This window comes from Arcobacter sp. YIC-80, assembly GCF_044841725.1.
Taxonomy (GTDB): Bacteria; Campylobacterota; Campylobacteria; order Campylobacterales; family Arcobacteraceae; genus Arcobacter_B.
In genome coordinates this window covers 1-57671 of the sequence record NZ_JBJBSI010000001.1, presented here as the reverse complement: position 1 = coordinate 57671, position 57671 = coordinate 1, and the positions used below count along the sequence as shown (strand labels likewise).

Annotated in this window: 54 protein-coding genes, 3 tRNA genes and 1 pseudogene (1 of these 58 running past the window's edge); 31 read left to right on the top strand and 27 right to left on the bottom strand. The window is 26.8% G+C overall.

Going from position 1 to position 57671, the window contains the following annotated elements; all coding sequences use genetic code 11:
* The 5 genes from ACH5BK_RS00290 to ACH5BK_RS00270 form a co-directional block, all read right to left on the bottom strand.
* Positions 1-555, bottom strand: partial view of a nickel-dependent hydrogenase large subunit gene (locus ACH5BK_RS00290; RefSeq protein ID WP_404303706.1) — the 5' portion only. 1188 nt of this gene lie to the left of the window's left edge; only the first 555 of its 1743 coding nucleotides appear in the window; it begins with the start codon at positions 553-555; its stop codon lies beyond the left edge, outside the window.
* Positions 555-1793, bottom strand: coding sequence for a hydrogenase small subunit (locus ACH5BK_RS00285; protein ID WP_404303705.1), 1239 nt, complete (start codon positions 1791-1793; stop codon positions 555-557). Before ACH5BK_RS00285 ends, ACH5BK_RS00290 begins: the two co-directional genes overlap by 1 nt.
* Before the next feature lie 261 nt (positions 1794-2054).
* Entirely contained in the window at positions 2055-3410 is a 1356-nt protein-coding gene (locus ACH5BK_RS00280) for a nickel-dependent hydrogenase large subunit (protein ID WP_404303704.1), read from the bottom strand.
* Positions 3411-3412: 2 nt separating this feature from the next.
* Positions 3413-4300, bottom strand: a complete 888-nt coding sequence (locus tag ACH5BK_RS00275) for a Ni/Fe hydrogenase (RefSeq protein ID WP_404303703.1) — start codon at positions 4298-4300, stop codon at positions 3413-3415.
* The gene (locus ACH5BK_RS00270; RefSeq protein WP_404304644.1) at positions 4290-4847 is read right to left on the bottom strand and encodes a TetR/AcrR family transcriptional regulator; all 558 of its coding nucleotides are present in this window, start codon (positions 4845-4847) and stop codon (positions 4290-4292) included. The genes ACH5BK_RS00275 and ACH5BK_RS00270 overlap by 11 nt, the downstream gene beginning before the upstream one ends.
* Positions 4848-5044: 197 nt before the next feature.
* On the opposite strand from ACH5BK_RS00270, the pseudogene ACH5BK_RS00265 reads away from it, so the two are divergent.
* Both ACH5BK_RS00265 and ACH5BK_RS00260 read left to right on the top strand, forming a co-directional pair.
* A pseudogene (locus ACH5BK_RS00265) lies at positions 5045-5677 on the top strand (cache domain-containing protein); the annotation flags it as partial.
* 6 nt (positions 5678-5683) lie between these two features.
* Positions 5684-7300, top strand: a complete 1617-nt coding sequence (locus ACH5BK_RS00260; protein ID WP_404304642.1) for a methyl-accepting chemotaxis protein — start codon at positions 5684-5686, stop codon at positions 7298-7300.
* A 66-nt stretch (positions 7301-7366) separates the two neighbouring features.
* Here the strand turns inward: ACH5BK_RS00260 and ACH5BK_RS00255 are convergent, their stop codons facing one another.
* Positions 7367-8263 carry an RluA family pseudouridine synthase gene (locus tag ACH5BK_RS00255; RefSeq protein WP_404303702.1) on the bottom strand — a complete coding sequence of 299 codons (897 nt, stop codon included), beginning with the start codon at positions 8261-8263 and terminating at the stop codon, positions 7367-7369.
* Between the two features lie 112 nt (positions 8264-8375).
* Here ACH5BK_RS00255 and ACH5BK_RS00250 point away from each other — a divergent pair, with 112 nt between their 5' ends.
* Both ACH5BK_RS00250 and ACH5BK_RS00245 read left to right on the top strand, forming a co-directional pair.
* Positions 8376-9362, top strand: a complete 987-nt coding sequence (locus tag ACH5BK_RS00250; protein WP_404303701.1) for an endonuclease/exonuclease/phosphatase family protein — start codon at positions 8376-8378, stop codon at positions 9360-9362.
* 22 nt (positions 9363-9384) lie between these two features.
* On the top strand, positions 9385-10080 hold the full coding sequence (locus tag ACH5BK_RS00245) for a TVP38/TMEM64 family protein (protein ID WP_404303700.1): 696 nt from the start codon (positions 9385-9387) through the stop codon (positions 10078-10080).
* 61 nt (positions 10081-10141) lie between these two features.
* Here ACH5BK_RS00245 and ACH5BK_RS00240 read toward each other — a convergent pair whose 3' ends face one another.
* The gene (locus tag ACH5BK_RS00240; protein ID WP_404303698.1) at positions 10142-12718 is read right to left on the bottom strand and encodes a bifunctional aconitate hydratase 2/2-methylisocitrate dehydratase; all 2577 of its coding nucleotides are present in this window, start codon (positions 12716-12718) and stop codon (positions 10142-10144) included.
* Between the two features lie 371 nt (positions 12719-13089).
* On the opposite strand from ACH5BK_RS00240, the gene ACH5BK_RS00235 reads away from it, so the two are divergent.
* On the top strand, positions 13090-13530 hold the full coding sequence (locus ACH5BK_RS00235; protein ID WP_404303697.1) for a YiiD C-terminal domain-containing protein: 441 nt from the start codon (positions 13090-13092) through the stop codon (positions 13528-13530).
* A gap of 8 nt (positions 13531-13538) precedes the next feature.
* Here the strand turns inward: ACH5BK_RS00235 and fumC are convergent, their stop codons facing one another.
* The gene (fumC, locus tag ACH5BK_RS00230) at positions 13539-14936 is read right to left on the bottom strand and encodes a class II fumarate hydratase (RefSeq protein WP_404303696.1); all 1398 of its coding nucleotides are present in this window, start codon (positions 14934-14936) and stop codon (positions 13539-13541) included.
* A gap of 365 nt (positions 14937-15301) precedes the next feature.
* Here fumC and ACH5BK_RS00225 point away from each other — a divergent pair, with 365 nt between their 5' ends.
* Positions 15302-15556: a hypothetical protein gene (locus tag ACH5BK_RS00225; RefSeq protein ID WP_404303695.1), complete on the top strand. Its 255-nt coding sequence runs from the start codon at positions 15302-15304 to the stop codon at positions 15554-15556.
* 14 nt (positions 15557-15570) lie between these two features.
* Here ACH5BK_RS00225 and ACH5BK_RS00220 read toward each other — a convergent pair whose 3' ends face one another.
* Positions 15571-16464 carry a DMT family transporter gene (locus tag ACH5BK_RS00220; RefSeq protein WP_404303694.1) on the bottom strand — a complete coding sequence of 298 codons (894 nt, stop codon included), beginning with the start codon at positions 16462-16464 and terminating at the stop codon, positions 15571-15573.
* A 169-nt stretch (positions 16465-16633) separates the two neighbouring features.
* On the opposite strand from ACH5BK_RS00220, the gene ACH5BK_RS00215 reads away from it, so the two are divergent.
* From ACH5BK_RS00215 to ACH5BK_RS00190, 6 genes are read left to right on the top strand one after another with little or no spacing between them, the layout of a single operon-like run.
* Entirely contained in the window at positions 16634-18367 is a 1734-nt protein-coding gene (locus ACH5BK_RS00215; RefSeq protein WP_404303693.1) for an AMP-dependent synthetase/ligase, read from the top strand.
* A gap of 10 nt (positions 18368-18377) precedes the next feature.
* Complete coding sequence (locus tag ACH5BK_RS00210; protein WP_404303692.1) at positions 18378-19652, top strand: thiolase family protein; 1275 nt, start codon at positions 18378-18380, stop codon at positions 19650-19652.
* A gap of 1 nt (position 19653) precedes the next feature.
* Positions 19654-21762 (top strand): 3-hydroxyacyl-CoA dehydrogenase NAD-binding domain-containing protein, encoded by a 2109-nt coding sequence (locus ACH5BK_RS00205; RefSeq protein ID WP_404303690.1) that lies wholly within the window; start codon positions 19654-19656, stop codon positions 21760-21762.
* Positions 21750-24110, top strand: coding sequence for an acyl-CoA dehydrogenase (locus tag ACH5BK_RS00200; RefSeq protein ID WP_404303688.1), 2361 nt, complete (start codon positions 21750-21752; stop codon positions 24108-24110). Before ACH5BK_RS00205 ends, ACH5BK_RS00200 begins: the two co-directional genes overlap by 13 nt.
* Positions 24107-26239, top strand: a complete 2133-nt coding sequence (locus tag ACH5BK_RS00195) for an alpha/beta fold hydrolase (RefSeq protein ID WP_404303686.1) — start codon at positions 24107-24109, stop codon at positions 26237-26239. Before ACH5BK_RS00200 ends, ACH5BK_RS00195 begins: the two co-directional genes overlap by 4 nt.
* 41 nt (positions 26240-26280) lie before the next feature.
* Positions 26281-27111, top strand: a complete 831-nt coding sequence (locus ACH5BK_RS00190) for a M48 family metallopeptidase (protein ID WP_404303685.1) — start codon at positions 26281-26283, stop codon at positions 27109-27111.
* A 38-nt stretch (positions 27112-27149) separates the two neighbouring features.
* Here the strand turns inward: ACH5BK_RS00190 and ACH5BK_RS00185 are convergent, their stop codons facing one another.
* Together ACH5BK_RS00185 and aspA are read right to left on the bottom strand one after the other, a co-directional pair.
* The gene (locus ACH5BK_RS00185) at positions 27150-27860 is read right to left on the bottom strand and encodes a YebC/PmpR family DNA-binding transcriptional regulator (RefSeq protein WP_404303684.1); all 711 of its coding nucleotides are present in this window, start codon (positions 27858-27860) and stop codon (positions 27150-27152) included.
* Positions 27861-27924: 64 nt separating this feature from the next.
* Positions 27925-29343 carry an aspartate ammonia-lyase gene (aspA, locus tag ACH5BK_RS00180; protein WP_404303683.1) on the bottom strand — a complete coding sequence of 473 codons (1419 nt, stop codon included), beginning with the start codon at positions 29341-29343 and terminating at the stop codon, positions 27925-27927.
* Between the two features lie 136 nt (positions 29344-29479).
* On the opposite strand from aspA, the gene ACH5BK_RS00175 reads away from it, so the two are divergent.
* From ACH5BK_RS00175 to ACH5BK_RS00140, 8 genes are all read left to right on the top strand, one after another.
* Positions 29480-30307, top strand: a complete 828-nt coding sequence (locus ACH5BK_RS00175) for a M23 family metallopeptidase (RefSeq protein ID WP_404303681.1) — start codon at positions 29480-29482, stop codon at positions 30305-30307.
* A gap of 70 nt (positions 30308-30377) precedes the next feature.
* Positions 30378-31199: a VacJ family lipoprotein gene (locus ACH5BK_RS00170; RefSeq protein WP_404303680.1), complete on the top strand. Its 822-nt coding sequence runs from the start codon at positions 30378-30380 to the stop codon at positions 31197-31199.
* Between the two features lie 3 nt (positions 31200-31202).
* Positions 31203-31790: an ABC transporter substrate-binding protein gene (locus ACH5BK_RS00165; protein WP_404303678.1), complete on the top strand. Its 588-nt coding sequence runs from the start codon at positions 31203-31205 to the stop codon at positions 31788-31790.
* Positions 31791-34277, top strand: a complete 2487-nt coding sequence (locus ACH5BK_RS00160; RefSeq protein ID WP_404303677.1) for an RND family transporter — start codon at positions 31791-31793, stop codon at positions 34275-34277.
* A 14-nt stretch (positions 34278-34291) separates the two neighbouring features.
* Complete coding sequence (locus tag ACH5BK_RS00155) at positions 34292-35968, top strand: ATP-binding protein (RefSeq protein WP_404303675.1); 1677 nt, start codon at positions 34292-34294, stop codon at positions 35966-35968.
* Between the two features lie 311 nt (positions 35969-36279).
* Positions 36280-36696, top strand: a complete 417-nt coding sequence (locus tag ACH5BK_RS00150) for a ModE family transcriptional regulator (protein ID WP_404303674.1) — start codon at positions 36280-36282, stop codon at positions 36694-36696.
* A 3-nt stretch (positions 36697-36699) separates the two neighbouring features.
* Positions 36700-37338: an HAD family hydrolase gene (locus tag ACH5BK_RS00145; protein ID WP_404303673.1), complete on the top strand. Its 639-nt coding sequence runs from the start codon at positions 36700-36702 to the stop codon at positions 37336-37338.
* Between the two features lie 63 nt (positions 37339-37401).
* Positions 37402-38379 carry a hypothetical protein gene (locus ACH5BK_RS00140; RefSeq protein ID WP_404303672.1) on the top strand — a complete coding sequence of 326 codons (978 nt, stop codon included), beginning with the start codon at positions 37402-37404 and terminating at the stop codon, positions 38377-38379.
* On the opposite strand, the gene ACH5BK_RS00135 is transcribed toward ACH5BK_RS00140, so the two are convergent.
* The 9 genes from ACH5BK_RS00135 to ACH5BK_RS00095 form a co-directional block, all read right to left on the bottom strand.
* Entirely contained in the window at positions 38376-39494 is a 1119-nt protein-coding gene (locus ACH5BK_RS00135; protein ID WP_404303671.1) for a pyridoxal phosphate-dependent aminotransferase, read from the bottom strand. The two genes, ACH5BK_RS00140 and ACH5BK_RS00135, sit on opposite strands and share 4 nt — an antisense overlap.
* 12 nt (positions 39495-39506) lie before the next feature.
* Complete coding sequence (locus ACH5BK_RS00130; protein WP_404303670.1) at positions 39507-40082, bottom strand: TlpA family protein disulfide reductase; 576 nt, start codon at positions 40080-40082, stop codon at positions 39507-39509.
* Positions 40083-40156: 74 nt separating this feature from the next.
* Positions 40157-40447, bottom strand: a complete 291-nt coding sequence (locus ACH5BK_RS00125; RefSeq protein WP_404303669.1) for a hypothetical protein — start codon at positions 40445-40447, stop codon at positions 40157-40159.
* 1 nt (position 40448) lies between these two features.
* Complete coding sequence (locus ACH5BK_RS00120) at positions 40449-41630, bottom strand: hypothetical protein (RefSeq protein ID WP_404303668.1); 1182 nt, start codon at positions 41628-41630, stop codon at positions 40449-40451.
* Between the two features lie 122 nt (positions 41631-41752).
* Positions 41753-42397, bottom strand: a complete 645-nt coding sequence (locus tag ACH5BK_RS00115; protein WP_404303666.1) for a DsbA family protein — start codon at positions 42395-42397, stop codon at positions 41753-41755.
* Entirely contained in the window at positions 42387-42809 is a 423-nt protein-coding gene (locus ACH5BK_RS00110; protein WP_404303664.1) for a disulfide oxidoreductase, read from the bottom strand. The genes ACH5BK_RS00115 and ACH5BK_RS00110 overlap by 11 nt, the downstream gene beginning before the upstream one ends.
* Positions 42810-42896: 87 nt before the next feature.
* Entirely contained in the window at positions 42897-43181 is a 285-nt protein-coding gene (locus ACH5BK_RS00105; RefSeq protein WP_404303662.1) for a hypothetical protein, read from the bottom strand.
* 62 nt (positions 43182-43243) lie between these two features.
* Positions 43244-44176 (bottom strand): methyltransferase domain-containing protein, encoded by a 933-nt coding sequence (locus tag ACH5BK_RS00100; RefSeq protein ID WP_404303661.1) that lies wholly within the window; start codon positions 44174-44176, stop codon positions 43244-43246.
* 1 nt (position 44177) lies between these two features.
* Entirely contained in the window at positions 44178-44645 is a 468-nt protein-coding gene (locus tag ACH5BK_RS00095; protein ID WP_404303660.1) for a DUF2721 domain-containing protein, read from the bottom strand.
* Positions 44646-44842: 197 nt separating this feature from the next.
* Here ACH5BK_RS00095 and rraA point away from each other — a divergent pair, with 197 nt between their 5' ends.
* Positions 44843-45331 (top strand): ribonuclease E activity regulator RraA, encoded by a 489-nt coding sequence (rraA, locus tag ACH5BK_RS00090; RefSeq protein ID WP_404303659.1) that lies wholly within the window; start codon positions 44843-44845, stop codon positions 45329-45331.
* Positions 45332-45358: 27 nt separating this feature from the next.
* Here rraA and ACH5BK_RS00085 read toward each other — a convergent pair whose 3' ends face one another.
* The gene (locus ACH5BK_RS00085) at positions 45359-47209 is read right to left on the bottom strand and encodes a GGDEF domain-containing protein (protein ID WP_404303658.1); all 1851 of its coding nucleotides are present in this window, start codon (positions 47207-47209) and stop codon (positions 45359-45361) included.
* A gap of 106 nt (positions 47210-47315) precedes the next feature.
* Between ACH5BK_RS00085 and ACH5BK_RS00080 the strand changes: the two genes are divergently transcribed.
* Complete coding sequence (locus ACH5BK_RS00080; protein WP_404303657.1) at positions 47316-47582, top strand: hypothetical protein; 267 nt, start codon at positions 47316-47318, stop codon at positions 47580-47582.
* Positions 47583-47598: 16 nt separating this feature from the next.
* Here ACH5BK_RS00080 and ACH5BK_RS00075 read toward each other — a convergent pair whose 3' ends face one another.
* Complete coding sequence (locus ACH5BK_RS00075; protein WP_404303656.1) at positions 47599-47949, bottom strand: RidA family protein; 351 nt, start codon at positions 47947-47949, stop codon at positions 47599-47601.
* Between the two features lie 103 nt (positions 47950-48052).
* On the opposite strand from ACH5BK_RS00075, the gene ACH5BK_RS00070 reads away from it, so the two are divergent.
* The 6 genes from ACH5BK_RS00070 (at position 48053) to ACH5BK_RS00045 (ending at position 50988) form a co-directional block, all read left to right on the top strand.
* A tRNA-Tyr gene (locus ACH5BK_RS00070) sits at positions 48053-48137 on the top strand.
* A 17-nt stretch (positions 48138-48154) separates the two neighbouring features.
* A tRNA-Leu gene (locus tag ACH5BK_RS00065) sits at positions 48155-48241 on the top strand.
* A 15-nt stretch (positions 48242-48256) separates the two neighbouring features.
* Positions 48257-48345: transfer RNA gene (locus ACH5BK_RS00060), tRNA-Ser, on the top strand.
* Between the two features lie 163 nt (positions 48346-48508).
* The gene (locus ACH5BK_RS00055) at positions 48509-49231 is read left to right on the top strand and encodes a substrate-binding periplasmic protein (RefSeq protein ID WP_404303655.1); all 723 of its coding nucleotides are present in this window, start codon (positions 48509-48511) and stop codon (positions 49229-49231) included.
* 2 nt (positions 49232-49233) lie between these two features.
* On the top strand, positions 49234-49836 hold the full coding sequence (locus tag ACH5BK_RS00050; RefSeq protein ID WP_404303654.1) for a hypothetical protein: 603 nt from the start codon (positions 49234-49236) through the stop codon (positions 49834-49836).
* A gap of 36 nt (positions 49837-49872) precedes the next feature.
* Complete coding sequence (locus ACH5BK_RS00045; RefSeq protein ID WP_404303653.1) at positions 49873-50988, top strand: diguanylate cyclase; 1116 nt, start codon at positions 49873-49875, stop codon at positions 50986-50988.
* On the opposite strand, the gene ACH5BK_RS00040 is transcribed toward ACH5BK_RS00045, so the two are convergent.
* From ACH5BK_RS00040 to ACH5BK_RS00030, 3 genes are all read right to left on the bottom strand, one after another.
* Positions 50985-52220: a response regulator gene (locus ACH5BK_RS00040; protein ID WP_404303652.1), complete on the bottom strand. Its 1236-nt coding sequence runs from the start codon at positions 52218-52220 to the stop codon at positions 50985-50987. The genes ACH5BK_RS00045 and ACH5BK_RS00040 overlap by 4 nt on opposite strands.
* A gap of 4 nt (positions 52221-52224) precedes the next feature.
* Positions 52225-53481, bottom strand: coding sequence for a response regulator (locus ACH5BK_RS00035; protein WP_404303651.1), 1257 nt, complete (start codon positions 53479-53481; stop codon positions 52225-52227).
* A gap of 75 nt (positions 53482-53556) precedes the next feature.
* Entirely contained in the window at positions 53557-53919 is a 363-nt protein-coding gene (locus ACH5BK_RS00030) for a helix-turn-helix transcriptional regulator (protein WP_404303650.1), read from the bottom strand.
* A 93-nt stretch (positions 53920-54012) separates the two neighbouring features.
* Between ACH5BK_RS00030 and ACH5BK_RS00025 the strand changes: the two genes are divergently transcribed.
* The 3 genes from ACH5BK_RS00025 (at position 54013) to ACH5BK_RS00015 (ending at position 55406) form a co-directional block, all read left to right on the top strand.
* On the top strand, positions 54013-54486 hold the full coding sequence (locus tag ACH5BK_RS00025; protein WP_404303649.1) for a DUF2721 domain-containing protein: 474 nt from the start codon (positions 54013-54015) through the stop codon (positions 54484-54486).
* Between the two features lie 9 nt (positions 54487-54495).
* Positions 54496-54873: a DUF302 domain-containing protein gene (locus ACH5BK_RS00020; RefSeq protein WP_404303648.1), complete on the top strand. Its 378-nt coding sequence runs from the start codon at positions 54496-54498 to the stop codon at positions 54871-54873.
* A gap of 98 nt (positions 54874-54971) precedes the next feature.
* Positions 54972-55406 (top strand): hypothetical protein, encoded by a 435-nt coding sequence (locus tag ACH5BK_RS00015; protein WP_404303647.1) that lies wholly within the window; start codon positions 54972-54974, stop codon positions 55404-55406.
* Here the strand turns inward: ACH5BK_RS00015 and ACH5BK_RS00010 are convergent.
* Both ACH5BK_RS00010 and ACH5BK_RS00005 read right to left on the bottom strand, forming a co-directional pair.
* On the bottom strand, positions 55394-56254 hold the full coding sequence (locus ACH5BK_RS00010) for a bifunctional transcriptional activator/DNA repair enzyme AdaA (RefSeq protein WP_404303646.1): 861 nt from the start codon (positions 56252-56254) through the stop codon (positions 55394-55396). The two genes, ACH5BK_RS00015 and ACH5BK_RS00010, sit on opposite strands and share 13 nt — an antisense overlap.
* A 154-nt stretch (positions 56255-56408) precedes the next feature.
* On the bottom strand, positions 56409-57671 hold the full coding sequence (locus ACH5BK_RS00005) for a serine hydroxymethyltransferase (RefSeq protein ID WP_404303645.1): 1263 nt from the start codon (positions 57669-57671) through the stop codon (positions 56409-56411).

Here is a 57671-nt window from a genome sequence, read left to right as displayed (position 1 = left end):
TTTAAAACCTTTAGAACCCCAGTAAGCGTTTCCAAAGATACCAAGTCTACCTTGTTTTACATACTTTGTAACTCTTTCTTGAACTGCTTTATAGTTATCTTCACTAGCATTCCATGGCTTTTGACCTGAAACATTTGCCCATTTTTGAGCTTCTTGTACTGTTTTTTTAGGATCAGCTTCAAGCGCTTTTGTAATATCAACCCAATCAAGTGCATGTAAATGATAGAAATGCACAATATGATCATGAACATATAAAGCACCTTGAATTAAGTTTCTCACTAACCTTGCATTTTTTGGAATAGTTACATTAAAAGCATGTTCAACTGCTTCAATACTTCTTTGGTAGTGTGTACCTGTACAAACACCGCAAATTCTCATAGCAAGTAAACCACAATCTCTTGGATCTCTTCCTTTTAAAATCTCTTCAATTCCTCTAAACATTGTAGAAGAAGAATAAGCATCAGTTACAACATTGTTTTCATCTATAATTGCCTCAATTCTAAGATGTCCTTCAATTCTTGTAATTGGATCAATTACTAAGTGTTTTTTTGCCATTATTTTTCTTCCCCTTCTTCACCTGATTTTTTACCCGCAACTGCTGAAGCAACTGCATGAACACCAATACCAACAGTAGTAGCTGTTAATAGCCCAAGACCAAACTCATCAACTGTTTTTTCAACTCCACCCGTAGGAGCTTTTATATTTGCATTTGCCATTGGTCTTTCATAAGCATATTTATCCCAAAAATCTGGTTCTGAACAACCAATACAACCACGCCCTACACCAATAGGCCAGTTGGCACCTTCGTTATATCGGATGATAGAACAGTTGTTAAATGTCATTGGGCCTTTACAACCAACTTTATATAAACACCAGTTATTTTCAGCACCAACATCTCCCCATTCTTCTACAAATTCACCTGCATCAAAATGTGCTCTTCTTTCACAGTTATCATGAATTCTATATCCAAATGCAAATTTTGGTCTAAGTAATGAATCCAACTCAGGAACTTGACCTGTTAAAACATAATGTAAAATAACCCCAACCATATTTGCAGGATTTGCAGGACAGGCAGGAATATTTACAATAGGCTTACCTTTTACTAAATCCATCACACCAACTGCACCAGTTGGATTTGGAGCTGCTGCTGGAATACCTCCAAATGTAGCACAAGTACCAACAGCTACAACTGCTGCTGCGTCTTTTGACATTCTTTGTAAGTGATCATGGAAAGTCTCACCCATTGCACCAATAGTTCCATATTTTCCATCATTTGCCATAGGAATAGCACCTTCAACAAATAATAAATATTTACCTTTAAAATGATGAACAGCTTCTTCAAGTTGCTTATCTGCATCATGTCCAGCTGCTGCTTGTAATGCCTCATGAAATTCCAAAGAGATTACATCAAAAAGTAAATCATCAACTGTAGGAGCCGAACTTCTAAGTAATGCCTCAGAATTTCCAGCACAGTCTTGAAGTTCAATCCAAACAACAGGAACTCTATTCATAAGCTCTGTTGCTTCTGCCACTAAAGGTGTAAACATAGGAGGTAACATAAGTGTAGCAGTCGTAGCACTTGCCCACTTCATGAAATCCCTTCTATTTACACCTTCACTCTCAATAACATCCATCATATCAATATCTTTAAGTGGCTCTTGAGCTCTTAAAGCTGATAATCTTCCTTTAGCTTTCTCAAATAAAGAGTTATAATATTCTTCACCCTTATTTGTTTCCACTCTACCTGACTTTTGGGTAAAAACTTTTTTTACCATTTCTGCAGAATCAATCATACACTCCCCTTTAAAAAATGAATATTCATTTACTATTGTAAAACTAACACTATGAAACTTATTGTTTACTTAATAATATTTATTGTTTTCTAGCATTAAAATAGCTTTTAGTTTATGTTTTTAGAGGAAAAAGGCAAGGAGTAACCATCTTGTGGTTATTTGTTGAATGATTATTCATATATTAGTTAATCAATTTTTCATTTATAATTTAATTATTATTTATTTAATATTTTTAATTTTGTATAAAAAAGTAACAGTTATTTAGTGAGTAGTACAAACAGAGCAAACATCAAAACTTCTAAGCACTATCTTTGCTATATCAAGTGAAGGTGAGCCAATAATAGCTCTTTGAGCCACACCCTCTTCATCTTTTATCTGTGGTCCCAAATTCCAAACTGTTGGAGTAATTACATCATATTTTTTAATAATACCTTTTTCCAAAGAAATATTGTGATAAAGAGAACCTCTACAAGCTTCCACAACTGATTTAGCACTAGCATTTTGTATATCTTTTAATGATATTTTTGGTTTTATATATGATTCTTCACTTATATCAACTTGTTTTATTAACTGTTTTGTACTTTGTAAAAGGCGTGCTATTTCATCTACTCTTGCCATTACTCTTGTGAAAACAGAATCCTTATATGATTTATGTAACTGACTAATAAACTGATTATTTGAAACCAAAGATCTTGATAAAGGCCCTGTTTCATAGAACATTAAGTCATAAGTAACAGCTTTAGACCAAGTGTGCTTTTGATTATCTTTTATATCATTTTCTATGCTAAAAGTTCTTTGTGTATTTTCTTTTATTTTAGTTAAATCAAGTTTATCTGTAAGTCTTTGTCTTAATCTTCCTCTTTTGGAAACTGATGAGTCACTTAAAGCTATATGTCTATCATAAGATGTACCATATTTTTGAAGTGAATATTCAAAACTTAAGTTTGTAAAATATTTTAAATCTCCATTTAAAAGATTTAAATCATCAACACTACTAAAAGATAAATATTTATCAAAACTAACTCCTGAAATAGAGTTTTCAAAAAAATAAGTAGCTGAATCTAAATAATTAATCATAGAAGTTAAATCAAGAAGAGTTGGATCACTTACAACTCCACCTGGTATCATATATGAAGTATGTGGCCATTGCCCTCCAAGAATTGCTAAAGCTTTGATAGTTTCACTTGCTACTTTACAAGCTTCAAGCCATCTTTGACCTTTAAGTGGAGTATATTGGTCTAAATCTTTTTCTTTTAGTTTTATCACATCAGGTAAAATAAACATATAAAACCATTTTATATGAGAATCTAAGATTTCTATATTTAAACCTATTTGTCTTAATATTTTTGCTTTATTTGTAATAACTAATTCTTCATTTATATCTTTATAAATATTCTCTAAGGCTTCTACTGTAGCTTTTAAGTGAGCTTGCCCACATATACCACAAATTCTTGGAGTATAAATAAGTGCATCAAGAGCAGGTTTTTCTTCTAATATATACTCAAACCCTCTAAAATTTAAAAAGTCAATCTGAACATCTTTTACAATATTATCTTCCCAAGTACAATTAAGTCTTGCTTCACCTTCTATTCGTTCAACTATATCTATTGTTTTCAAAATTAGTCCATTAGTTTTTTATTTAATCTATCTATTTTAAAAGTTTTAGCAACACCTGTTATTGAAAGATATGCTCTTTTAGGAATTCCAAGTGGTACTTCAAGTGGTATTCCAATGTTTTTCTTTGTTTCAAGCATATTATCTCTTGGAAAATCCTTTTCAGTACAACCAATACATGGCATTCCAGCTCTTGTTTTAGAACTAACATCATTCCATAAAATCTTATTACATGAGCTATGTGTCATAGGACCACGACAACCTTGATCATAAAATAAACATCCCTCTTTTTGCCCAAAACTTCCTTCAACTTTCCACTCAAAATATTCATTTCTTGTACAACCATGATGAGCTAAATTACTATAAAGTTCAATTGGTCTTTTCTCACTATCTAATGTAATTTTCTCAAAATTGTTTAAAGTAAAAAGTGTTTGAAGTATCCATTCAGGATGTACAGGACAACCTGTAAGGTTTACTATTTCATGTTTTAAATTTTTATACTTAATTTTATTTATAATATTTTCAACACCTAAAATACTATTATCTTTTTCAAATTTTTTATGTACTCCTCCATAAGAAGCACATGAACCTACACTTATAATATATTTTGCTTTACTTGATAGATTTTCTAATATTTGTTTTGTTGAGCTTTTATTAATTGAATAGTACTTATCATCTGAGCTTATAGCTCCTTCAACTAATAAAAAATCAATATTTTCAAGACTTAAAACATCATCTAAACTCATATCAATAGTAAGAGAAGGATGATAAATGAGATTAAAGCTATTTAAGAATAGCTCTAATCTTGAAGAATTTGCACTAAGAAGTGAGTGGGTATTGCCATTACAAGTGATAGCTTGAAACCATACAATTGTAGGTTTATTACTCTTCATACTTTAAGGCTCTGTATATATTATCAGCAATTGCATCTGAATATTCTAATAAATCCTTATCAAGTACAGCCTCTCCACTTAAAAAAGCAAAACCACCTAAACAACCCATAATCATAGCAAAGGCAGGGAAAAAATCTTGTTCTCTAAACTCTTTATTTTGAGCTCCTTCATCTAAAAGAATCATAACTTCTGTTACAAACTCTCCAACACATAAAAAACCTTCACAACCTTGCTTGAATACTTCTCTATTTGATAAATAAACTCTTAAAAAGTATTCTACTACCTCAGGTGAGTTTTTTACACTTTCAAAATATCTTTGTACAAAAAGATATACCTTTTCTTTAGAAGTTATATCCATTTGGTTTATCTGTCTTAACTGTGCTGCAAGAATATTAGTAGAATATTTAATGGCATATTTTGCTAACTCTTCTTTTGAAGAAAAGTAGTTATACATATTTCCAACACTCATTTTCATAGCTTTCGCAATATCAGGAATTGTTGTATTATAAAAACCTTTTTGAGAAAAAAGTTTTAATGAATTTTCAATAATATTATTTTTTTTAGTCTCTTTTGAACTAGATATGATAAATCCTTAAAATTGTTTTGTTAATAATACACTATTTCTAATTAATAGTGAATGAGTTTTTATCATACAAATATATAAATATAATATCTCATTTAAGATTAGATTTTTATTCGATTTTTTTTTAATATTATTTATTTAAATAAATTAAGGGTATAAAAATGAAGAAGAATTCAAGTTTTTCAAGAAATCTATTATTTACGATTATGTTAATAATATTTGTTTCATCTGGAATAAGTACTTATCTAATACAAGATAAATCTTTTACAAGTAGTGAAAAAAGTGCAAAAGATTATCTTACAAGTTTAGCTGAAATAAATGCTTATAAATCTAAAGAGGATTTAAATAAGGCTGTTGTTATATCGCATAGTTTTGCTGCTAGTTTAGAAACTTTTTTAAATCAAAATCAAAATTATACAAAACAAGATATTATTGAATTAATCAAAAAGATTCTTATCAAAAATTCAAGTGTATTTGGGATTTGGGTAGAAATAAACTCAGGAGTTTTATTTAAGAATTCACCATTATTAGCTAACAAAAATGGTCATGATAAAGACGGGAGATTTGCTCCTTTTATTGTAAAAACTGGTGATAAAATTGATATTTTACCTGGCGCTGATGAGAATTATCCAAATAGAACATGGGTAACAGGTTCAAAAAAAACAGGAAAAGAGTATATAACTGAGCCTTATTTTTATCCTGTTAACGGAATAAAAACATTAATTACTGCGGTATCTGTTCCCTTATATTTTAAAGGAGAATTTATAGGAACAGTAGGTGTAGATATTGCACTAAAAAAAATGTCTAATAGTATAAAAAATATTAAGATTTTCAATAATGGATATGCTAGTTTAATAACACAAAATGGAACAATTGTAGGATATCCAGATACTGATGTTTTAGGTAAAAAAATATCCACTATTACGAAAAATACAAAACTACTAGAATTATCTAAAAAAATTTCACAAAATAAAAAAGCTGTTTTTAGAGAAATTGATGAAAGAAATAATTTCATGTCAGAATTTATAATGGTACCTTTTGAAATTGCTAATAGTGATATTAAATGGGGTTTAACTATTTCAGTTCCTACAGAAGAATATTTAGTTGATGCTATAGCTATAAAATGGTTTGCCATCATTACAGGTATTATTAGTTTTATTCTAATTACAATCACACTAATATTAAAAACTAAGACATTAAATAATAATTTGCTTCTTATTTCAAATGGATTAGATTCTTTTTTCAAATATCTAAATAAAGAAGTAAATTCCACAAAAAAAATTAAAATCAATACAAATGATGAATTTGGGAAAATGGCAAATCAAATAAATCAAAACGTTTCTATTATTCAAAAAAATATAGATCAAGATATAAATCTAATTCAAGAAGTAAAAAATGTAGTTGAAAATGTAAAAGAAGGTAAAATCAAGCAAACAATAAAAGAATCAACTCAAAATGAAAATTTAGAAGAGCTTAAAAATATTATAAATGAAATGCTTAAAATAATGTCAAAAAATGTTGGAGAAGATTTAAATAGAATTTTAAAGGTTTTAGACTCATACAATAATTTAGATTTTACTGAAAAAATACAAACCCCAACGGGAAAGATAGAGAAAGGCTTAAATACTTTTTATAATATTATTAATAAAATGTTAGACGAAAATAAAAATACTGGTATAAATCTTTCAAATAGTAGTAAGATTCTACTTGAAAATGTAAATCTTTTAAACACAAACTCAAATGAATCTGCAGTTGCATTAGAAGAAACAGCAGCATCATTAGAAGAAATTACAAGTAATATTTCACATAATACAAACAACGTAATAAAAATGGCGAACTATGCAAAAGAGCTAAATAATTCAGCAAATGAAGGTAAACAGTTAGCTGAGAATACTACAATAGCAATGAATAAAATAGATGATGAAGTAAGTGCAATAAATGAAGCAATAACTGTAATTGATCAAATAGCATTCCAAACAAATATTTTATCACTAAACGCAGCAGTAGAAGCAGCAACAGCTGGTGAAGCTGGAAAAGGTTTTGCTGTTGTTGCACAAGAAGTAAGAAATTTAGCTTCAAGAAGTGCTGAAGCTGCAAATGAGATAAAACAATTAGTTGAATCTGCTACTACTAAAGCTAATGAAGGTAAGCAAATTGCAAAAGATATGATAAATGGATATTTAGGTTTAGATAATAATATATCAAAAACAATTGAATTAATAAATGACGTTGAAAATGCTACAAAAGAACAACAAGTTGGAATTGAACAAATTAACGATGCAATTAATTCACTAGATTCTAAAACTCAACAAAATGCAAATATTTCAAATAAAACAAATGATATAGCTAATAAAACAAATAAAATTGCGGAAAATATTGTTCAAAATACAGATGAAATGAAATTTTCAAGTAAATAAGGCAGAATTGGGAGCATTAAAAAATCTGTGTCAATCTGATAAAATAAAAGAATTGACACAGTTATTTTACACTCTCTTTATAGTCTCTTTAAAATCTTGTTTTGAAACAATTTTATACTTAATATTCATAAATTCAAATTCTAAACAATAAGCATGAAGCATCAATCTATGTGCTTTTGTAAAGTCATTTATTTCTTCTTGACTCATACTTTTTTTAAGAATTTTATCACAAATTTTTTCATCTATTCCATATATAGGGTCTCCGATTATTCTATGACCTATTGAATCTAAATGTACTCTAATTTGATGTTGTCTTCCAGTTATGGGAATAGCTTCTATTAATGTAATATCTTTTTCTTGATTATAAAAAATAGGTTTTATTTTTGTTAAAGACTCTTTGCCTTTATTGGATGTTACCATTTTTAATTTTATTAAACCTTTACTATTAGTTATTTTACTATCTATATTTAAAGACTCTTTTATTTTTCCTTCTACGTAAGCTAAATATTTCTTATCATATTTTTTTTCTTCAAACATACTGTTTAAAACCATTTGACTATATGGATTTTTAGAAACTAAAACCAAACCTGAGGTTTGAGCATCTATTCTATGAACTAAAGATGCTTCTTTTCCTAAGTAAAATTGAATTTCATCAAGTAAAGTATACTCACTATCAATAGCACTAGGATGAACTTTTATACCAGAAGGTTTATCAAAAATAGCAAAATGAAAAGTTTCAAATAAAGGTTTTAATCCTCTACTTTGTGGTTCAAAAACATATACACTTATATAACCCTCTTTTACTAATTCGTTTTTTTGTACTCTTTTGTTTTTATCATTAAAAATTTTTCCTTTTGATACTAGACTATTAATAGTATTTTTATCTAAATTTGTATTTTTTGATAAAAACTCTTCTATTTTCATACTCTTTGAAACATTAATTTTTTTTAATATATAGGGCAAATAAAACCTTTTTATTTTTTGAAATTATACACTATAAAAATAAAATTTAAAATAGCTTTATAACAGAGTAGTTATGTTAGTATTTTAATAATTTTATTTTTAAAGGCAAATGTTGAAGAATATAGATATTATATTTTTTTTATTAACATTTTTTTTAATGTCTGTAACTTTATTACCATTACTTAAGCATAGACATTGGACTGTAAGACTTTGGGAGTTTCCTAGATTAAACTTTATTGTTTTTGCTTTTTTATTATTAAGTTTAGAAATCATTTTTTTAGATTTATCGGAAATATTTTCTATATTTTTAATTGGCATTACTTTTTTTATTTTATTATATCAGTCCATACAAATTATTCCTTACACTATTTTTTATCCTAAAGAAGTGGAAGATATAAAAGAAAGAAATAATCCAATAGATATAATGACAGCAAATGTATTAATGCACAATAAAAATGTAGAAGGATTTATAGAACTTGTAAATAAATATAATCCCGATATTATTATCACATTAGAAACAAATACTTGGTGGGAAAAAAAGTTAAGTATACTGGAACAAGAATACACATATAATGTAAAATGTCCCTTAGAAAATCTTTATGGTATGCACCTTTATTCAAAGTTTAAAATAGAGTGTTCAGAAATAAAATATTTAGTTGAAGATAAAGTACCTTCAATACATACTAAAATACAATTACCTTCAAAGCAAAAAATCAAAGCACATTTTTTACACCCTAAACCTCCAAGTCCAACTGAAAATGAAAAATCAACAAATAGAGATATTGAACTAATTATGTTAGCAAAAAGTCTAAAAGAAAAAGAGTTGCCAACTATTGTTACAGGGGATTTAAATGATGTAGCTTGGTCAAAATCTACTAAAACCTTCAAAGAAATTAGTAAACTCTTAGATCCAAGAGTAGGAAGAGGTATCTATAGCACATATAATGCAAAATACTGGTTTTTTAGATGGCCTTTAGATCATCTTTTTCATAGTAGTCATTTTAAAGTAAATAAAATACAAAGATTACCCTATTATGGTTCTGATCATTTTGCTATATTAACAAGTTTAGATCTATGTGAAACTCAAGAAAAAAAATAAACCAATAAATATAGGAGATAAAATGAATATAGATAAAAAATATATAAAATATATCCCAATTATTACAAGTTTTATTTTTATGATACTAATGATAATTTTATATTTTATAAATGATAGTTTTAAGAATAATATAAATGAATTATGGGAAGTTTTTAATACAGGAAATAAAGAAGAAATTTCAAATCATATAAAATCTTATGGTATTTGGGGTGCTGTTATTCTAATACTAATCATGGTCTTTCAACTATTCCTAGTTATCTTTCCATCTTGGCTTCCTATGATAATAGCTGCCTTAGTTTATGGTTTTATACCTTCTGTTCTAATAAGCTTAACAGGGGTATTTTTAGCTTCAACTCTAGCTTATGTTATAGGAAGCTCACTTAGTGAAAATACTCTAAAAAAATATATTAGTGAAAAAAGTTTTGATAAATTAGACTTTTGGGTAAATAACTATGGTTTTTTTAGTGTAGTTATTTTTAGAATATCACCATTTTTATCAAACGATGGAGTAAGTTTAATAGCAGGTGTTTTAGGTATGAAGTACTTAAAATTTATTTCTGCAACCATTCTTGGAATAGCCCCCTTAGCTATAGCTATTTCATTTTTTTCTAGTAATATTGATGAATTAAAAGAAGGTTTATATTATATAAGTGCTTTAGGGATATTAATTTATGCTGTGTTTATATATTTTGATTATAAGAAAAGAAGAACTAAATAAAAAATATTTAATATCTTTAAAATAAACAAAGAGGATATTTCCTCTTTGTTTTAATTTAAGATTATCTTGAAGTAACTAATGTAGTTAAGTGATCTTTAGATACTTGATTGAAGTTTAAGTATTTGTAAACTCCATCTTTATTTTTTTCAGTAATTTTTTTAGGTACAATTTCCATATACTCTTCTTTAGATGGAAGTCTTCCTAGAAGTGCTGTAACTGCTGCAACTTCTGCTGATCCTAAGTAAACCTGAGAACCTTTTCCTAGTCTGTTATCAAAGTTTCTTGTAGATGTAGAGAATACTGCTGCACCCTCTGAAACTTGTGCTTGGTTACCCATACATAAAGAACATCCTGGAATTTCAATTCTTGCACCTGCTGCTGCAAATGTAGCGTAGTACCCTTCTTCTGTTAATTGAGCTTCATCCATTTTTGTTGGTGGTGCAACCCATAATTTAGTAGGAACTTCACCCTCACCTTTAAGAACTTCACCAAGAGCTCTGAATAATCCGATGTTAGTCATACAAGAACCAACGAATACTTCGTCAATTTTGTGGATTCTGTTTTCATCAGCTAAGATGTTTGTTAAAGTATCAACGTCATCTGGATCATTAGGACAAGCTAAAATTGGTTCAGTAATTTCATTTAAGTCAATTTCAATTACTGCTGCATATTCTGCATCTTCATCTGGTTGTAATAACTCAGGGTTCTTTAACCATTCTTTCATTTTGTCAGCTCTTCTTTGAAGAGTTCTAGCGTCTTCATAACCTTCTTCAATCATTTTTTCAATTAAAGCAATATTTGACTCTAAATACTCAATGATTGGTTCTTTATCTAATTGAACAGAACAAGCTGCTGCTGATCTTTCTGCTGCTGAATCTGATAATTCAAATGCTTGCTCAACTTTAAGATCTGGTAATCCAGCAATCTCAATAATTTTACCAGCAAAGATGTTCTTTTTATTTTTCTTAGGAACAGTTAATAATCCATCTTGAATAGCTTGGTAAGGAATAGCATTTACTAAATCTCTTAAAGTAATTCCTGGTTGCATTTCACCTTTGAATTTAACTAATACAGACTCTGGCATAGTTAATGGCATCATACCTGTAACACCTGCAAATGCAATAAGACCAGAACCAGCTGGGAATGAAATACCAATTGGGAATCTTGTATGAGAATCTCCACCAGTTCCAACTGTATCAGGTAAACATAATCTATTTAACCATGAGTGAATAACACCGTCACCTGGCTTAAGTGTAACACCACCTCTTGAATTGATAAAATCTGGTAATGTATGTCTTAATTTAATATCTGCTGGTTTTGGGTAAGCAGCAGTGTGACAGAACGATTGCATAACCATATCAGCACCAAAAGATAATGCTGCAAGTTCTTTAATCTCATCTCTTGTCATTGGTCCAGTTGTATCTTGAGATCCAACAGTTGTAGCGATTGGCTCAACGTACATACCAGGTTTAACACCTTCAATACCACAAGCTTTACCAACCATTTTTTGTGCTTGAGAGAATCCTTTACCATTATCAGCTGGTTGCTGTGGAGCTAAGAATAAATCAGATGCACCTAATCCTAATGTTTCTCTAGCTTTTGCAGTTAAACCTTTACCAATAATTAAAGGAATTCTACCACCTGCTCTCATTTCATCAGTCATAGTATTTGGAGCTAAGTTAAATTCAGAAACAACTTCTCCATTCTTTTCGATTACACCCGCATAAGGCTTAACAACAATTTCATCACCAGTTTCTAAATTATCAACTGGAGCTTCAATTGGTAAACATCCTGAATCTTCTGCTGTATTGAAGAAAATTGGAGCAATAATAGAACCAATTACAACACCACCTGTTCTTTTATTAGGAACACCTGGAATATCTCTACCCATGTGCCATTGAACAGAGTTGATTCCTGATTTTCTTGAAGATCCAGTACCAACAACATCACCAACATAAGCTAAAGGGTTACCTTTTTCTTTTAGTTCTTTCATTGTATCTAATGGATTTTCCATTCTTGATTGTAACATTGCAGTTGCATGTAATGGAATATCAGATCTTGTAAATGCAACAGTTGCAGGAGATAAATCATCTGTATTTGTTTCACCAGGAATTTTGTAAACAGTTAATTTAATTTCTTCTTCTAAAGCTGGCTTGTTAGTGAACCACTCACCATTTGCCCATGATTCAATAACTTCTTTAGCTTTTGCATTTCCAGCATCCATTAAATCTTTTACATCATTGAATGCATCGTATACTAAAATTGTATTTTTTAATTGCTCAGCAGCAGATTCAGCTACTTCTTCAACTTTTAAAGCTTCAACTAATGGAGATACGTTGTATCCACCCATCATCGTTCCTAAAATTTCAATAGCATCAGCTTTTGAAATTACAGAACATGAAACATTTCCTTGAACAACGTCATTTAAAAATGCAGCTTTAACATAAGCAGCGTCATCAACACCTGGGTTAATTTTATTTTTGAAAAGTTCTAAACAGTACTCTGCTTCCTCAACAGAATCTGCTTTTAGTAATTCTACTAATTCAGCAGTTTGCTCAGCAGTTAAAGCTAATGGAGGTAATCCACCTTCATTAAGTCTTTCTTGTGTGTGTGCTTTGTAATCAGCTAATAAACTCATATATTTATCTCCTATTTGATTTAAAAAGTTTAAAATATTATAACATAAACGAAAAAATAAGTATGTACAAAAATTGTAAACTATTGTACAAGTTTTAATTTATGTAAATAAAAGTTACAAAAAGAGCTATGTTTAAGCTATTCTATCAAACTATTACTATAGAAAATTAGTATTTAAGGGCAATAAGAAGAGTTTATTAAAGCTATTTTAGTAAATTTATTAACTTTTCTTAAATTTCTTTAAATTCAACTTTTTATTGATATGTACAATTTTTGTGCTAGATTTAAGTAAAAATTAAAAAACAAGAATTTCTATTATTTTAAGTATTTAAGACTATAATTTTACTAAAATTAATTATAATAGGAAAATTTTTGATTAATAAATTACAAAATAAACTACATAACGAGATACCACTAACTAAGCTTATGAATATTGAAATTGAGAGTTATAGTGAAAAAGAATTAATTACAAAAGCTCCATTGGATATAAATATAAATGATAAAGGAACTGCCTTTGGTGGAAGTTTAAGTACTATGACAATCATCTCTTCGTGGAGTATGTGTTGGTTACTTTCACAGGAATTAAATATTGATAGTAAAAATATTGTTGTTATAAAAAATGAGAACTCTTATAGAAAACCTGTAACAAAAAACATCTCTTGTCATACAATTAAACCTTCAAAAGAAGAGATTAAAAAACTTGAAAATAAAATAAAACAAAAAGGTAGTGCTTCTATAAAAATAAACTCTTCAATAATTGAAGATAATGAAGTTTGCGTAGATTTTGAGGGTATTTATGTGATTAAAGTGTAAGATTTCTCTTACACTTTAGCTTTTATCATCTCTTGGGGTCTTACATACTTATCAAATTCATCATAAGTTAAAATACCTAAATTCATAGCTTCTTCTTTTAGTGAAGTCCCATTTTTATGTGCTGTTTTAGCTATAAGAGCTGCTTTTTCATATCCTATATAAGGGTTTAAAGCTGTAACTAACATCAAAGATTCATTTAAATATTTTTCAATATTAAATTTATTTGCTTCGATACCAACTGCACATTTATCATTAAATGCCAACATTGTATCACTTAATAATCTAATTGATTGAATAATATTTAAAGCAATTACTGGTTTAAATACATTTAACTCAAAGTTACCTTGTGAAGCAGCAACACTTACAGTTGTGTGATTTCCCATAACTTGAACAGCAACCATTGTCATGGCTTCACTTTGAGTTGGGTTTACTTTACCTGGCATAATTGAACTTCCAGGTTCATTTTCAGGAATACTAATCTCACCGATTCCACATCTAGGTCCAGAAGAAAGCCATCTAATATCATTTGCTATTTTCATAAGATTTGAAGCAAGAGCATTTAAAACTCCACTTAATACTACTTCTCCATCATGTGCTGTTAAAGCATGAAATTTATTTGGATGAGATTTAAACTTATATTCTGTATTTGTTAAATCATTTAGAACTTCTGCAACCATTGGAGAAAAATCTGGATGTGAGTTAAGTCCTGTTCCTACAGCTGTACCACCAATAGCAAGTTCAACTATGTATTTCATAGAATCATCTATTTGTAATAAAGCTTTATCAAGCATATCTACATAAGCTGATATTTCTTGTCCTAAAGTAAGTGGAGTTGCATCTTGTAAATGAGTTCTTCCTATTTTTACAACATCTTCGAACTCTTTTACTTTATTCTCAAAGGTAGCCTTTAACTTATTTATAGATGGAATTAATCTTTTTTGTATCTCTAAAACAAAAGCAATTCTCATAGCAGTTGGATAAGTGTCATTTGAACTTTGACCTTTATTTACATCATCATTGGGATGAACTGGCTTTTCAACTCTAAAATCACTTCCTAAAATTTCACTAGCTCTTGAAGAGACTACTTCATTCATATTCATATTTGATTGAGTTCCTGAACCTGTTTGCCAAACAACTAAAGGGAAATTTCCTTCAAGTTTTCCATCAATAACTTCATCACAAGCTTGTGAAATAGCATTTGTTTTCTTATCATCTAATCTTTTAAGTTTATTATTTACTATAGCACAAGCTTTTTTAAGATACGCAAACCCCTCAACTACTTCTTTTGGCATTTTTTCTTCACCAATTGGAAAATTTTCTACACTTCTTTGAGTTTGAGCTGCCCAATACTTATCATTTGGTACTTGCATTTCTCCCATCGTATCTTTTTCTACTCTATATTGCATTTACATTCCTTTTGATATAAATTTATTTATTTTTATTGAATATTTCTTTTTTCGAAATTAATTCTTGCATTTCCAAAAAATTATCTAATTTTAGAACTAATAACAATGAAACTGCTCCAACAAACAAAATACATATTAACATTATAAAAAGTAATTCCATTTTCTTACTCCTATTTTGATATCAATTATCATTATATATTATAGTTTTTTAAATTGCTCTTAATTTACTACTATTAAAAAAGTAAAATTATTTTACACCAATACTTTATTAATATCAAAATAATTATTTTAATTTTATTAATAATCTATATTACTTAATAAATAAAGATGTTTTTGTTATAATCACAAAAAAGTAGGATAAAGATATGTCAAATGTTGAAAAATTAGAAAAGATACTTAAAGAAGAGTTTATTCCTGAACTTGATGAAAGTTTACTTGAACTTGCGAATATAACTCAATCATGGAAAGCGACAAGTGATGATAAAGAAGAGTTTGAAGATTTAAAAGAAATGAAAAAGTTCTTTGATAATGTTGTAGAAGATTTAGAAAAAAATGATATAAATGAAGAAGAAGCTTTAGAAATAATCCAAGCTTTAGATGAAATGAGATTAGAAAAATAAAAGGATTTAACCTTTTATTTTCTATTAAATATAAAATTCTTAATTAATTTAAAATATGCAATTGAACTTATAAAAGAACCTGAAATAATAAAAATACAAGCCATTATAACTGCAAATGTAAACTCTCCAAAACCTAACATAACTAATAAAAGTGTTGACAAAAGTGGAGTAAAATATGAAATTGAACCCAATAACTTTATATCTGCATTTTTAACTCCATAATCCCATAAGTAAAAAGCTCCCCCAACTGGTCCTAAACCTAACATTAAAGCTCCAAAAAGTTCACTCATATTTGGAATTACTGTTGTTTCAAATATAAAATGACAAGTAGCAGAAAAAAGTGCTGTAGCTATACAAAAACCTGTTACTGCATAAGTTGGAATATGAGAAAGTGTTCTTGATATAACAGAATATAAAGACCAAGTAAATGCAGCTATTAAAGCAAATATATATCCCCACATATATTGCATATCAAAATTAAAACTACCATCTTTTGATACTAAAAAAAATGCTCCTATTAAACCTAAACAGGCTCCTAATATATGATACCATTTAAGCCTTTCATTTGGTAAAAAAGCTGAAAAAACTACAATTAATAAAGGCCATAAATAATTTAACAAATTTGCTTCTACTGCTGGTGCATTTTTCATGGCTAAAAAATAGAAAAAGTGATAACCAAATAAACCACAAATACCAATAATCCAGCCTTTTATAGGTATTTTAAATAATTTGTTAAAAGAAATATCTTGTTTTTTTAATAAACTTAAACCTATAAAAGAAGCAACAAAAAATGACATTGCTGTTAATTGAAACGCAGGAATATTTGTAGTCATAATAGAGAATAAACCCAATGATGCCCATAATAATATCGCAAATACTCCAAATATATTACCTCTTTTTACTTCCATATTACCTCATTATTAAATAAAATTTTTTAGCAAGAATTGTACAACTTTCTTGTTTAATAATTGTTTTCTTAAAAAATAATAAAAAATTTATATTAAAAAAATAATTTCTATTTCTTTTTAATTTTAATGGTACAATAGTTTTAAATGTTCATTAGTGAAAGGATACACTATGGATTCAAATAATTTTAAAACATTCAGTGAGCTTTTCTCTCACATAATAAATAACTACAAAAATGAATCTTTTCTAAACTATTTAGAAAATGGTAAATACAAAAATATTTCTATTGAAACTTTTAAAAATAAAGTTATTTGTTTAAGTTTAGCAATGAAAGATTTAGGTATTAAACCTGGTGATACAGTTGCTATTTTTGCTAACTCATCTCCTTTTTGGTTAATCTTTGATTTTGCTATTCATGAAATTGGTGCTATAAGTGTTCCTATTTTTGCCAATATCTCTTCAAAAAACTTGAATTTTGAAATACAAGATGCAAATATCAAATATATCTTTATTGATAATGAAGAAAGAATAAAAGATATAGAAGATGAACATAGTGATCTTATTTTTATCACTCATAATTTTTGTATTAAAGAAGAAAGATTTTTTAATGTTGATGATATTTTAGTTATAGGACAACAAATATGTGACTCAAAAGGATTTGAACCACATAAACCAAATGAAAATGATATATTTTCTATTATTTATACAAGTGGAAATACAGGGACTCCAAAAGGTGTAATGCTTACACATAAAAATATAATCTCTCAACTTCATGATATTAATACGCTCATATCATTAAAACAAAATGAAACAGCCTTATCTCTTTTACCCTTAGCTCATATTTTTGAGAGAACTGTTATGAGTTATTATTTAAGTCGTGGTATTAGTATTTATTTTGTAGATGATATTACAAACGTAGCAAATCTTTTAAAAGTAGTTAAACCTACTATCATGACAGCTGTTCCAAGATTACTTGAAAAAATATATAATAAAATTCAAACAAATATCTCGAATAAACCTTTTATCAGTAGATTTTTAGCCTCAAAGGCTTTTGAGTATGCTCAAAATGAAAATATGAATAAAGATAGCTTTTATTTTACGATTTTCGATAAAGTTGTTTATAGTAAATTTAGAGAAATTTTTGGATTAAGACTTACTAAACTTGTAAGTGGTGGTGCTGCTCTTCCTAAAGATATTGCAGTTTTTTTCAATAATATTGGTGTACCTATTTATCAAGGTTATGGACTTACAGAGTTTTCACCAGTTATTTCTACAAACTATCCAAATAACAATAAATTAGGCTCTTCAGGAAGAGTAATTCCAAGTGCTACAATTAAGATTTCCCAAGAAGGTGAACTATTAGTAAAAGGCCCTTCTTTAATGAAAGGCTATTTAAATCAAGAAAAACTAACTAATGAAACTATTGATAATCAAGGGTGGTTACATACAGGCGATATAGCAAGAGTAGATGAACAAGGCTATTTATATATCACTAGTAGAAAAAAAGAAGTTTTTAAAACATCAACAGGAGAATATGTAGCGGCTGTGAAAATAGAACAAAAATTAGCAAAAAATAAATACATTGAGTTTGCTGTAGTAATAGCAAATAATAGAAAGTACACAACTGCCCTACTTTTTGTAGATAAGGAGATTTTTAATGAAGCAAAAAGACTAAATAAACACTTAACAATACAAGAGTATTATAATAATGAAAAAATTACTTCTGAAATAAATAATCATATAAAAGAGGTAAATAAAGACTTAAATGAGTGGGAGAAAGTAGTTCAATACAAATTAATAACAAATGATATTTCAATTGAAACAGGAGAATTAACTCCTTCAATGAAAATATGTAGAGCCTTTATTGAACAAAAGTATGAAAATGACATAAATAGTATGTATTAGGAGAGCCATCATGAAAGAAAGAATAGCAATAATAGACGGACTTAGAAGTCCTATCGCTAAAGCAAATGGCAAATTAGATTTAGTTAGTGCAGATACACTTGGAGCTATTATTACAAAAGAGCTTGTAAGTAGAAATAATCTTGATTATAAACTTTTTGATGAAGTAATAATAGGAAATGTAGCTCAACCTGCAAATGCAGCAAATATAGCAAGAGTATTAGCTATAAAAGCTGGTTTCCCTCAAAGTACTATTGCATATACAGTTCATAGAAACTGTGCTTCTGGAATGCAAGCAATTTCATCAGCTATTGAAAAAATTCATACAAATCAAGGTGATTTATACCTAGCAGGTGGAGTTGAATCTATGAGTAATATTCCACTGCTTCATAGTGACAAATTAAGAAGACTTATTACAAAACTAACTTATGCAAGAAGTTTTCAAGAAAAACTTAAAATATTAGGAAGTTTTAGACCAAGCTTTTTAAAACCTGTGATTGGATTAATATCTGGATTAACTGACCCAATTTCAGGAAAAATTATGGGTATTACAGCTGAAAACTTAGCAAATGAATTTAAAATCAGTAGATTAGCCCAAGATGAATATGCCCTAAACTCTCATCTAAAAGCTCAAAAAGCCATAGAAGATGGAGTTTTAAAAGATGAAATTCATCCTATCATGACAAAAGATGCTTCAATTATTGATGATGATGGAGTAAGATTTAATCAAAATATGCAAAGCCTTTCAAAACTAAGACCTATTTTTGATAGATTAAGTGGAACAGTTACAGCTGGAAACTCATCACAAGTATCAGATGGAGCTTGTAGTTTAATAGTTACTACTGAATCAAAAGCAAAAGAGTTAAATCTTGAACCACTTGGTTTTATAAGTGACTATTCTTATGCAGGATTAGAAGCTTCAAGAATGGGCTTAGGGCCTATTTATGCAACTAAAAAACTTTTTGATAAAACAGGAACTTCACTAAAAGATATAGATATAATAGAGTTAAATGAAGCCTTTGCAGCACAAGTAATAGCAAATTTAGAAGCTTTTAAATCAAAAAGCTTTTGTAAAAAAACTTTTGGAAGTGATGCACTTGGTGAAATTGATGAATCTATACTAAATATAAATGGTGGAGCTATAGCTCTTGGTCACCCTGTTGGAATGAGTGGTGCAAGAATAGTTTTAACTGCACTTAAAGAACTTAGAAGAAGAAAAGCTAAAAAAGCCTTAGCAACACTATGTATTGGTGGTGGACAAGGTGCAGCTTTCTTATTGGAGGTGTAAAATGAAGAATTTAAATTTAGAAATCAAAGATAGTATTGCAAGAATTACTTTTGACTTAGAAAATGAAAAAGTAAACAAACTATCTACAAAAGTCTTAAGTGAATTTGATGAGACTTTAGATGTAATAAAAAACAATTCTTCTATAAAAGCTCTTTTAGTTCAAAGTGCTAAGAAAAATATTTTTATTGCTGGTGCTGATATTGAAGAGATTGAGACTTTAAGTAAAGAAGAAGAGATTTATGAACTTCTTATGAAAGTACACTCTATTTTTAATAAATTAGAAAATCTTCCATTTCCATCTATTGCTTATATAAATGGTGCTTGTATGGGTGGAGGTTTAGAATTAGCTTTAGCTTGTACATATAGAGTTGCCACAACAAGTTCTAAAACTAAACTTGCTTTTCCTGAAATAAAACTAGGAATATTCCCAGGTTTTGCAGGATGTTTAAGAGCTCCAAAAATAGTAGGACTTGTAAATGCCTTAGATATCATATTAAGTGGTAAAAACCTTGATGCAAAAAAAGCTTATAGAATAAAACTTGTTGATGAGATTTTTGATGATGGACAAAAAGAGTTTAAACTTGAAGATTTCATACAAAAAGCTATAAAAAATGAAGTAAAAAGTAGAAAGAAATTTGCTTTACTTGAAACATGGCCTTTAAGAGAAATAGTATTTTCAAAAGCTTATAAAAATTTAGAGAGAAAAGTAAATAAAGATTTCAAAGCTCCTTATGTAGCGCTAGAAGTTATAAAAGATACTTTTGCAAGATCATTTAATGAAGGTTTAAAAGTAGAAGCAAGAGAGTTTTCAAAAATAGCAATAACTCATGAATCAAAAAACATGATAAAACTATTTTTTACTTTCCAAAAACTAAATAAAAATTATGAGAAAACTTCCAATCCTATAAATAATGCTGTTATTTTAGGAAATGGAGTTATGGGTAAAGGTATTATTTGGCTATTTTCTAAATATCTTCAAAATGTAAGAATCAAAGTTAGAAAAATTGAGCAAATTCATAGCATTTTAAAAGATGTATCTAAAATATATGATTTCTTAGTAAAAACTAGAAGAATGACAGCAAATCAAGTTGATTTTAAACTAAATAAAATCACTTACACAGATAAGTTTGAAGGTTTAAAAAACAGTGATATTGCTATAGAAGCTATTATTGAAGATGAAAAAGCAAAAAAAGATGCTTTTAAAAGCTTAGAAAATAGTATGAAAGATGATGCAATTATTGCTACAAATACCTCATCTATATCTATTGAAAAACTATCAAGTGATATTAAAAACAAAGAAAACTTCTTAGGAGTTCACTTCTTTAATCCTGTAAATATGATGCCACTAGTAGAAGTAATACCAACTTCACATACATCAAAAGAGACTATAAACAAAGTTTTTGAACTTTTAATCTCTTGTGGTAAAACTCCTATTTTAGTAGGAGATTGTGCAGGATTTATTGTAAATAGAATTTTACTTCCTTATTTAAATGAAGCTGCATTTATTTTAGAAGAGCATGGAGATATTAAACATATTGATAAACTTATCAAAAACTTTGGTATGCCAATGGGGCCTTTTACTTTAGCTGATACAGTTGGAATTGATATTGGTTATAAAGTTGCTACTATTTTAAATGAGGCTTATGGTCAAAGAATGCCAGTAGCACCTATAATAGAGAAAATCTACAACAAAAAAGAATTAGGAGTTAAAACAGGTTCTGGTTTTTATACATACAAAAATAAAAAAGTACAAGATATAAATACTAATGTTACGTCTATGCTAGATAACAAGAGTAAAATTTTAAATGACGAGGATATTATTAATAGATGTATATTTATTATGATAAATGAAGCCTCAAGATGTTTAGAAGAAGGAATTGTTGATGATCCAAATATTATAGACTTTGCTATGATTACAGGAACAGGTTTCCCTCCATATAAAGGTGGACTTTGTACTTTAGCAAATAAAATTGAGATTAAAAATGTTGTTAAAAGTTTAGAAAAATATGAAAGAACTTATGGGGAAAGATTTAAACCAAGCTCTTTATTATTAAAACTTCAAGAACAGGACAAGAACTTCAATACAGGAGAAACATTATGGAAACACTAATTTTAATTTTAATACTTTTAGTTTTGGGATATATGAGTTTCCCATTATATGCTTATTTTACAGTTGTTGGAGTTTATTCATTAATATTCTTTGACTTTGGTGTAATATCTTGGCTTATATTCTTTGCTTTAGCTGCATTATTTTTAATTCAGCCTTTAAGAATAAAGTTTATTACACAAAAGCTAGTTAATTTTATAAACAAAAATGGTTTACTTCCAAAAATTTCACAAACAGAAGAAGCAGCACTTCAAGCAGGTACAAACTGGATTGAATCAAGTTACTTCAAAGGAAGAGTAAATTTTAGTGAAGTTTTAGAAGAAAAAGTCACTGAATTAACACAAGAAGAACAAGCCTTTTTAGATAATGAAGTTGAACAATTATGTGCTATGACTACGGATTGGCAAATCTTCCAAGATAGAGATTTAAGTCCAGAAGTTTGGCAGTTTATCAAAGATAAAAAATTTTTTGGAATGATAATTCCTAAAAAATATGGTGGTCTTGGATTTAGTGCAACTGCACACTCAAAAGTGATTGAAAAGCTTGTATCAAGATCTCAAGTTTTAGCTATTACAGTTATGGTTCCAAATTCACTTGGACCTGCTGAGTTAATAGAAAAGCATGGGACAAATGAACAAAAAGATAAATACCTAAAAGATTTAGCAACAGGTAAGCAAGTACCTTGTTTTGGTCTTACAGAACCAAATGCAGGAAGTGATGCAACATCAATTAAATCAAATGGGGTTTTATTCAAAGATGAATCAGGAAAAATAAAAATAAAACTTAACTTTGAGAAAAGATATATTACTTTAGGAAATATAGCAACACTTATTGGTCTTGCATTTGTTTTAAAAGACCCTGAGCATTTACTAGGTGAGGAAGAGAATCTTGGAATTACTTTTGGTTTAGTTGACCATAAAAAAGATGGTGTTGATAATTCAAGAAGACATGACCCTCTTACAATTCCTTTTGTAAACTCACCTTTATATGGTAAAGATGTAATTATTGATTTAGAAGATATTATTGGTGGAATTGATGGTATTGGTAAAGGTTGGCAAATGTTAGTTGAATCTTTATCTATAGGTCGTGGTATTTCACTTCCTTCTGTATCTTTAGGTGGAAGTAAATATGCTTTAAATATTGTAAGTTCATACTCACAATTAAGAGAACAATTTGGATTAAGTATCAACCACTTTGAAGGTGTTGAAGAAAAAATTGCTAAAGTAGCTGCTTTTACTTATATGTTAAATGCAAGTAGAAACTATACTTTAGATGCAATTGATAATGGTCAAAAACCAGGTGTTATTAATTCAGTTATGAAATATCATGCAACTGAGAAGTTTAGAGAAGTTATAAATGACTCTATGGATGTTTTAGGTGGTAGTGCTATTATTAGAGGTAAAAACAATCTATTAGCTCATGCTTATTTTGCTTTACCTATTTCTATTACAGTTGAGGGAGCAAATATCTTAACTAGAAATTTAATGCAATTTGGACAAGGACTAATAAAATCTCATCCATATATTTATAAACAAATAAACGCTTTAAAAGCAAACAATGTTGAAAGTTTTGATAAAGGTTTCTTTTCCCATGTAGGTTTAGGATATACATCATTTTGTAAAAGTTTATTTTACTATTTTACAAGAGCTTATATCGTTTGTGAAAAAGGTGAGTTTAGTAGATACAAACAAAAAGTAACTTGGGTTAGTTCAGAATTTACATTTTTAACAAACCTTGCCTTAGGTATTTTAGGACCTGCACTTAAAAAAAGAGAAAATATTAGTGCAAGATTTGGAGATATACTTTCAAACCTTTATTTAATTACTGCAACATTAAGAGAGTTTGAAAACAATCCAAAAGAAGAACATAAAGACTTAGTTAAATATATTTGTGATTATTGTTTCAATGATATTCAAATAGCAAGAGAAGAAATAATCTCAAATCTTGGTGGTTTATCTTGGCTTTTACCAATAGTAAAACTAAATCCTTTTGGAGTAAAAGCAGCAGATAAATTAAATGCAAAAATTATAAATACTTTAAACAATGAAGATAGTTTAAAAGAGCTTTGTTCAAATATTTTTATAGATAAAAATGAAGAAGATAGATTCTCAAAACTTCAAAAAGCAGTTAAATTAAATAGACAAAACCAAGATAATTTTAAAATTCTCAAAACTGCTATAAAAGAAAAAAATATAGAACAAGGTGAGTTTAAAGATATGGTTGAACAATTGATTCAAAAAGGTTTAATCACAGAAGAAAAAGCAACATCAATGATTCAAGCACATGAACTAAAACAAGAAGTTGTAAGTGTTGATTCTTTTAAAGTTGACGAATATAAGGCTTCACGATGAAAAAAAAAGATTTGCTAATAAATACTAATGGTTATATTTTAAGTTTGCTAGAAAAGATTTTAGATGCAAATGTACAAATAAAAGGTATTGAAAATATACCTAAAAATAATCCTAGAATATTTGTAGCAAATCACTTTACAAGAACCGAAGCAATGCTTGTACCTTATACCATGTATAATCTAACAGGGAAAAAAGTAGGAGTTATTGCTGATGATTCACTATTTAAAACCTATTTTGGAGATTTTTTAAGCAATTTAGGTGCTATGAAAAAATCAGACCCCCTAAGAAACAATCATATTATAGGAGATTTAGTTACGTCATGTAAAGACTGGATGGTTTTTCCAGAAGGAAGAATGGTAAAAGCAAAAGATATAGAAAAAATAGGTAAACACTTTTGTGTAAAGATAGATGGAACTTGTCAAAGAATTTATACAGGTGCCAGCTATTTTGCCCTTCTCTCTCAAGCTTTAAGACAAGACTATTTTAACCATAAAATAAAGAATTTCAAAAAATTTCAAAGAAAGTATTTTATAAATGATTGTAGTGAAATAAATGAAAATGATACAATGATAGTACCTATTAATATTTCTTATTCAAAAATTAGAAATGGCAGAAACTTTTTAATTGATATGGTTGAAAAGCTTATAGATAATATAGGTAAAAACTTCAAAGAAGAGTTAGAAATAGAAACTAATATAGTTTTAAATTCTAAAATTATTATTCAGGTGTTAGAACCTATTAGTACAAAGCAACTTCTTCAAGCCTATCAAAATGAACCTAATCACTCTAAAACAATTAGTGCTATTAGATATGAAACTACACATAATTTTATGAATACAATTTATCAGTCATTAACTATCAATTTTGATCATATTTTTATTTTAGTACTTTTCTTATATCCAAAAAAAAGAATTAATATAAAAGTATTTAAAAGATTGATTTATTTAGTAATAAATAAACTAAGAAACCGAAACTATTTTTTAGATGATGATATTGATAAAGATTTAATTTATCTAATCTCTTATGAAAAATATGAACAGTATGAAGAAGTTTTAAAAATAGCAATAGATGATGATATCTTATATGATGCGAATGATGAATATATAATCAATAAACAAAAACTTCTAGCTAGTTATACTCATCATACAATAAGAATAAAAAACATTTTAAAAGTAATTTTAAATGAAGTTTTAGTAAATGAGAAAGTTGTAAAAATAACAAAAGACTATGTAGAAAATAGTGAAGATAAAATAAATAAAAAAATCGTAAAACTTCTTATAAAACAACAAAAAGATTCATATTTAAAAAGTTATATGAAGTTTAAAGAGTTTGCAGATGTAAAAAATATTGATATTGGAGAAAATAAATATTTAGACTTAGAAACAAGTGATACTTGTATTATTACAGTACATGGTTTTTCTTCAAGCCCAAAAGAAGTTGAACAATTAAGTATTTATTTACACTCAAATGGTTTTGCTGTTTACTCCCCAAGATTGGATGGACATGGAACTAGCCCAGAAGATTTGAAAAATAAAAAATGGGAAGATTGGTACAAAAGTGTATCTCAAACAATAACTATTGCTTCTATAAAATATAAAAAAGTATTTATTATTGGATTTTCAACAGGAGGATTATTGTCACTTCTTAGTGCAAATAAGATATATCATGAATTTACAGCTATTGTTTGTATAAATGCTGCATTAAATCTAAAAGATATCAGAGTAAAAACTCTTTTACCTGCTGTATCTTTTTGGAATGAAATTGTAAAACTATTTAATAGCAATGAATATTCAAAAGATTATATAGAAAACAATTCTGAAAATCCAAAAGTAAATTATGATAAATTTTATGTTGATTCAATTAAGCAATTAAGTATCTTAATGGATAAAACAAGACAAAAACTAATAAATGTAACTCAACCTTGCTTAATTATTCAAGCAAAAGATGATCCTATAGTTAATGCAAGTAGTGCTTATGAAATCTTTGAAAAGATAAGTTCAAAAGATAAAGAACTTGTTATTACAGAAGATAATAAGCATATTATAATAAATACAGATGGAAAAGAAGAGCTTTTTGAAATAATTCTAAAATTTATTAAAAAGAATCTATATCCACAGTTTTTACACTAAAAAGTTTTAGTATAATTATAAAAAAGAATAAAGGAAACATTATGAAGTTATTGAAAAATCTTTTTTTAGTAACTCTTATATCTTTAATTATTGTAGGTTGTACTCAAAAAACACCTTACACAAATAGGTCTCAAATGATTTTTATGTCACCTAAAGAAGAGTTAGCATTGGGTGAAAGATCATACAAACAAGCCTTATCTAAATCAAAAGTACTTAAGAATACTAAAGATGCAAGAAGAGTTAAGAATATTGGTTTAAAAATTGCACAAGTTGCTAATAGACCTGATTTTAAATGGGAATTTAAACTTGTAGAAAATAAAGCAAAAAATGCTTTTTGTTTACCTGGTGGAAAAGTAGTAGTTTATACAGGAATTTTAGAAGTTGCACAAAATGATGATCAATTAGCAACAGTAATGGCACATGAAGTTGCACATGCATTAGCTAGACATGGAGCTGAAAGAATGAGCTCTGCTATGGTTCAACAAGGACTACAAGTAATTGGAAATGTAGTATTAGCTTCAACTGCACCTGAATATACAAATGTGTTTAATCAAGCCTATGGAGTAGGAACTCAACTAGGAGTTATGCTTCCTTATGGAAGACTACAAGAAAATGAAGCCGATGAAATAGGTATTTATCTTATGGCAAAAGCAGGTTATAATATACATGAGGCTTTAAATTTTTGGAAAAATATGAGTAAAGGGAAAAAACAAACAAATGAGTTTTTCTCAACACACCCAAGTTCAAGTACAAGAATAGCGAACATTCAAAGAGTTATTGAAAAAATAAAAGCAAAAGGTATTTCAAAATCTAGAAGTTTAACTACACAAAATAGTAGTAAAAGTAATCTTTTAGGGAAAAAAGTATATTAAAAACAAAGAGAATTTACTCTTTGTTTTTATAGTCTAAATTAAGCCATATTTGTATAAACAGCTTGAACATCATCATCATCTTCAAGTTTTTCTAATAACTTTCCAATCTCTTCTTGTTGTTCTTTTGTAAACTCTTGAGGATTATTTGAGATTCTCTCTAATTTAGCTTTTGTAAGTTCAATTCCCATATCTTCAAATGCTTTATTTAAAGTACCAAAATCTTTATAATCAGCTGTAACTAATACAATTCCATCTTCTTCTTCGATTTCTTCAAGTCCTGCATCAATTAATTCTAGTTCTAACTCTTCTAAATCCATATCATCAGTTTTGTTAAATTCAAAGATAGCTTTTCTATCAAACATAAACTCTAATGAACCAGTTGGTGCCATTGAACCACCATTTTTATTAAAGTGCATTTTTACATTTGCTACTGTTCTTGTATTATTATCTGTCGCAGTTTCTACAAAAATCAGTACTCCATGAGGTCCTTTACCTTCAAAGTTTACATCTGTATAATTTGCTGAATCTTTTCCAGTTGCTCTTTTAATAGCTGCTTCAATATTTGTTTTTGGCATATTTTCAGCTTTTGCATTTAAAATAGCAGTTCTTAATGCTGAGTTCATTTCAGGATCAGCTCCCCCTGCTTTTGCAGCTATCTCAATAGTTTTTGCTAATTTAGGGAAAACTCTAGACATTGCTCCCCATCTTTTCATTTTTGCGGCTTTTCTATATTCAAAGGCTCTACCCATAAAAAATACTCCAATTATGTTTTTTGTGGGGATTATAACAAGTTTGTAATAAAGATGTCATTATTTAAAGTTTACATTCACCTGAAAATGAGGGATGAGTCATATTTTCAGGTTTTAAATATTCATCCAACTGTTCTTTTGAAAGTAATTTTTTTTCTAAAACAATATCATATACACTTCTATTTGTATCAAGTGCTTCTTTTGCAACAGCAGTTGCATTATGATAACCTATATATGGATTAAGTGCTGTAACTAAACCAATAGAGTTTAAAACTTGGTTTTTACATACATCTTCATTTGCTGTAATTCCATCAACACATTTAAATGCCAATGTTTCAAAGGCATTACACATCATATTTACAGATTGAAAAAGATTGTAGGCTATTATCGGCTCGAAAACATTTAACTGTAACTGTCCACCTTCACTAGCTAAAGAAATAGTTGTGTCATATCCTATTACTTGGAAAGCTACTTGATTTACAACTTCTGGAATTACTGGATTTACTTTTCCTGGCATGATTGAACTTCCTGGTTGCATTTTTGGAAGATTTATTTCATTTATTCCTGTTCTTGGACCAGAACTTAAAAGTCTTAAGTCATTACATATCTTTGATATTTTTGTAGCAATTGATTTTAAAACCCCTGATACATGAACAAAAGTAGAAGTATCTTGTGTGGCTTTTACTAAATCACAAGCTGTTACAAAAGGTCTATTTGTAACTTCTTCTAATTTCTCTTTTACAAGTGCTGCATATTTTGAGTCTGTATTTATTCCTGTTCCTATTGCTGTACCACCAAGATTCATTTGTGCAACTAAACCTTTTGCCATTTCGATTACTTTTATATCATCATCTATCATTAAAGCAAAAGAGTTAAACTCTTGTCCTAGTGTCATTGGAACTGCATCTTGAAGTTGAGTTCTCCCCATTTTTATAATATTTTCAAACTCTTTTGCTTTTGATAAAAAAGACTCTTTTAAAGTTTTCATTTTATTTTGAAGTTTACAAAGGTATTCATAAAGAGCTAATCTTACAGCTGTAGGATATACATCATTTGTAGATTGAGACATATTTACATGATTGTTTGGATGAATAAACTCATATTCACCTTTTTTCTTTCCTATTAATTCTAATGCAATATTAGCTATTACTTCATTTGCATTCATATTTGTAGAAGTTCCAGCTCCTCCTTGAATAACATCTACTATAAACTGCTTATGATATTTTTTTGCAAAAAGTTCATCACAAGCAGAACAAATTGCATCACATATCTTATCATCAAGAAGTCCTAGTTTATTATTTGCTAAAGCAGAAGCTTTTTTTACTTGTGCTAAAGCAATAATAAGTTTTGGAAAGTTTGATAAAGGAACACCTGAAATTGAAAAGTTTTCTTTTGCTCTTAAAGTTTGAATTCCATAATAATATTTATTTGAAATCTCTTTTTCACCTAATAAATCACACTCAATTCTATATTTATTCTTCATAATAATCCTCAAAACAATTTAATAATTATTATTTTACACTCTTTTTCTATTAGTTTGTTTAAACTTAAAAAAGATTTTGTTACAATTTAGAATGATAATTAAAAAACTACTAACACTTATTTTATTATGCAATTTTATGTTTGCGCAAGAGATTAAACTATACTTTGAAAAAAACACTATAAAAAATGCACAAACTGCACTTTTAAGGCTTCAAGCAATAGATATAAAAGAACCAAAATTAACTCTTTTAGATAAAGAACCTTTTAATCTAAATTTTAAAAAAAATAGTTTTAAAAAAAATGAATATTATGCTTTAATACCAATTTCATATTATAAAAAACCAAAAAAGTATAAAGTTATTATTTCTTATTTTAAAAGTAATAAAAAATATTTCAAATCAATAAAACTAAATGTAATAGATGGAAAATATAAAAGCGAAACTATAAATGTTTCAAAATCAATATTTAAACCAAGTAAGAAAAGAGTTCAAAGAACAAAAAGAGAATATAAAGAAGCTATGGATATTTACAGAAGTGTTAGCGATAAAATTTTATGGAAAGAAAATTTTATTTATCCTATAAATTCCAAAATTACAAGTGCATTTGGAACAAAAAGAGTTTATAACAATGAACTTAAATCATATCATAGCGGTACAGACTTTAGAGCACAAATAGGAACACCTATTTTTGCTTCAAATTCAGGAATTGTAAAAATCGCTCAAAATAGATTTTACGCAGGAAATTCTATAGTAATTGACCATGGTCACGGAGTTTATTCTTGTTATTACCACTTAAGTAAAATGAATTTTAAAGTGGGTGATTTTGTGAAAAAAGGTCAAAAAATAGGTCTCAGCGGAGCAACAGGTAGAATCACTGGACCTCATCTACATTATGCTTTTAGAATAAATGGCATTCAAGTAGATCCACTTCAAGCAATAAAAGTATTAAATACCTTGAATAATTAATAATATTTTACTTCAACATATTTTCTACATTTTTTTTATATAATATTTAATAAAAATACAAGGAAATAAATTGAAAGGTATTATTCTATCAATAATTATTGCTTTTACTTTTAATGCTTGTGCAACAAAAGATAATGGCAAAATACAAACACCAAATCCATCAGCAACTACAAAAACTACAACTGTAGAAAAAGTTGCTTCTTATGAAGATGACTTTGGAAGTGAATTTGATAATGAGTTTTCACAAGAAACACAAAAGGAAGTCTTTGACCCTTTAAGTGGTTACAATAGAGCTATGACTACATTTAATGATTTTTTATTTATGAATGTAATGAATCCTATTGCAAAAGGTTATGCTTATGTATTACCTCAAACTGTAAGAGTTGGTGTCTCAAACTTTTTTGACAACTTACTTTTTCCAATAAGATTTACAAATAATTTACTTCAATTAAAATTTGAAAACGCAGGTGTTGAGCTTGGAAGATTTGTAGTAAATAGTCTTTGGGGATTAGGTGGATTTATGGATCCAGCTACAAATGAACTTGGTTGGAAACAGTATGATGAAGACTTTGGACAAACACTTGGTTATTATGGAGTAGGAAGTGGTTTCCACATAGTATTGCCTATCTTAGGCCCATCAAACTTAAGAGATATGTTTAGTATGGTTCCAGATGGATATATAAGTCCTATTTCAACAACAGGTTCAAGTGATATTCCTTATAAAATACCAAATAATAATCTTGAAGCTATGGGAATTATGGGTCTTAAAACAACTAATAGTATTTCATTAAAACTAGGTCAATATGAAAATATCAAAAAAGATGCTTTAGATTTATATCCTTTCTTAAGAGATATATATGAACAAAGAAGAAATCAACAAATTAAGGAATAAGTAATGAAAAATATTTTAAAAGTTTTACTTTTAATAACTGCACTATTTACAAGTGCAAGTGCTGTAAAAAAAGATGAAATAGTAAATGTAATGACATCTAAAGTTGATAGTGCATTAGATGTTTTAAAACAAAAAGATTTAAGTACTACAAATAAAGCAAATAAAATTTTTGCTTTAATTGATGAAGTTTTTGATTATGAACTTATGGGTAAGATTTCTTTAGGTAAAGAAACATGGCTTAAAATAAATAATGCTCAAAGAGCAGAGTTTTTAAAAGCTTTTGAGAATAAACTTAAAAACTCTTATGTTGACAAATTAGAACTTTACACAGATCAAAAAGTAAAAATTCTTGAATTAACACCATATAAAAAATCAAGATTACAACTAAAAACAGAAGTTGTAGGAAAAGATGAAATTTATAAAATAAACTATAATTTTTATCAAAATAGAAAAAGTAATGAATGGTTTATCTATGATGTAGATTTATTAGGTGTTAGTATTGTGCAAACTTACAGAAAACAATTTGCAGGACTTTTAAAAGAAAAAACTTTTGATGAACTACTTGTGATTTTAAAAGACACAAAAAAATAGATGATTAAAAAACTTTATGACAGAATAATTTTTAAATATCCAATTGCAGTAATAATAAGCTTATTACTTGCAGTTGGCATTTTAGGATACTATAGTACAAAACTTGAAATTGACGCTTCTGCTGAAACTTTACTTTTAGATGATGACAAAGATTTAAAATTTGTTAGAGAAGTTAGTAAAAGATATCATAACCCAAATTTTTTACTTGTAACTTTTAGTCCAAATGATGATTTATTATCTTCAAATAGTCTTGAAACAATTAAGAATATGAGTGATGATTTTTTACAAATCGATGCAATTACAAAAGTAACCTCAATTTTAAATGTTCCTCTTCTTCAATCGCCAGTTAAACCAATAGCAAGTTTGGTTGATGGAGTTAATAAAATAGAAGATGGAAACTTTAATAAAGAACTTGTAAAAAAAGAGTTTTTAAATTCAGAACTTTATACAAATACTTTAGTAAGTGAAACTTATAAAACAACTGCCTTAGTTTTAAGTTTAAAAGATGATGAAAAATATAGAACATTACTTGAAAAAAGAAACTCTTTACTAAAACTTAAAAGAGAGGGTAAAATTACAAATGAAGAGAAAGAGCTATTAAATAAAACTATTATTGAGTTTAAAAAACATAGAGATTTTACAAGAGCAAAAGAGAGTCATGATATACAAGCTATTAGAGATATCATAAAAAAATATGATTCAAATGGTACTATCTTTTTAGGTGGTATAAATATGATAGCCAATGATATTATTGGTTATGTTAAAAATGACCTTTTAATTTATGGTTCTACTTTAGTTTTTTTACTTATCACAATTCTTTGGATTATTTTTAAAAATCTTAGATGGGTTGTTTTACCCATAACTATATGTTTACTTTCTGTTGTATCTACAGCAGGTATTTTAGGCCTATTCTCCCTTGAAGTTACTGTTATATCTTCTAATTTTATTTCATTACAATTAATAATTACTTTATCAATTGTACTTCATTTAATCGTAAGATATAGAGAATTAAATAATAAATATAAAAATGCAAGCCAGTATAAGTTAGTAATCAATACGGTTTTATCAAAATTAAATCCATCTTTTTTTGCTATTCTTACTACTATTACAGGTTTTGCTTCATTAGTTTTATCAAAAATACAGCCAGTTAAAAATTTAGGTTTAATGATGAGTGCTGGTATTGCGATATCTCTTATTATTGCATTTATTGTTTTTCCTATTATTTTGATTTTCTTGCAAAAAAAAGCTGAAAAAAATACAAAATTAAAACAAGCCACTTTTGCACTTATCCCAACTTGTATTAAAACAGTTGAAAAAAGAGGTTCATTTATTATTGTTTCAAGTATTTTACTTGTGATTTTCTCTTTAACTGGTGCATCTAAACTTATAGTTGAAAATAGCTTTATTAATTATTTTAAGAAAGATACTGAAATATATAAAGGGATGAAAGTTATTGATGAACAGTTAGGAGGAACTACTCCTTTAGATGTAATCATTAAATTCAAAGAAGATAAGAAAGTACAACAAAAAAGTACAAATGATGAATTTAGTGGTTTTGATGATTTTGAAAATGAATTTTCACAAGATACTAATAATGAACAATATTGGTTTACAGCAGATAAAATGGAAACAATAAAAAAAGTTCATACATATTTAGAATCTTTAGATGAAATAGGTAAAGTTCAATCTCTAGCTACATTACTTAGAGTAGGTAAACTACTAAATGAAGGAGAAGCTTTAGATGGTGTTACTTTAGCTTTACTTTATAATAAACTGCCTCAAGAGTATAAAAATATCATTTTAAATCCTTATGTAAATATAAAAAATAATGAAGCTAGAGTTACAGTTAGAATCATGGACTCAAATCCACAATTAAGAAGAAATGAACTTATAAATAAAATAAACAAGGATTTAGAAGAATTGATAAGTACAGAATATACTTCATTTAGATTATCAAATCTTATGATTTTATATAATAATATGCTTCAATCTCTATTTGATTCTCAAATCAATACATTAGGCTTTGTAATTGTTATTTTGTTTATTATGTTTTTAATATTATTCAAATCTTTTAAAATTGCTGTTGTTGCTATTTTAGCAAATATTATTCCAATATCTGCCATATTTGGGATTATGGGTTGGCTAAATATTCCTTTAGATATTATGACTATTACAATTGCTGCTATATCTATTGGTATTGGTGTTGATGATACTATTCATTATATCCATAGATTCAAAGAAGAGTTTAAACATGATCATAACTATTTAAATAGCATGAAAAGAGCTCACGAAAGTATTGGTTATGCTATGTACTATACATCTTTAGTGGTTATAGTTGGTTTTTCAATTCTAGTTTTATCAAACTTAATTCCAACTATATATTTTGGTCTTTTAACAGTAGTAGTAATGGCAACTATTTTAGCTTCTGCTTTACTTTTACTTCCAAGACTTCTTATAATATTTAAACCCTTTAAAAAAGTAGTTTAATAGCTACTTTTTTAATGTTTAATAAAGATTCAAAGAACATACAACCTAAATATGTTAATATTAATATTATGAATACATTAAATGAATATCTATTTCAAAAAAAAACTATTGATTTGTTTGAAAATTTAGTATATTTTAAAGATCTTGAAGGTAAATATATACTTTGTAATGATGCTTTTTGTAAATATACTAATTATACAAAAGATGAAATTATTGGAAAAACTGATTTAGAATTATTTGAAAATGAAGATGCTTTAACTTTTACAAAAAATGACCAAAGTGTTATTGATACTAAAAAAGAGCATAATTTTTGTGAAATATTAACTCTAAATGATGGTACAAAAGTTTACTTTGAATCTAAAAAAGATATTGTTTTAGATGAAAATAATAAACTTGTAGCAATTATTTGTATTTCAAAAGATATTACCAAAGAAAAAGAGTATGAATCACTTCATACAATCACACAAAAAACTCTTGAATATATATTAAAAGATTATTCATTGAAAAAAACTCTTAATTTTATTATTACAGAAGCAGAAACAATTAATAAAAATATGATTTGTTCAATTTTACTTTTAAATGATAAAAAAACTAAATTCAAAGAAAGTTTTACAAAAAGTCTTCCTAAATACTATAATGACGCAGTAAAAACACTAACTATTGCTCATGGTGTAGGTTCATGTGGAACGGCTGCTTACACAAAAGAGAGAATTATTGTTGAAGATATAAATACTCATCCATATTGGCGTGATTATTTAGAATTGACAAAACCTCTAAACCTAAATGCTTGTTGGTCAGAACCTTTTTTTACTAAAAACAATGAAGTTTTAGGTACTTTTGCTATATATTACAAAAAAAGTAAAAAACCAACAAAGTTTGAACTTAAACTTATTGACTCTTTCTCATACTTAGTTTCTTTAGCTGTAAATAGATCATTAAGATTAGAAGAGATTAAACAACAAGAAAATCTAATAACACAACAAGCTAAACTAGGTTCATTAAGTAATGTACTTGAAAATATTGCTCATCATTGGAGACAACCTTTATCTTTAATTTCAACCGTAGCTAGTGGTATGAAAATAGAATATGATTTATATTCAAAAAATAAAAAACTTTATGATAATTCTCTTACTAAAATTATTAACACTACACAAAATTTATCAAAAACTATAGATGAGTTTAGAGATTATTTTTTAAGAAGTTCTCAGAAAAATAGCTTTAATATTGAAGATACTTTTCAAAGAATCATACGTGTACTTGAAAAAAAATTTGAAGAAGAAAATATTCATATAGAAAAAAATATCCATAACTGTTCTTTATATACTTATGAAACAGAAATTATTCATATTCTTATCAATATAATAAATAATTCAATAGAAGCAATTAAAGAAAAAAAAATTAAAACTCCAATAATATTCGTAGATATAAAAGAGAAACATAATGATTGTATTATAACAATAAAAGATAATGCACAAGGAGTTGAGAAATCTAATATTGATAAAATTTTTGAACCCTACTTTACAACAAAAGATAAAAAATCTTCTGGAGTTGGACTTAGTTTATATATTGTTCAAGATTTAGTAAAAAGACATTTAAAAGGATTTATTGAAGCAAACAATACAATTTTTAAATATAATGATGAAAACAACAAGGGTTTAGAAGTAAAAATTACAATCCCTAAAAGTTTATAATTTAAATTAGGATATTTCTTATCCTATTTACTCATTGTTAACTATTTATTTAAAAAGGATTAATCTTCGGAGTTTATAATTGTAATACAAATTAAGCAAAAGACTTAATTTTGATATACAAGTTTTTCAACTTGACTCTCCTACAAATAATATACAAGTCAATAACAGAACGCTACCCCTAGGCGTTCTGTTTTTTTATGCTTAATTTTAATATATAAAACTGTATAATATTTGTGCTAAAAAATAATGATAATATAAATATTTTTAAATATAATTACAATTTAATGATAATAAGGAACTTTGATAATAAGATGGTAAAACTTGATTCTACTCAAAAACAACTAGTTTTAAACAATTTAGATGAAAATGGCGAATTATCTTGCATAAGAGCTTTTAAAGCAGCTAAACTAATGGGTATTAAACCTAAAAATATGGCACAAATTGCAAAAGATATGAATATTAAAATAACAAATTGTGAGCTAGGTGTTTTTGGTAAATTAAAATTTTCACAAATGAATGATGATATTTATAATACTTTAGCAAAAAATTCAGCAAATAATAAAAAAGTACAATGTGAAATTGCTTGGAAACTAGCACAAGAAAAAGGTTCAACTCTTAAAAAAGTTGGTTCTTCTATAAAAAACTCAGATATAAAAGTAACTCATTGTCAATTAGGTATTTTCTATGATGAAGAATTTGATAAATTTGATAAGGTAAGAAAAAAATAGTATATGAAAAAATATATACTATTTGATAATGATGGAGTACTTGTAGAAACAGAAAAATGGTATTATGAAGCAAATAAAATTGCTTTAAAACAACTAGGAATAACCCTTGAGCTTGAAATTTATCTTGAAATAATGGCAAGAGGTGGTACTGCTTGGGAACTTGCTTTTAAAAAAGGTATTTCAAAACAAATAATTGATAATAAAAGATTTCAAAGAGATGAATACTATCAAAACTTTTTAATAACAAAAGATATCGAAATTCCAAATGTAAAAAAAACATTAGAAAAACTATCCAAAAAATATAAAATGGGAATTGTTACAACTTCAAGAAGAGTTGACTTTGAATTAATTCATAAAAACAGAGGTATTATCCAATTTATGGATTTTAGTCTATGTGTAGAAGAATATAAAAGAGCTAAACCCTACCCCGACCCTTATTTAGCAGGTCTTAAAAAGTTTAATGCAAAAAAAGAAGAAGCAATAGTTATTGAAGACTCACAAAGAGGCCTTAGTTCTGCTGTAAATGCAAATATTCAATGTGCTATAGTTCATAATGATTTTACTGTAAAACATGACTTTTCTAAAGCTGATTTTTTCATAAATTCATTAGAAGAACTTGAAAGCTTACTAGAGAGTATATAAACATTTAAGCTTCCTTTTTATAAAGCTATAATAGAATTTTTATATATACAAAAAGGCTTTATTATGAAAATTGAATCATCTGAAGTTACTATAAACACTACTTCAAACTCATTTAAAAGTAGTTCTATAAACTCTGCATCTTGGATGAATGAGCTTAAAAGTGCAAGAGAAACAAAAGCTATTAAAACTACTGTTATAGCTGATTTAAATGGCATATACTTAGCATCAAATGACCAATCAAAACTTTCAAATGAAGATAAAATAAAAAAACAAATATTAGAGGAGATTACTTCTAAACTAAATGACAATAAACAAAATAATTTCTTCTTAAACAAAAAAGACAAGTTTAAAAATGATGAAGTAAATTGGGGTTTTAGACTACACACAAAAACACAATATCAACTTGAAAATAGTATAGAGTTTAACACAAAAGCAATTGTTAAAACTTCAAATAAAGAGTTTGAAATAGACCTATCAATATCTTTTTCAAAAAGTTTTCAAGAACTACATGAAGAAAAATTAAACCTCGGAAATGAAAAGTTTATAGACCCACTTATTATAAACTATAAAGATAGTTTAGATGGTTTTGACAATATAAATCCTACACTTAAATTTGCTTTTGATTTAAATAATGATGGAAAAGTTGAAAGAATACCTCTTTTAAGAGATGGTGCAGGTTTTCTTGCTTTAGATAAGAACAAAAATAAGGCAATAGATAATGCCAGTGAGTTACTTGGAACTAAAAGTGGGAATGGTTTTAATGACTTAAGAACTTATGATATAGATAAAAACAATTGGTTAGATGAAAACGATTCAATTTTTAAAGATTTAGTAATTTGGGAAAAAAATGATAAAGGTGATGATAAATTGATCTCTTTAACACAAGCAGGAATTGGGGCAATTTATCTAAAAGAAAACAAAACTAGTTTTGATTATCATCAGTCTATAGAACATAAATTTGCCCACCTTAAACAGTCTAGTTTTTATATAAAAGAAGATGGAAAGACAGGCTTAATTAATGGTTTAGATTTTATAATTTAATACTTAGTTTTTAAATACTCTTTTAATCTTTGAACACCCTCACTCATGTGTTCAATATCCCTTGTATATGCAAATCTTAGATATTGATTTGTTTTATTAGCACCAAAATCAATACCAGGAGTTGTAGCAATATGAATACTTTCTAAAAGTTCTTTAGCAAAACTAAAACTATCATCTGTATATTTAGAAACATTTGCCCATAAATAAAATGCTCCATCTGGTTTTGCATCTATTTCAAAAATTTCACTTAATTCTTTATATAAAAAATCACGTCTTTCTTTAAATATTGATTTTACTTCTTGTAAATATTCTTCATCAAATGCTTCAAGTGCCGCATGTTGAGATAAAGTGGGAGCAGAAATAAATATATTTTGAGCAATAATTTCAGCTTGTCTTGAAAGTTCTTTAGGAACTATAATCCAACCAAGTCTTAAACCAGGCATACAATAATATTTAGAAAAACCATTTATTACAAAAACCTTATCACTGAACTCTAAAGCAGTATTTGCATTTTTTTCGTATGTTAAGCCATGATATAACTCATCTGAAATAAAAGAAATATTATTTTCATCACAATACTGTACTAATTGTCTTAAGTTATCTTTTTTATAAATATTTCCTGTTGGATTACAAGGGGAAGATATTTGAAGAGCATCAAGGGTTTTATCCTTTAAATGCTCAACAGTTAATTCATAATCAGTTGATTTATCAATTGGCATAAAACAAGGCTTTATATCAAGCATACTAGCAAAATTTTTATAACATGGATATGAAGGATCAGATAAACCTAAGACATGATTATGTTTTAAAGTTAAAGTATAAGCAACTAAGAAAGCTCCTGAAGTACCAGGTGTTAAAATAACTTGTTCTTTATCTATATCAACACTGTAATTTCTTTTATACATAGATACAATCTCTTGTCTTAATGAAGCTAAGCCTTTTGATTCTGTATATGAGAATTCATCATTATGTACTGCTTCTAAGAGTCTTTTTTTTACTTTTGCACTTGGTTTTAAATCAGGTTGTCCTATTTCAAAATGTATTGTATCTTCAAAAGCTGCCGCATCTCTTACTATATCCATTACAATAAATGAACTCATATTCTCATATCTCAATTAAAACTCTCCTTAATTATTTAATGCTTTATCTATATATCTTTCAAATAAAGACTTATCTGTTTCACCTACAAACTTTTTAATATAAGTTCCATCTTTATCATATAAATAGTATTCAGGTACTTTTGAAACCTCACCTAAATCTTTTGTAAATCTAAAATTTTCTTCACCTATTGTTACAGGATATTGAATATTATGTTTTTTTATAAACTCTTGAATTTCTTCTTTCGATTTATCTTTTTCAAATAAAACTGAAATGATTTCAAACTCTCCTGCATATTTTTCTTTTAGTTTATTCATATCAGGAATTCCTTTTATACAAGGAGGACACCATGTAGCAAAAACATCAATTAATACAATTTTCCCTTTATAATCTTTGAAATCAATTCCTGTAAGAGTTGTTTTTAATTCAATACTTTTCCCATCAACAGTTTGAAGTTTAAACTCTTTAGAGTCAAAATTTGTTCCAATTTCTTTTTTATCTTTTGGCTTTGCTACCATACTCTCATCAATTGAATCTTTTGTATCACATCCTGTAAATAATAAAGCAGATGATAAAATACCTGCAATTAAAAAGTTCTTTTTCATATTAGTCCTAAAATTTTGATTTTTAAAATTATAGTTAAGATTAATTAATAAAATCTAAATGTGAAAATAAATATTTATTTAAGTAAGTGTTGTATAATTTTTTTTGCCTCGACATCATCAAAAAAAAGATTCATTGATAGCTCATTATTTACTTGTTTAATAAACTTCATTTTCTCTTCTTTTAATTTTTGCTCGTCATTTTTATACTCTTGTTTTATTTGTTCTAACTTTAGTTCATATTCTCTTATTATTTCATCTTTTTTCATAGCTGTTGGCTTAATACTTGTTTTTAATATAAATTGCTTATATATTAAATATCCTGCTAAAATAATCAAAAGTATTAAAACTAAAGTTAAAAAATCCATACTATTTTGACCTTGCTATATCTTTAGCTTCTTTTGCTAAGGCTTCTGCTCTTCTTGCAGTTTGTAAAGCTTCTAAAATTGCTTTATTATTCTCTTCTTGTGTTTCAAGTTTTTCTATTCTTTCTAAAACTGATCTAAAACTTACATGACCTATTGTTTCTAAAACTCTAGGAGCATTAATGATATGTTTGATAAGTTTTAAATCTTTCCAATTATCAGTAATAGTTTTGTCAATAAAGCTTGCATAATCTACATTAGTTTCAGTTTTATTAGCCACAAAAGCTAAATCTAAATCTATGTCATTTTTTTGGGCAAATAGATTATAATATAAATCTTCTAGGTATATTGGGTTATTTAAAGTTGAGATATATAAATAAACTTCCTCTTTATATCCCTTTTCTAATAAATAAGATAAAACTACTTCTGATACTTTATTTTCTCCTGAAGTTAGTACATCTGAAAGTTTTTCTATACAGTTTACATAAACTTGTTTTGATTCATCTTTTGAAAGTGCTTTTGTAAATTTAACTAAGTCTAAGTTAAATCCATAACTAAAAGAGTTTATTTTATTAAGCATTGGGTTTATAATTTTATCTGGGTTAGAGCTTGTATTTGCATAAGTTACAATACTATTTACAAATTCAACATCATTTTCATCAAATCTTGCATTTTCACAATACTCATTTATATCTTTTATTAGATTAACCTCAAGTAGTTTCTTTGAAGTTTCATCATAATATGAAGTTAAATCATTTATTGCATATTTTTTAGAATTTTTAGCAATTAGTTCGTATTTTGATGATATTTCTTTATACTTTTCAATTTTCTCTTTTATGTTTAGAGTTTTTAGTAATTCTAGTTCTTTTTCTAAAATTTCTTTTTTTTGTGCATTAATAGTTTGGGCAACCTTTAAACCTCTTTTTGGAAGTTCTTGTGCTAATTTATTTAATTTTTCATTATATTCATTAACATCTTTAGAATTTTGAATTTGCGAAGCTAACTTTACAGCTGAAGAGATTTTAAAAGATCTTCTAATAAAAAACACAACAATTAATAAAATTATAAATAAAACTACCCCTACACTATATACACCATTTGGAGTTTGTGTATAAATTTCTCCTAAATTAAAATTTGTCTGCTTTGCAACTGCAAAAAATTCTTTTAGGTTTTCTAAAAATACCATCAATGCTTCCTTTAATGTTTAACTTAATTATTATTACTAGTATACACTCTTTTTCTTAATTTTTTTACTATATAATCTATAGAGTTAAAGCATAATATTTCAACTGATACAAAAATAAACTACTATTTATATAGTTTTGACTCAACTAAATCAAATAAATCTTTATATGACAATCTTTTAAGTTTTTCTCCATTTACAAATAAAGTAGGAGTTCCTCTTACTTTTAATTTAGTGGCATCTTCTCTATCTAATTTTAAAATATTATCTACATTGATTTTTTCAAAATCTGCTCTTAATTTTTTAAGATTTAAAGATGGTACATCTTTTAATTCTTCCCATAAAAGTTCAGGTTTTTCATTGTTATGTTGAGCCCAAACTCCTTGTGATTCATAAATTTTATCAAGAACAGCTTGGTACATATTTTGTTTTTTTGAAGCTTCTAGAATTTTAATTGCATATTTTGAGTTTTTATGATTATCTAAATATCTAACTACTATTTGAATATCTTCGTAATAATTTCTATAAAGTTCTTTTACCACTTTATGATATAAAGCACAAGATTCACACTCAGGATCTATAAATTCTACAACATATACATTTTTTTTATTATCCCCAAAAACTGTAGAGTGTTCTCTAATAAAAGGTGCACTTGTATAAGAAAGCTTTTCAATATTTTGATTTGACTTATTTTCATAAGAGATAACTAAAGCTATAAAAACAGCAAATAATATAGCCAGCGATACTAATACAATTGATTTATTTTTCATTCTTTAATCCTTTTTTATGTAATAAAAGCAAGATAAAAATAATAAGATAAGAACTTAAAGATAAAAATGGAATTGTGATAAACCCAAGCCAATTTATGTATTCAGTAGAACAAGGCACACCTTGTACACAAGGTACAACACTTTCAGGAATAATTCCAAACATTAGTAAATTATGATAAATAGCAAAAAATAGCCCTACTAAAACAAGAGGCATAGCATATTTAAATACTTTATCATCAGGATACAAAGTATTAACAAGAAAAATTAAAACTAATGGATACATAAAGATTCTTTGATACCAACACATACTACATGGTACAAACTGCATAATTTCAGAAAAAAATAGACTTCCCATAGTAGCTATTGAAGCTGTAAGAAAAGAGAGTAAAATTAAAAAACTTGACTTTGTCAAAATAACTCCTAGATATAATTTTCAAAAATTATATCTAAGATTAGTTAACAAAAAAATTTATTATTGTTATAAGATAAAGTTATTAACTTAGGCTCCTCCACCTACACTTGCATTTAATTCACCATGAAGTTCATTTCTAGGAATTGAATCACACATAGCTATAGACTCATTTAGTGCTTTTAAAAACTCTTCTATATTTTCATAAGGAATTTCTACTTCAGATGTCTTTTCTTCTCCATGAGAATATATAGCAATACTAACTACGGGACTACTATATTCTCCATAAGGCTTTTCTACATGCTCAATTTTAACTGTATCATTTGTACTATGAGCTAGCTTAAAAGTTTTTATTTCAATGTGTTGACTAGGCATATCATACTCCTTGGTTAAATTTTATAAATTGTAACATAAAAATATAATAAAAAACAAACACCTTATTTTTTTATAGATGTAGCAGTTAAAAAAAGATAATTCTTTCCAGTTAGTGTTACTCTATACTTTTTTTGTTGTAAATATTTCTTACAAAAATAAACATCTTTGTATAAAACAGATTGTTCACTAAAAGAATAATTTGCAGCTTTTGCTCCATATATCATTTCAGAACCATGCCATCTGCAATTTGGAAATCCTAATATCAAAGAGCCATTTTCTTCTAAATAGTTTTGAAATAAATCCATAAATAATTTTTTAAAGTTTAAAGTTGAACTTTGTAAAGTTCCTATTGAAATAAGTAAATCAGCTTTCTTTAAATTCAAACTTTTTAGATCATTTATATCATGACAATAGAAATTAAAATTATCATAAGGAAATCTTTTTTTTGCATGATTAATAGCACTTTTTGAAAAATCAATTCCAACAAATTGCTTTGAATTTATCTCTTTTTCATCTAAAAGTTCAGAAATTAAAGCAAACTCATCAGCTTTATTTATTCCTAAATTTAAGATATTTATTTTATTTTCAATTTTCGCATTTTTTAATGCTTGTTTATAATAATATAAAAAAGAAGGTTCTTCATTTTTATTTATTCTAAAAAATAAAGAGTCTTCTCCATATTTCTCATAATTACTAGTATAAGAATTATTATGGAAAGAGCTATTTTTATTTACTTTTTTAAAAGTTAAGATTACTGTATATTTACTACTTATTTCAGGAGTTAAAAGTTTACAAAATAAAAGTTCACTTAAATCATTCCAAGCTTTATAAGAGTGATATGTATAAAGTTCATCTAATTGTACTTGTTCTCCTGCAAAAAGTTCAAAACCATAATCTGGATTTAAAACTTCTATTTTTACTTCTTCACTCTGCTCTAAATTTTTTTGTAAATAATTCATAATTTCATGAATATTATGAGTTGTAAATTTTTTCAATTTATTCTTCTTCTTTTTCAACTTCTTCTATTTCAGAAGTATTTTGTTCAAGTTCTTTATTTTTTTTATGTCCTTTTGAATACTTTTTAATTCCTTCAAGTTCAATTTCAATTGCCCCTGTTGAAATTGAAATTTCAAAAATAGCAGTGATTAAAGAAGCACACATTAAAACTAAACTAATTCCAAAAACTATATTTCCAAAAATTCTAAACTCTATAAAAAGTAAAAACATAGAAAATGTACATAATAATAAGGAAAGTACTCCTAAAATTTGCATTAATTTAATTAAATCAACTCTTTTTTTTAGATTTTTTATTTGTTTAGAAGCTTTAGGTACTCTTCCATCTCTTGCATTTGCACTTAATCCTCTAATTAGTTGTGCAGTAGTTAGAAATCTACTTGTATAAGCTAATAAAAGCAAAGAAATAGCTGGAAATAGAAGTGCTGGTGTTGTTAAAGCAATATCCATTTATAAATACCTTTTAATTTTTTTGAAATTATAACTTATTTAACTGTAAAGCGTATGATATTTTTTATCACAAGTGTTACTATTTCACTTATTTTATAAAATTAATATTTTTTTTTAAAGTTTTTTTAATGTTTACACTTTTTCTACATTTCTTTTTACTAACATACAATTTGGGAAGAAATAATTAAGGAGAATATATGAATATACATACAGCTGATTTATGTGACGAAAATCAAGATAAACAATTACAAATATTATCACCAAAATTTAAAAACTATGGTGGTTTAAAAAGATTTTATGGACAAATTGAAACAATTAAATTAGATAAAAGTAACTTTAGACTTTTAGAAATGCTAAGAGATGAAGATGGTGAAGGTAAAATAGTAGTAGTTGATAATGGACAAGAATTTTTTGGAGTTGTTGGTGATAAGCTAATGGCTTTTGCGGCTAAGAACAACTGGAAGGCTATCATTTTAAATGGATATGTAAGAGATACTGATGAAACTAAAAATATTAACGTTGGATTATTTGCTATTGGTACTTGTCCACTAAGAAATTTTGATAAAACAAACTCTTCAAGAGGTGAAGAACTTAACTTTGAAGGTTTAACATTTAATAGAGGTGACTATATTTATGCTGACAATGATGGTGTGGTTATTTCTAAAGAAAAACTAATTCAAGACTAAGGGTTAAACCTTAGTTCTTTAATCTATTTAAAATAAATCCACACTTGAGACTTGCTCTTCTTTAAATCTAACTACCTTATCTCTACCTGTACTTTTTGCTTCATATAAAGCTATATCTGCATTTTTAATTACAGAATTAAAACTTGATGAATCTTGTGGGAACATAGATAAACCTATACTTACAGTCTTTTTAAGTTTTGCACCCGCATAAACATCAATTTCATTTTCTCTAACTTTTTTAGAAATTTTATTAGCAACGTGTAAGGCATCATTTTCATTTTTAACGCCAACAAGTAAAACAATAAACTCTTCACCACCATATCTAATAACAAGATCAGATTCTCTAACAGTTTCATCTAAAATAGTAGCTAACTCTTTTAGTACTTTATCACCAATATCATGACCATATTCATCATTTACAGCTTTAAAGTGATCCATATCTAACATTAAAACACCAATATTTAATTCTTCTCTTTTTGCATGAGGAATTAGTTTTTTAGTATGTTCTTCTAAGAATTTTCTATTATATAAACCTGTAAGCCCATCTGTAAATGCAGACTCTTGTAAAGCCTTCATTAGAAGTTTAACCTCTAATGATGGTGCTGCTTCATTAATATAACTTTTAATAAAAGTAATTTGCGATTTTAATTTTTCTAATTCATTTTTCTTTTCAAATACAAAATTTATAATTAAATTTATATTTTTACTAATAGAAATATTAGTACAGTAATAAAAAAGATCTTTTTTTTCAAAATATGGACAGGTGTTATGAAAGTCCATTGATACTACATCATTTTTTGTTCTTGCTGATCTACATAAGTCAGGTGTTTCTTTCATAGTTTTACTACAACAAAAGAAATCTCCTTTTTGAATAACTGTTGTCATTTTATTTTTTAGCATTTCAATTTCAATAAAATTAAATGCTTTTAAATTAAATTTATTTGAAAATACTTGTGATAATCTTTGATAGATTTCATCCCTTGAGTCATCTAGTTCAATTTCTTTTTTAAATTGATAAAGGTTTGATAAATTATCGATAATCTCTTTTGATTCATTTAAAGGATCATTACCCTCTTTTCCTGCTTGGTATCCAATAAATCCATGAAGTTTTTTTTCAATATCAATTGAAGTATCTTTAAAGTTAACCATTAGTTTATTATATTCTTCTGTTAAATTAAGCATATCTTTACTTATACCAGAAGTAGGAATATTTATTCTTTTAAATTTTCCTTGAACTGCATTATTAATATTTATACTAAATTTATCAAATAATTCTATATAAGGTTGTAAGATTCTTTTTGATAAAAAAATTATAATAAATATGGCAAAAAGAACAACTAAAGTAATAATATAAATTGACTCTATTCCTATTTGTTTTAATGCACTAATATCAAGCTCTAAAGATACTGCACCTAAAGTTTCCCCAGGATCTACATCATGACACTTTAAACAGTCAATATTTTTAACAGCAACTGCATTGTAAGGTATTGTAACTCTAACAGAAGTGGTTGTAAAAGTTTCTTCTATTTTATGTGCCATTTTTCCTGTTAATAAAACACTTTTATCTAAAGCATCTTTAGGGAGTTTAGTTTTATCAACCCTTCCAAATTGTTTATCAACAGGTTCTCCTCGCACAAGCCAAATATTTTTTACATTATTCATATTAGATACAGATTCAATAAATGTATCTACTTGGTGCATATTATTATTTAACATGTGAGAAGTTAAACCACTTTTTACAACTTCAGATATAGCTTGTGCATTATGAATTGCAGATTTTATACCTATATGTCTTAGATTATATAAACTTAAAGCGGTAATCGCTATAGCTAATATCAAAACCATCACTACAAACTGCAAAATAATATTTTTTCTCACAAGCCAACCTTAAAAAATAATTAAAATCATACAGTAATTATTCTTAAAATAGTTATATATTAATTTATAATACTTATTATATAATCTACTTTGAAAAGGATTTAAAATGTCAGAAATAAAAAATAAACTAAAAGATTTAGTTGAGAATACAATGATTCCAGAAGTTGAACATTATATTGAAGATTTACATAAATTATTAGAAAACAATACACAAACACAAGATGATATGGATGCAATAAAAGAAATGGAATCATTTTTAGTTGAACTGCAAAATGTTTTAGCTGTTATTGAAGATGATAGTATGCCAAAAGAAGAATACGAAAGGATTTATAACAAAATTATTTCAAATATAAAAGAACATAGTGAACATTAAAAGTTAAGTGAAACACTTAACTTTTAACAGCAGTTACTATTAGCTCAACTAAAGTATTTGTACTTGCCATATTTGCTTCTACACAAGCTCTTGCAGGAGGGTTTTCTTTTGATACCCATTCATCCCAAACTCCGTTAAAGTCTTGGAAATCTCTATAAATATCTTTTAGAAAAATTTCCACTCTTAATATACTATGCTTATTTGAACCTATTTGATTTAATCTTTGTTCAACAATCTCTAAAGCTCTTGAGGCTTGTCCTTTTATATCTAAATCTTTATCATCAGATACAATACCTGCTAAGTAAACAACACCATTATGCTCAACAATTCTACTCATTCTCTCACTTACTTCTTCTCTATTAATCAAAATATCTCCTATTTTTTATAAAATTACAAAAATTATATCAAATTTTTCAAAATTTAATTTTAAATTAATAAAAAAGTAAATATAATTTCGACCTCTTAATCAAGGTGAGGTTGGAGAGTGGTCAAATCCTGCGGATTGTAAATCCGCCGCCTACGGCTTCGAAGGTTCAAATCCTTCCCTCACCACCACTTTAGAGATACACTGTGCGAGTGTGGCGGAATAGGTAGACGCGTGGGACTTAAAATCCCATTCCGGTTTCGGAGTGTGAGTTCGATTCTCACCATTCGCACCACTTTTTTAGAATTGTAGAGAGTTGACTGAGTTGGTCGAAAGTACCGGTTTTGAAAACCGGCGAGGTTCACGCCTCCGGGGGTTCGAATCCCCCACTCTCTGCCACTTCTTTTATATATTTAAACTCATATATATTTTATTTATCAAATTGACATAAAATTTTATATACTCATAGCTAAACCACTTTATCAATACCTATTTTAAGCTTTTTTTCAAATAAAAAACTAAGTCCTAATTAGATAAACTAAAAGATAATTTTGGAGAAAAAATGAGAATATCTATTTTAATTTTATTAACTATAATTGTATTAAATGCAAAAGATAATATACAACCCTTAACTGAACCTTGGATGCCGTACCAAATGGAAACAAAAAAAGGCCTTGAAGGAATAAGTATTGATTTAGTAAAAGAGATTCAAAAACGTATAGGAAATGATAATAAAATAAAAATATTTCCTTGGGCTAGAGCTTATAATTTAACCTTAGAAAAATCTGGATATGCCTTATTTTTAACTACAAGATCAAAAAAAAGAGAAAAGCTTTTTAAATGGGTAGGACCTGTTTCGTCAATGAAACTTGTATTTTTTAAAAATGCAAATAGAAAAGATATTATTATCAATTCTTTAGAAGATGCAAAGAAAGTAAATAATATCGCTGTTGCACGAAATACAATTTCTCAACAAAAACTAGAAGAACTAAACTTTAAAAATGTTTATATAAATAAATTAGCAAGTTATAGTTTAAAAAAACTTCAAGAAAATAAAACAGATCTTTACCCAACTGAATATTACTCTTTTTTATATGAGTTAAAAAAGAAAAATCTACAAGATAAAATAGTTCCAGTAAAAATGAAAAAACCAATATATGAATCTATGTTATATATAGCTTTTAATAAAAATACATCTAATAAAATCATAGAGACATGGCAAAAAGCTTTAAATGAAATAAAATCAGATGGTACATATAAAAAGATTTTAGAAAGATATAGATAAAAATGTTTTTTCAAAAAATAATAGTTTCTTTTTTTCTAACTATATTTATCTATTCTTTAAATGCTAATGAAATAGTTAAAGATAATGCAAAACAAATAGCAGAATCTAGTAAAGTTTTTATATTAAACTTTGCAATTGATGAACTTAATAAAAAAATAAATGCAGATATGAAAAAAGATTTTATAAAAGCTGTTGATATTTACGATCATTATTTAAAAAAATCTATTTTATCAACATATAAAGATAAAAACTCACTTTTAGTTCATAATAATATTCCTAAGTATATAAAAAACTATCCCAAAATAGCTATAGATATTATTGAAGATAAAACTTATGATAGAAGTATTCTAGCAACATTAACACTTTATTATGATCCAAATTTTTTGCCAAACCAAAAAACTAAATCTATATATTTTACAAAAGAAGAAAAAGAATATTTAGAATCTAAAAAAACTATTAAAACTTGTATAGATCCTCATGCTCTTCCTTTTGAAGCACTAAATAAAAATGGTAAATATATTGGTATAACTTCTGATATATTAAAACTTGCACAAAAAAAAAGTAATATAAAACTTGAAATTATAAGAACAAAAAATTGGTCATAAAGCTTAGAGTATATAAAACAAAAAAAATGTGACATTTTGTCTTTAGCTATGAAAACTAAAAAAAGAAGTGAATATTTAAATTTTACAAAACCTTATTTAAATTTTCCTCTTGTTGTTTTGACAAACTATAAAGAGATATTTATTGATAATATTTCTGAATTATATGATAAAAAAATATCTATTATAAAAGATTATGCACATTTAGAAACTTTTAAAGAAAATTTTCCACGAATACAAATTCTTGAAGTTAAAAATATGAAAGAAGGTATAAATAGTGTAAAAAAAGGTAAAGTTTTTGCACATATAGATATTTTGGCTTCTGTAATTTATACCTTACAAAAAGAAGGGATTACAGATGTTAAAATTGCAGGAAAACTTAATCATCAATTACCCTTAAGTATTGCAATAAGAAATGATGAACCTATACTACAATCTATAATGCAAAAAGCAATATCAAGTGTATCAATAGAAGACATGCGAAGTATTCAAAATAGATGGCTAGCAATAAAATTTGAACAGAAAATAGATTTTACTTTATTCTATGAAGTTTTCTTAGTTTTTACTATTATTTTCTTAATTGCACTATGGAGATATCTTGAAGTAAAAAAAATTAATAAACTTATTATTAAAAAAAATAAAGAACTTAATGAAGCATATAAAAAAATGTCTTTATTAGCTTCTACGGATAGATTAACTAAACTAAATAACAGACATAAACTTGAGGAAGTTTTATCCTTTAACAAGGATTTATGTAATAGATATGATAATAGTTTTGGTGTTATTTTAATTGATGTAGATTTCTTTAAACAAATAAATGATAATTATGGTCATATAGTTGGAGATAACACTTTAAAATCTATAGCTAAAGTTTTACTTAGTACATCAAGAAAAACAGATACTATCGGAAGATGGGGTAGTGAAGAATTTTTAATTGTAGTGCCAAATACAACAAAAAAAAGTATTCTAGCTTTTGCTGAGAATATAAGAGAAACTATAGAAAAAACTGACTTTGAAGATGTTAAGAAAGTCACAATAAGTGCAGGAATTAGTATTTATAAAAATCAAGAGTCATCTGAAAATTTAATCTCAAGATGTGATAAAGCTCTTTATATGTCAAAAAAACATGGAAGAAATCAAGTAACTTATCTTTAAATCCCTATTTGTTCTTCTTTTCTTTCAATTGATGCCATTAGTTTTTCAATAGTTTTTACTTGTTCATCAAGTTCTTTTGTAAGCTCTTTTATAGTTTTATTTTTTAAATCTAATTCTTTAGTTAAACCTTTTAACTCTGTAACTGCTTTATCTTTTTTTTCTCTTACTACTTTTTCATCTGAAACAACTTTTTTAATCTTTATACTTGCTTTTTGACTTGTTTCTTTTAATTTTTTATCTAATTGAGACAACTCTTTTTTATAAAAAATTATTTGATTTGTAAATTTTGCATTTCTTTCCTTTTCTGTTTTTATTTGCATTTCAATATTTCTATAAAAAGATAGTTTATTAATTAATTCATCAATTTTCTCTCTTGCTTGTGTATTTATTCGTCTGTTAGCTTGGATATTTTTTGCTGCTTTTTTCTTAAATTCTTTTTGTTCTAGTTCATCTTGGGTAGCTAGAAAGCTAACCCACATATACTCTTTTATTTGTGAAGTATTTTTATCAACCAAAGGAACAACAGTTAAATAGACATAAAAAAATTCATTATCTTTTGAAATAAATCTTATTTTTCCTTCCCAAGGTTCTGCTTTAAAAACTGTTTCCCATAATTTTTTAAAAACTAATTCATTACTTGCAGGATCTTTTAATATTTCATAATTATGATTAACTAACTCTTCATAACTATAACTTGATATTTCACAAAAATAATTATTTGCATACAAAATATTTCCATTTTCATCTGTCTTGATAACTAAAGCAACTTCATTAATTACATCAATAATATCTTCTAAATCTTTTTGTGCTTGTTTTCTTAATTTATCATGATATTTATTTTGACATACATTTTCTACACTAAAAACTAAATCTTTTGCATTTATGGGTTTTTGTAGATAATCAGTTGCTTGGTGTTCTATTGATTGAAGTAAAGATTTCGTTTCAATTTTACAAGTTGTAATTATTACTGGAATATTTTTATTTATCTCTCTAATTTTAGATAAAACCTCTAATCCAGATAAATCTTCAAGTTTTTCATTTACAATAATAATATCAATATCAAAATCTTGTTCTTTATTTTCTTTGAACTTTTTAAGTCCTTCATTTCCTAATTTTTCTGAAATTACATTTCTAAACTGTTTACAAAGCATATCTGTTAAATAATTGTTTTCTTCAACATCACTTTCTATATATAAAATATCCAGTTTTTTTAAAAATGCATAATTAAACACTAATTTAACCTTTCTTTTCTACTAATTGTTCCGTTCTATGTTTTACAACATCTTCTAAGTCTTTTATTTTTGCAGTTTTTTCTTCTATCTCTTCTTTTATTCTATGAATATAAGATTCTCTAATTTTTATTTCTTCAATTACTTTATCTATTTTTTTAGAAGCTTTAAATTCAATATCTCTCATATCAGCTGTCATTATTGAAATTTTATTTATTTTATCGTTTACTCCAAAAGTTAATTGTTCAAACCTTTTTTTACTAGCCTTCATACGATTTTCTAAGCTTTGAAGTTCTCCATATTTATCTTTATTTTCCTTATGAAGCTTATTTAAATATTCTTCAACTTTATCATAACCTTTGTATTTATTTAGATGTTGATTAAGTTCCTCTATTTTTTGTTGTGCTACTTGATAAACTCTTTTTGTTTCTTGAAGATTATATAAAACTTTTTTTCTATATTCTCTTCTTTCATTCTCTTCTTTAGTAGTTAAAAAGTTCACACTTATAAATTTTCTAATTTCTTTTTTTTCATCCTTACTAAAAACAGGAAGAATAGTTGCATTAGTATAAAAAATGGAACTGTTTTTAGTAAGATATTTCATTTTACCTTCCCACTTATTTCCATTATTTATACTTTCCCATTGTTGTTGTAATATTTTTTTAGGCATTTCATGATGATAAATAGCTTGATAATTATGTCCTAATATTTCCTCATCTTTACAATTTATAACATTTTTTAAGAAATCATTTACATAAACAATATTACCATCCATATCAAAAATAAATACAATAGCTACCTTATTTACTATACGTAAATACTCTTCAACTTCATTTTGTTCAGCTTCAATTTCATCATCTCTTCTTTTTACCTTACAAACTTCTTCAATTTTTTCTAAAATTTCATTTATTTTTAATGGCTTCATAAAATAAGCTGTTACATCTTGTCTAAGTGAAGTTAAAAGTACATCAATATCTGCATGATCTGTAAAAAAAATAAATGGTATATTTTTATTATTATTTCTAACATGAGTTAATAAGCTAAGACCTGAACACTCTGAAATATTAGCTTCACTTACAATAATATCAATTTCATTATCACTTGAAGTTAATTTATCAAAAGATTTTATAGCTTCTTCAATACTATATGCTGTCGTAACTGACTTAAATAAAGTTTTAAATTTTTTTAAAAATTCATCTCTTAACTTTTCATCATTTTCAACATATAATATATCTAGTGTATTTAAAAAGTTTTCATCTAGCATACTATTTATTTTCCTTGTAATAGTATATATTACTATAATTTTGTTGATTTTGCTTTAAAAAATAACATTATTAGGTTAATTATTAAAAAATAAAAGCACTTTTCCAACTAAATGAATACTATTTAAATCATACACTAAATGTTTATAACTTGGATTGATTGAAATGAAACTCTTTTTATTACTATCATATTTTTTTACCCACATCTTATTTTCATAATATAGTAAATATATTTCATCATGTATTAATTGTTTATTTGAAATATCTACAATCAACACAGCTTTATGAGATATTAAAGGTTGCATTGATTTTCCATCTACCATTGTAGCAAATAACGATTTTTCATTAAACTTTTCTTTTATTTTTGAAGTTTCAAACTTTATATTTTTTATTTTATTTTTATCAAAAACATCTGTATACTCTAAACTTATTTCTTCCATAATAAAACCTTATTCTTAAACTTTAGTTATATAGACTATTTGATTAAATACTAATTAATTTTTATATAGTAAAATAAATTAAAAAGAAAAAAAATGTCAATGGAACACATAAACAATGTAAACACTGTAGCTCAACTAATTCAATTAGCAGTTGCACCTGTATTTTTATTAGCTGGAGTTGCTGGACTTTTAAATGTTTTTACAGGAAGATTATCAAGAATTATTGATAAATTAGAAAAAATTGATAATTTCATAAGTAATCAAAAAACAAAAGAAGATGAAAAAAAAGCTATAGAAAAATATAAAGATAGAAGAAGATTCTTAACAATGCGAATGCAAAATATAAATTATTCTATTTTCTTTGGTACAAGTACAGGTCTTTTAATTGCTATGGTAATTGTAACTATGTTTTTAAGTGCTTTATTTAAATTTGAAGACTCACTATTTATAGCAAGTCTTTTTATCATTGCTATGCTATCTTTTATTTTATCTTTAATTTTATTTCTAAGAGAGATATACTATACTACGTCATTTATTAACAAAAAGAAAACTACATTAAAAAAATAAAGGCTTATAATGGTTTATACAGAAACATCAAGTAAAAATGTTCAAGAACTAGTAAATGAGATTGAATCTAAAATATCAAATTATAAATTTGGAGTTTTACACAGACATAATGTTGCTAAAACATTAGAATCAAAAGGTGTTGAGTTTAATGAAGAGTGTCAAATACTTGATATTTGTAATCCAAATTATGCAAAACTTTTATTAGAAAGTGACATGACATTATCATCAATTATGCCTTGTAAAATTTCAGTTTATTCAAAAAATAATCAAACATATATTTCAATGAACTCTATAGTACAATTAGTTGATGATATAAATCCAGATTTAATAGAAGAAGCACAAGAAATACAAAGTACTCTTTTAGAACTAATTGAAGAAGTTAAGTAAATTAAATTTCTTTAATGTTTGAGATATATCTATTAATAATTCTATTACTTATAGTTCTGGTGATATCTATAAACTCTTTAATTATAGGTATCTCACCTATGCCCTCTTCTAAAAAAGTAGCTAAAGAAATTTTAAGACTTTCAAAAAATACACCTTATCAAGAAATTGTTGAGTTAGGTTCTGGGTTTGGAAGTTTAGCTATTTTTTTAGCAATAAATTTACCTAATAAAAAAATTATTGCTTATGAATTATCTTTTTTCCCTTGGCTCATATCAAAAATATTACAAACTATATTTAGAGTAAAAAATCTTACTATATATAAAAAAAACTTTTTAAAACAAAACTTAAAAAACAAACTTTTAATTTGTTATCTTTTCCCTAAAGGAATGCAAAAACTTGAAGATAAACTCTTTGATGAAACTATAAATACACAAATTATAAGTAGTACTTTTGCTTTTAAACATATAAAATTTAGAGAAAAACTAAAAATAAATGATATCTATAAAACGCCTATATATCTCTATAAAACTTGATTTTCTTCTTTTTTTAAAGCCTCATAAGCAACTAAAATTTTCTTTCTTTCAATCCCCCATCTATAACCACTCATAGCACCACTTTTTGCTAAGACTCTATGACATGGGATTAGATATCCAATATGATTTGAACCAATAGCACTAGCAACTGCTCTTACAGCTTTTGGTTTATTTATACTATTTGCTATGTCTTGGTAAGTTGCTATTGTTCCATTTGGAATATTTAATAAAGCTTTCCAAATATTGATTTGGAAATTTGTTCCTTTTACATACAAGTCGAATTTTTTCTTTTCAACAAAAATATTATTTAAAAACTCTTGGGCTTTTTCATTATCTTCAATAAGTTCTGCTTTTTCCCAAATCTCTTTAAATCTATTAAAAAGAGATTCTTTATTTTCATTTGTACTATCAACAAAACCAAGATAAGAAACCCCTCTTTTAGTAAAAGCAATAAGTGCTTCCCCAAATGGAGTTGAACCATATCCATAAGTAATTTTTACATTTTTACCTGATTCTTTATACTCTTTTGGAGTAACTCCAATAATATTTACAAATAAATCATGAAGTCTACTTGGACTTGACAGCCCCATATCTAACGCACTATCTAAAATAGATTTTGATTCTTTTAAATGTTCTTTTGCATAATTTAAAGTTACAGATTGTAAAAACTGAATAGGCGTTACACCAACATACTCTTTAAAAACTCGAATAAGATGATATTTACTCATACCAATAAATTCGGCAATTGTATCTATTGAAGGTTGTTCTTTGAAGTTTTCATCAATATATTTTATTACTTTTTCAATTTTTTTATAGTTTTCTTTTTCTTCTAAAAGTTTATTTTGCATAAAATACCCTGACGTTTCTTTATTATAATTCGTATTATATAAAAAAGTTTATTAGTAAAAGCAAAGAATTATTATTTTGGGGAACTAAAGTGGTTTGGGAAGACCACTTTAGTCATATTTTGATTTAAATAGTTTAGGGTTTAAGAATTACTTCTTAGTAAGTAGACTGATTATAAATAACAAACTTGTTAGCTAAATCTTTTAATTCAGCTTTAACAGTAGTTTGAAGATCAGTATTTTCAATATCATCTAATACATCAGCAATTTTATTAGCTATATATTCAAACTCTTGCTCTTTCATTCCTCTTGCTGTTAATGCTGGTGATCCAATTCTAACCCCTGATGTTACAAATGGTGATCTTGTCTCACCTGGTACTGTATTTTTATTTACAGTGATACCTGCATTTTGTAATGCTGCATCTGCATCTTTTCCTGAAAAGTCTTTATTTAAGAATGATACTAATACTAAGTGATTATCTGTTCCACCTGATACAATATCATATCCTCTTGAAACTAATACTTCTCCAAGTTTTGCTGCATTTGCTTTTACTTGCTTAGCATAGTCTTTCCATTGGGGAGCTAAAATCTCTTTAAATGCTACTGCTTTTGCAGCCATTACGTGTACAAGTGGTCCACCTTGTAATCCTGGGAAGATTGCTGAATTAATTTTCTTAGCAATATCTTCATCATTTGTCATTATCATACCACCTCTTGGACCTCTTAAAGTCTTGTGAGTTGTAGTTGTAACTACATCTGCATAAGGGAATGGTGATTGATGTTCATTTGCTGCAACAAGTCCTGCAATGTGAGCAATATCAGCAAATAAAATAGCTCCAACTGCATCTGCAATTTCTCTAAACTTAGCAAAATCAATCTCTCTTGCGTAAGCTGATGCTCCACAAACAATGATTTTTGGTTGAGTAATCTTAGCAATTTCCATTACTTTATCATAGTTAATTCTTCCATCTAATTCTACCCCATAGTAAAATGCTTGGTAGTTTTTACCAGAGAATGAAGGTTTAGAACCATGAGTTAAGTGACCACCATGAGATAAGTCCATACCTAAGATTTTATCACCTGCTTTTAATAATGCTGCATATACTGCACCATTTGCTTGTGAACCTGAGTGAGGTTGAACATTTGCATAGTTACATCCAAAAATTTCACAAGCTCTATCAATAGCTAATTGTTCAGCTTTATCTGCGAATTCACATCCACCATAATATCTTTTGTATGGATAACCTTCTGCATATTTATTAGTAAATACAGAACCCATTGCTTCCATAACTGCTGGTGAAGTAAAGTTTTCACTAGCAATCATTTCTAAGTGTGTTGTTTGTCTTTCTAACTCTTGCTCAACGATATCAAATATCTCTTTATCTGCTGTCTCTAAGTTTGCGCTTGATATGTAGCTCAT

What these genes read in the sequence shown, in the direction of transcription:
- ACH5BK_RS00285 (WP_404303705.1), bottom strand. Translation starts at nt 1,793, where the DNA reads ATGATTGATTCTGCAGAAATGGTAAAAAAAGTTTTTACCCAAAAGTCA.
- ACH5BK_RS00275 (WP_404303703.1), bottom strand. Translation starts at nt 4,300, where the DNA reads ATGAAGAGTAATAAACCTACAATTGTATGGTTTCAAGCTATCACTTGT.
- ACH5BK_RS00260 (WP_404304642.1), top strand. Translation starts at nt 5,684, where the DNA reads ATGTCTAATAGTATAAAAAATATTAAGATTTTCAATAATGGATATGCT.
- ACH5BK_RS00245 (WP_404303700.1), top strand. Translation starts at nt 9,385, where the DNA reads ATGAATATAGATAAAAAATATATAAAATATATCCCAATTATTACAAGT.
- ACH5BK_RS00240 (WP_404303698.1), bottom strand. Translation starts at nt 12,718, where the DNA reads ATGAGTTTATTAGCTGATTACAAAGCACACACACAAGAAAGACTTAAT.
- fumC (WP_404303696.1), bottom strand. Translation starts at nt 14,936, where the DNA reads ATGCAATATAGAGTAGAAAAAGATACGATGGGAGAAATGCAAGTACCA.
- ACH5BK_RS00225 (WP_404303695.1), top strand. Translation starts at nt 15,302, where the DNA reads ATGTCAAATGTTGAAAAATTAGAAAAGATACTTAAAGAAGAGTTTATT.
- ACH5BK_RS00220 (WP_404303694.1), bottom strand. Translation starts at nt 16,464, where the DNA reads ATGGAAGTAAAAAGAGGTAATATATTTGGAGTATTTGCGATATTATTA.
- ACH5BK_RS00215 (WP_404303693.1), top strand. Translation starts at nt 16,634, where the DNA reads ATGGATTCAAATAATTTTAAAACATTCAGTGAGCTTTTCTCTCACATA.
- ACH5BK_RS00210 (WP_404303692.1), top strand. Translation starts at nt 18,378, where the DNA reads ATGAAAGAAAGAATAGCAATAATAGACGGACTTAGAAGTCCTATCGCT.
- ACH5BK_RS00205 (WP_404303690.1), top strand. Translation starts at nt 19,654, where the DNA reads ATGAAGAATTTAAATTTAGAAATCAAAGATAGTATTGCAAGAATTACT.
- ACH5BK_RS00200 (WP_404303688.1), top strand. Translation starts at nt 21,750, where the DNA reads ATGGAAACACTAATTTTAATTTTAATACTTTTAGTTTTGGGATATATG.
- ACH5BK_RS00195 (WP_404303686.1), top strand. Translation starts at nt 24,107, where the DNA reads ATGAAAAAAAAAGATTTGCTAATAAATACTAATGGTTATATTTTAAGT.
- ACH5BK_RS00190 (WP_404303685.1), top strand. Translation starts at nt 26,281, where the DNA reads ATGAAGTTATTGAAAAATCTTTTTTTAGTAACTCTTATATCTTTAATT.
- ACH5BK_RS00185 (WP_404303684.1), bottom strand. Translation starts at nt 27,860, where the DNA reads ATGGGTAGAGCCTTTGAATATAGAAAAGCCGCAAAAATGAAAAGATGG.
- aspA (WP_404303683.1), bottom strand. Translation starts at nt 29,343, where the DNA reads ATGAAGAATAAATATAGAATTGAGTGTGATTTATTAGGTGAAAAAGAG.
- ACH5BK_RS00175 (WP_404303681.1), top strand. Translation starts at nt 29,480, where the DNA reads ATGTTTGCGCAAGAGATTAAACTATACTTTGAAAAAAACACTATAAAA.
- ACH5BK_RS00165 (WP_404303678.1), top strand. Translation starts at nt 31,203, where the DNA reads ATGAAAAATATTTTAAAAGTTTTACTTTTAATAACTGCACTATTTACA.
- ACH5BK_RS00160 (WP_404303677.1), top strand. Translation starts at nt 31,791, where the DNA reads ATGATTAAAAAACTTTATGACAGAATAATTTTTAAATATCCAATTGCA.
- ACH5BK_RS00155 (WP_404303675.1), top strand. Translation starts at nt 34,292, where the DNA reads ATGTTTAATAAAGATTCAAAGAACATACAACCTAAATATGTTAATATT.
- ACH5BK_RS00150 (WP_404303674.1), top strand. Translation starts at nt 36,280, where the DNA reads ATGGTAAAACTTGATTCTACTCAAAAACAACTAGTTTTAAACAATTTA.
- ACH5BK_RS00145 (WP_404303673.1), top strand. Translation starts at nt 36,700, where the DNA reads ATGAAAAAATATATACTATTTGATAATGATGGAGTACTTGTAGAAACA.
- ACH5BK_RS00140 (WP_404303672.1), top strand. Translation starts at nt 37,402, where the DNA reads ATGAAAATTGAATCATCTGAAGTTACTATAAACACTACTTCAAACTCA.
- ACH5BK_RS00130 (WP_404303670.1), bottom strand. Translation starts at nt 40,082, where the DNA reads ATGAAAAAGAACTTTTTAATTGCAGGTATTTTATCATCTGCTTTATTA.
- ACH5BK_RS00125 (WP_404303669.1), bottom strand. Translation starts at nt 40,447, where the DNA reads ATGGATTTTTTAACTTTAGTTTTAATACTTTTGATTATTTTAGCAGGA.
- ACH5BK_RS00120 (WP_404303668.1), bottom strand. Translation starts at nt 41,630, where the DNA reads ATGGTATTTTTAGAAAACCTAAAAGAATTTTTTGCAGTTGCAAAGCAG.
- ACH5BK_RS00115 (WP_404303666.1), bottom strand. Translation starts at nt 42,397, where the DNA reads ATGAAAAATAAATCAATTGTATTAGTATCGCTGGCTATATTATTTGCT.
- ACH5BK_RS00105 (WP_404303662.1), bottom strand. Translation starts at nt 43,181, where the DNA reads ATGCCTAGTCAACACATTGAAATAAAAACTTTTAAGCTAGCTCATAGT.
- ACH5BK_RS00095 (WP_404303660.1), bottom strand. Translation starts at nt 44,645, where the DNA reads ATGGATATTGCTTTAACAACACCAGCACTTCTATTTCCAGCTATTTCT.
- rraA (WP_404303659.1), top strand. Translation starts at nt 44,843, where the DNA reads ATGAATATACATACAGCTGATTTATGTGACGAAAATCAAGATAAACAA.
- ACH5BK_RS00080 (WP_404303657.1), top strand. Translation starts at nt 47,316, where the DNA reads ATGTCAGAAATAAAAAATAAACTAAAAGATTTAGTTGAGAATACAATG.
- ACH5BK_RS00055 (WP_404303655.1), top strand. Translation starts at nt 48,509, where the DNA reads ATGAGAATATCTATTTTAATTTTATTAACTATAATTGTATTAAATGCA.
- ACH5BK_RS00050 (WP_404303654.1), top strand. Translation starts at nt 49,234, where the DNA reads ATGTTTTTTCAAAAAATAATAGTTTCTTTTTTTCTAACTATATTTATC.
- ACH5BK_RS00035 (WP_404303651.1), bottom strand. Translation starts at nt 53,481, where the DNA reads ATGCTAGATGAAAACTTTTTAAATACACTAGATATATTATATGTTGAA.
- ACH5BK_RS00030 (WP_404303650.1), bottom strand. Translation starts at nt 53,919, where the DNA reads ATGGAAGAAATAAGTTTAGAGTATACAGATGTTTTTGATAAAAATAAA.
- ACH5BK_RS00025 (WP_404303649.1), top strand. Translation starts at nt 54,013, where the DNA reads ATGTCAATGGAACACATAAACAATGTAAACACTGTAGCTCAACTAATT.
- ACH5BK_RS00020 (WP_404303648.1), top strand. Translation starts at nt 54,496, where the DNA reads ATGGTTTATACAGAAACATCAAGTAAAAATGTTCAAGAACTAGTAAAT.
- ACH5BK_RS00015 (WP_404303647.1), top strand. Translation starts at nt 54,972, where the DNA reads ATGCCCTCTTCTAAAAAAGTAGCTAAAGAAATTTTAAGACTTTCAAAA.
- ACH5BK_RS00010 (WP_404303646.1), bottom strand. Translation starts at nt 56,254, where the DNA reads ATGCAAAATAAACTTTTAGAAGAAAAAGAAAACTATAAAAAAATTGAA.
- ACH5BK_RS00005 (WP_404303645.1), bottom strand. Translation starts at nt 57,671, where the DNA reads ATGAGCTACATATCAAGCGCAAACTTAGAGACAGCAGATAAAGAGATA.